Source organism: Tildeniella sp. (assembly GCF_059505325.1).
Genome location: NZ_JCACKI010000038.1, coordinates 1 through 56569, shown reverse-complemented (window position 1 = coordinate 56569; position 56569 = coordinate 1). Strand labels below are relative to the sequence as shown.

The following is a 56569-nucleotide window of genomic DNA, read 5'->3' as shown; positions in this document are numbered from 1 at the left end:
CGACGATCGCAATGTGCAGTCGCTGTTGCAGCATTTCCTTCAGCATGTCCGCGACGCGCTTTGTATCGGGCACATAAAACGGTGGATCCATCGCAAGCGTAACGGAGCCGTTGCTTTGTTCCTCTTGACGAAGTTGATTGAGCTGCTGCAACGCACGCTTGAGATTCACAATACCGACAATCTCATCTTTGGACTCTTCCTGTACTGGAATGCGCGAATAACCTGTTTCCAGACACAGCGCTATCAGGTCTTGCAAGGTTGCTTCACGGGAAATGGTGCGCATGGCAATCCGAGGCTTGACGACCTCTCTCACGCTCAGGCGATCGAGCATCAACGCTTTGTTCAACATCTGATGCTGGTCGAGATCAAGCTGCCCCTTACCACCCAAAATCTCGATCATTAACTCCAGATCTTGTAGCGATTCGCCCTGCTGTACCGCTTCACTTTGAAACAGGCGAATGGAAGACTGGGTGATTGTCTCAAACAGTTGAATGATGCCTAGCAGCGATAGCATTCTGGACAGCCAGGCGATGGGCTGCACAACGAATGTAAAAATCGGCATGACGTTGTTGATTGCCAGCGACTTGGGCACAATCTCGCCGAAGGTTAACGTCAAAAAGGTAACGACAAAGGTGGCAAGCCCGATCGCCCGGTTGCCAAACCACAGGCTAAACAGGTTACTCGTCAAAATCGCCGAAAAGTTATTAGCCAGCGCGTTCCCGACCAAAAGGGTGGTGATGAAGCGTCGTCGATTATTGAGCACCAGCGTAAACGTGCGGCTAGGGTCGCCCTGCTCTTTGATCAACGCCTTCAGCTTCAAATTATCCAGGGCTGTGATAGTTGTCTCTGAAGCAGAGAAAAACGCGGATAGGAGCAACATCAGCACCAGCACTGCTAAATCAAGCCGAGTATCTCCCAAAAGCGGACTGATGTCTGAAGCGATCAACACGTAGGAAGAAGTAAGCAAAGTCGCAGAATGCCCTGAGGCAATACCGAAATGAACTGAAGGCAGATTGTTATTCGTTGATAATAGCTTCCCTGCCTCAAGGCTTCCATGCAATTTTGCAGATAATTGCCGTAAGTCTGGTTTGAGGGCGGTGGTGCCTTCAGTCTGAGCTAGTCTTCAGTCTGAGCTAGCCTTTAGTCTGAGCTAGCCTTCAGTCTGAGCTAGCCTTCAGTCTGAGCTATAGAGAATCGACATTGTTCTTGCCGCAGTGGTCACAGAGGCTCAAGCATCGGTAACAAGACGAACGTTCCTGACGACAACACGAATGTTCTTAAGGACGACACGAACGTTCCTGACGACAACACGAATGTTCTTAAGGACGACACGAATATTGGTAATGACAAGACGAACGTTCCTGACGACAATACGCATGTTGGTAACGACAGTTTGCCTCGTTGCCACGATCGCACCGTTGTTCTGACAACAATTTCTGTGCTGTTGGCATCGCTCGCTGATCTACCTTGCCAAAAACTCTCTCAGCCCTCAAGATGCGATACGCTTGTCTTAATGCCGTTTAGCACGTTTAAGACATCGCCCCACTGCATGACACAAACGACAGAATTTTTGGCTCATCTAAATCCTTCACAGCGACAGGCGGTAGAGCACTACTGCGGTCCTTTGCTGGTTGTAGCGGGGGCAGGCTCAGGCAAAACGCGTGCGTTGACCTATCGCATTGCCAATCTAGTGCTGACCCATCGCGTTGATCCCGAAAACATTCTGGCGGTCACCTTTACAAATAAGGCTGCCAGAGAGATGAAGGAGCGGATCGAAAAGCTATTTGCCGATCGCGAGTCACACAGTCAGTTTGGTAAACCGTTGGATTCGTTGCCAGCTTACGAGCAAACGAAGCTGAAGTCAAAAGTTTATAAGACTATCACCAAAGAGCTGTGGATTGGCACCTTTCACGCGCTCTGTTCGCGCATTCTGCGGTTTGACATTGAGAAGTTTCAGGACGATAAAGGGCGCAGTTGGAAGCGCAACTTCTCCATTTTTGATGAGTCAGACGCACAAAGTCTGGTGAAGGATATTGTGACGAACAAGCTGAACCTGGACGACAAAAAGTTTGATCCCCGTTCCGTGCGCTTCGCCATCAGCAACGCCAAAAACCAGAGCTGGTCGCCGCAAGATCTAGAACGAGAGCAGCAAAACTATCGCGGACGGGTCATTGCCAACGTCTACAGCATGTACCAGGATGCTCTGGTGGCAAATAATGCGCTGGATTTTGATGACCTGATTCTGATGCCTGTGAAGCTGTTTCGGCAGAATGAAGCGGTGCGAACCTACTGGCACAACCGCTTTCGGCACATTCTCGTAGACGAATACCAGGATACCAACCGGACGCAGTACGACTTGATTCGCCTGCTGGTGACGAACAACGACAGCGCTCAGGCGTTCGACAACTGGGACTATCGATCGGTCTTTGTGGTCGGCGATGCCGATCAGTCAATCTACTCGTTCCGTGCGGCAGATTTCACCATTCTGATGGGCTTTCAGAAGGACTTTGGCGATCGTTTGCCCGATGACGACACGCGCACGATGGTCAAGCTGGAGGAGAATTATCGATCGACTGAAAACATCCTTGCCGTTGCCAATCACCTGATCGACAACAATACCGAGCGCATCGACAAAGTGCTGAAGCCAACGCGGGGCACAGGTGAAGCAATTTTCTGCTACCGCGCTGACGATGAAATCGCTGAGGCAGAGTTTGTCGTGCAGCAGATTCGCGTGATGGAAAACAAGCACCCCGAACTGCACTGGGGCAAGTTTGCTATTCTCTACCGCACGAATGCTCAATCTCGTGCCATTGAAGAAGTGCTGGTAAAGCATGATATTCCTTACAAAATTGTGGGCGGTTTACGGTTCTATGATCGGAAGGAAATTAAGGATGTATTGGGCTATATGCGGGCGATCGCCAACCCTGCCGACACAGTAAGCCTGCTGCGAGTCATCAATACGCCCCGACGCGGTATCGGCAAAGCAACGATCGATTCTCTGGTGAAAGCGTCGCAAGAACTAGACGTGCCGCTTTGGGAAATCCTCACAGACGAAACCTCTGTCAAAACGCTGTCGGGACGATCGTCTAAAGGTGTGTTGAACTTTGTGCAGATGCTGCAAAAGTGGCGATCGCAACTTGATACCTTGCCTGCGAACCAAATCGTTCAGGGCATCATGGAAGATTCGGGTTACGTGCAGGACTTGAAAACCCAGGGCACCGATGAGGCTGAAGAACGGGTGCAAAACGTCGGTGAACTGTACAACGCGGTGTTGCAGTTTGAAGAGCAAAACACGGATGATCCCAGCCTGGTTGGGTTTCTGGCTAGCGCGTCGCTCTCGTCTGACCTGGACAATTTGGAAGAAGAAGTCACACGCGTCTCGCTCATGACGCTGCATTCATCGAAGGGATTGGAGTTTCCAGTTGTGTTTCTGGTCGGACTGGAGCAAGGGCTGTTTCCTAACTTTCGATCGCTCGAAGACCCTGCCGCGCTAGAAGAAGAACGTCGTCTTTGCTACGTGGGCATCACTCGCGCCCAGGAGCGCCTGTTTGTCTCTTACGCGAGGGAACGCCGACTCTACGGCAATCGAGAACCTGCCAGTCCGTCGCTGTTTTTAGCCGAGTTGCCCAGAGAACTGCTGCAAAGCAACGTGGCGACCGCTATTCCAACTCGCTGGACGAAATCGGGAAGCCAGGGCAACGGCAGTAGCACGGAGACTGCTTCTTTGCCCGATACTCATGAAGATGACTGGACAGTGGGCGATCGCGTCATTCACAAAGCTTTCGGCAATGGTCAGGTCACCCATATTTTTGGCGCTGGGAATAAAATCTGCCTTGCCGTGAAGTTTTCGGGCATGGGTCAGAAGATTGTCGATCCGAAACTAACGCCCCTGCAACGGGTCGAGTGAGTGTCTGCTGTGAATGCCCCCACTGCCGATGAAGCCGCTGACCATGCCGCTGATGGCTCTGTCGATCGTGCCATTATGCGTCCCCGACCGTTCGCTAACGCTGCCTTTGACCTTGTAGCGCTGGGTGCTTCAGCCGGAGGGCTAAAGGCTTTGACCCAGGTGCTGTCTGGTTTACCTGCTGCTTTTCCGGCAGCAACAGTGGTGGTGCAGCATCTCGATCCCATGCACCGATCGCTGATGGTAGAGATTCTCAGTCGGCGTGTGGTCTTGCCGATACAGCAGGCACAGCAGGACGATCGCCTCTGCCCTGGAGTAGTGTACATTGCGCCACCCAACTACCATACGCTGGTAACTCAAGATGGCACGCTGGCTCTCACCCAATCGGCACGGGTGCATTTTGTGCGACCCTCTGTCGATCGCCTGTTTGATTCGGTGGCAACCAGCTACGGTCAGCGAGCGATCGCGGTTGTGCTGACGGGCACTGGCAAAGACGGTGCGCTGGGCATTCAGACAATCAAACAGCAGGGTGGCACTGTGATTGCTCAAAACGAAGCAACCGCAGAGTTCTTTGGAATGCCGGGTGCTGCCATTCAAACGGGCATGGTAGATCTGGTGCTACCGCTGGCTGAAATTGCCGCCAAACTCGGCGTGCTAGTGATGCAGCGTCATGAGTAGCATGATCGCAGACAGCAAAATAGTCAATCGTCCATACCTACCAGGCGAAAAAGCCCTCCTTAAATTTGACGTGCAAGATCTGGAGTGCAAAAGACTACCTGCTCTGCCTCCTGCGGTCTTCTAATCGTGTCGAACTGACGCTAAATTGGTTTTGCTGTTAGCACTAATTGCAGTTTGGCGTGAATCAAGTCAATGTTTGCCAACCCGAGTTCGACATTGCCCTGAAGGACAACACCTTTATTTAAGAGGCGATCGAGGAGTTCCAAAATGGTTGGATTGGCAGTTGTTTCACCAGGGTAATAGCCGCCTGCTTTGGGTAACAAAGTGCCAATTTCGCCCAGATCAACATTTAAATCAGCCGGGTCGATTTCAAAAATGCCACAAACCTCCACAACCTGCTCTTCGAGTTTGCGGAGGCTCTCGGCAGCGCGATCGAGGTCATCATCACTCAGTTCGCCTGTTTCCATGCGTCGGATGATTTGTGCCTCCATCAGTTGACGCACCAGTTCTACGACGGTGAGCAGGAGCGGCGCTAAGCCAGCATCCTTACTGGCTTTGGGCGAAGCTGCAATCGCTTGAATGGGACGATCAGAAGCGGTCACTCAGTTTCCAGGTATAGTTCCTGCCTCTATCTTGCTTGATTTTTCGCTCAACGATCAAGAAGCCGCAGTTCTGAACCAGTTGATCGCTTTGATCAACCACTTTCCGTTAAGAACTCCGACTTCTCAGATCAGGCTTGGGCAGGCGCTGTTTGGTTGGCAGGTGCGAGGCGGAGCGATCGCAGCTCAGTCTCTAAACTTTCCACCCGTTGCATCAACTGCTGATTGGCTTCAATCAAACCTTGCGACTGAGTACTGAAGTGGGGATTATTTTCCCACCAGTTGATGCCCATTTCTTTCGCTTTATCGACCGACGCGATGAGTAGGCGAATGCGAATATTCAGCAGTTCGGTTGTGGCAACAGAGACGGAAATATCGCCAGCAATGACAATGCCTTTGTCTAGCACGCGTTCCAAAACGTCTGCCAGCGATGAACCTGAGGTGGAGGTCGAAATCGATCGCGCCGAATCTTTGGTGGACAACGGCGCATTGGAATAGCTTTTGGTGGGTATAGCAGCAGTCATAGCTTAAGCCTCTGTGGGGAGATAGAGTCGATCGCGCAGCATGACGCTGCCCTTTTATGCGAGCAAGCGTAGAACATCCACTGCACAGAAGCGATCGAGTTCTAAGGCGTGCTCAATCTGAGACAGCCGCGCACCGTTGACCTGCCTGAGATAGGCAATGATTTCTTGCTCGTAGGGAATGTCTGCTTCTGTTGTGAGCGCCACTAGGTCAGACAGTGCTACTGGATCAGACGGTGCTGCTGCGGTTGAAGCGTCGATCGCCTCCTCGGTTTCGATCGCGCTTGGTGCATCAGGCATCAATGCCTCGGCTGCCAGTGCTTCCAGGTCTTCCGCGATCGCTTCGGCTTGCGCGATCGCTATGTTAGATGGTGCCACCGCCAAAGCGTAAGGTGAGGCAGACTCTTCTGCTTCATCAAGTTCTGTTTCGAGTAAACCAATGCCGATCGCTTCATTGAGCAACTCCCACAGAATTCTAGTTGTTTCAGCTAAAGGAAGACTCGATCGGGAGAGCAAAATATCGAAGCAAAGATCGCGGAAATCAGCATTTCCGGGCGTTGCCAAAATTTCGTGGTCGTGGCAGACCTTCCCCAACATGAGGCAAGAACGCAAGCCCGACGACTTCTCATTGTTCGTGCGAATGCGAAATTCTTTGACTAAGCGGACGATGAGCAAGGCACTGGCGCGATCGATTTCCGTTTTCTGCACCAAAATTTCTTGCTGCGTTAGCTCATCTGGCTCCGGCATACTAATCGTTACCAGCCGATCCATCAGTGCATCTTGCGTCGCATGTACGCCGCAGTATTCCTCTGGATTGGAGGTGAAAATAGCGCGAAAATGGGGATTCACCCGCACATATTCGCTACGGCTGTTACTGGGCGGCAGCACCAGCAGTTTTTCTTCCAGCGCTGACAGTAGAACGTTGTTTACCTCTGGGCGCGATCGGTTGAACTCGTCATAGACCAGCGTGAAACCTTCCCGGCAAGCAAGCGTGAGGCGAGAATCAGCCCAATTTTGCCGCAGTTCATCTTCAACTTTGACGACGCTGTGGATGTAGTTATCCACCACTCGCTTGCGCGTATAGCCTGACTGGTTGCCAATCAGATCAGACGTTTTGAACTCATCGTCACCAAAAATCAGCATGAGGGGGCGCGCCAGCATGTCTGCCAAATGCAGTGCCAGCGTCGTCTTGCCTGTGCCAGCAGGACCGCGTAGGTGAACAGAATAGCCAGATTGGAGATAGCGTAAAGCACGATTTGCCACGCGTTCAACGGCAGGAGTGCTGACAAAACGGCGGGGGCTTGCTCGAAGGACAGTAGTCACGGTTGAACCTCTGGGTGGGGAATAAGGAGTCGGGAGTCGGGAGTGGAGAGTGAGAGTTATAGAAATGAGAGGCAGTTACTGATGGATTGTTCTCTGCTTTCTATCTCTTGCCCCTATTCCCTACTCCCTACTCCCCACTCCCTCTTTACAAATGGGCGAGATGTGCTTGAGAGAGATAAATGCGATCGCGCTGAGTAATTAACCCTTTTTTGATCAGCGATCGCAGTGCGTCTACCGCTTGAAATCGGTCTAGACCTAATGCCGCTTCAATCTCTGTCAGCCGTGCGCCCTGTGCCTGCTGAATGTGGGTATAGACATCCTTTTCATAGGCGATCGCGTCTTTTGGCGACGCTTTTACCACCTTTGCAGGCGGCATCACAGCGACCGAGTTGCCGCGCTGAAAGGCTCCTACTGTTGTCACGGCGACTGCGCCATTGGGCGACACAGAGACACGACCAATCGGCTTGGTGCCATTCTGGGCTGGCTGTGGCTTGGTGGGCGGTGCTTCGACGCTAATGGTGTCAGCGCCACCCCAAACAGTGTGGTTTAGATCTTGAGAAAACCGTCGCAGTTCGGTGCGAAAGACCGCTAAGCGTTGGAAGAGCGCTTGCGTCTCTGCTTCGCGTCTGGCTCGATTCTGAATCAGTGCCTGACTCAACTGCATTGCTCGTTGCTGGCGTACGGCTTCGAGTTCAATCAAGTAGCTCTGAACATCGGAGCGTAGGTCTTCAACAAAGGCAACAAGCTCTTGCTCTAAGCGCTGTGCGGCGGCTGTTCGTTCTGCTCGTGCTGTTGTGAGAAACACTGAGGTTTGCTCTTGAGCAACGGCTCGTTCTGCCTGCGCCACTGTTAGGAAGGCTGAAGTTTGTTGTCGGAGCAGTTGCACAAACATCTCAAGCTCTTGAGCGAGTTGTGTTGCTTGAATATGGCGACGATCGCCTGCTGCTGTCAGAAGTGCTTGTGTTTCTACATGCAAGCGTTGGCAAAATTGCTGTAGCTCGGTGCGATGGACGGCACTTTCTTTCGTAAGTACCTCACGAAAGAGGCTGAGTTCGTGACGCAGTTGAGCTGCCTTGACCTGACGCTCCTGTCTGGTTGCTGTCAACGATTCGTAGACTGTCTGCTGCCGCTGTGTTACTTCTTGCTGGCGCTGCTGTCTCTGCTGCTGCCAAGCATTCTTTAATGACATTGTTAAAACTCCTTCCCATCGTGTTAGGGAATGATTGACTAACAATTAAGCTGGGAAACTAGAGGGGTTCCCCAGCATCCAATAAACCTCTTACAACAGGCTGGGATCGGGCTTGAACGCTGATCGCTGGGTAGCAATCAACGTTCGCAAAAGGTTGGGTCAACTAAGCAGCAGGAACAGCGGCTTGAGCGGTTAGACCAACGGCTTCGGCATACTTCAAGTAGGTTTCAACAGACGCGATCACAACACGGGCTTCGATCGACAGCAGTTCAATACCAACCAAAGAAACACGAACCCAAGCATCAATCACGATGCCTTTGTCCAAGATGCGATCGACGACTTCAGCCAAGCTAGAGGAGGAATTTACTTTTTCAACAGCCATGATTTTTTACCTTTAACGGATAGATGGAATTTGGTACGCCTCACCTCTCCCCGTAGAATGGTTCGACATGGATTTCGGCTCCGTTTCCAGAATAGGCAGCGAATGTGTAGAAGCCCCCGTCGCAATCACTGAATCTCATACCAAAGCAGTTTTTTAAGCTCGTAAAACTACTGAGCGATCGTGATCTCTTTATGGGAATAAAGGCAGCGTTAACAAATGTTTCAACAAGTTTGGCGATCGTTTCCCTTTGTCAAAAAACGCAAAAAGGAAAGCGAGGATGATCGATTTCGGGGTCGATCGTGGCTTATCAAATTGTCTGTAACTGCGTTGAATCTACAGACGGAAGCCGACTCCGAAGAGTCACTGCATTCTCAATTGCAATAGCCGAAATTGCTAGCCATCGCTAGCGATCCGATTTGATTTATGCACGTTATTCTCGCTCCGCCTTCTCTATGTTGCTAAAGCTGACCACTGACGGCTGACCGCTGATCGCTCAACAATTAAGTTCTGCTCACAACTCTTTGGGACTGCTTTGGTCTGTAGTCGTAGTCTGTTTATGCCCCATCTGGCGCTGTCACTCATCGACTTTTCTAATCAAACTCTTAAGAATACGTTGTCATTGCTGCAATTGTGGCTAAAATCTGAGAGTAACGATGCTGTTACATAAACATCGCCTGATGTCACTGCCCGCGTTCGATTTTGCTTCTGCTTTAGTACTGAGATCAAGGAAGGAGTAACCGTATGTCAGACCTAAATCGCGGCATCATGAAGTTTGATGGCGCAGACAACCCAAAATCGATCGCCGTTTCCGCTGTGATTGTTCTTGGAAGCATTGCTGCTTTAGTGATATGGGCGCTACAGTCAGCTTACGCATTGGGCTAAGTCAGAAGCATAGTGCAAGAGACGTTTAGCCTGATAGCGGCATGGTTTGACGCAAGCAAATTCATCGTGGGTTCCGCGCCGTTTTTTGTCCATCTCGCTTCGAGCTTGTGCGGGCGAATGCGATCGCAACCATTCACTCATCACCCCTAGTTCTGTCTGCTAGACACTGATAGTCTGTGTAATGACTGACGTTAGCGGTTACGCAGTCGCAGTCAGTTATAGACGCAATCTTCAGAGAGACAGAACGTAAACTTATGCAGCTTGAATTTGTTCCCGTAGAAGAGTTTTATTTTGCCCTGACGCTGGCAGTGCGAACTCTCGATGACTTGCCAACAGCAGGACTGGCAGAACAGGTAGAAAAGCGACTCAGGCAGGAGTTTGGTCAGCCTTCTACCGTTGCGGCTGCTAATCAAAATACTTACAACTACGTGTTTCGGGTAGGAGAAGTTGATAATAGCCCTGCTAGTCAGCTCATTCTGTCGATCGCCGATTGGCAAGGATGCTTACGGTTAAGCAGCGATTATGGATGGACGCTTGATGCTGAGCGCAAACCTGTGCGGACGGATAAGTTTAACCAACGTGCAGAATTTTCCCAAATGATCCGCTCGTATTTGCAAGACTGGTTTCAGCTTTCGCTCGATTGAAGCAGCGATCGCACTGCATTTGTAGGATTATTACGACTTATAGCTTGAGTACGTTCTGAATTAGAGATGACTCTGCGATCGTGCTGGTTCATTCAATGCTGCTTCGTTAAAACAAAAGAGACGAAGCCTCTGTATGAAGCAGCTTACGGTTATCCGCAAACCTTCATTTAAGGGCTTCGTCTCAAGCTTGATAGCTGACGCTAAAAGCGTGCCACTGTGCATTAAGTATTGGTTGTTTGAGCGGCTAAGAGTTGCTTCAGCTTTTCCAACTCTTGTGCCCAACGAGGGTCTGGTTGCACACTGTCAGATTCGGCTTGAGTCGCACCCGCACGGCGTGACTTATTGTTACTGCCGCTGTTGCCGCTGCCTTTGCGCCGTGCACCACCAGAAGCAGTGCCAGCAGGTACAGGAGCGCTAGGAGCAGGCGAATCTTCGTCTGCTGTGTCCTTAGCTCGTGGCTGTGCCCGTTCAACTTTTAGAGCGTTTTCTTTAAGCTGATAGCCATTGAACTTTTCAATGATTTCATCTGCTTTCTCTTCGCTGTTGACGGTGACGAACCCAAAACCGCGACACTTGTTTGTTTTACGATCGGTGATAATTTTGATTGAAAGCGAATCGCCTTCGTCAGCAAAAACCGCCTCTAGCTCTTGGCGACTCAGGTCTTCAGGCAAATTACCGACATAGAGACGAATAGACATGGGAACGATACCTCTAAACTGTGATTCCGACAGACATGCTTGTGCACACTAACCAAACGTTGCGCTAGACAGAGCATCAAAACTTGACTCTGAAAGTAGCCCAGCCTTTTCCCTAAAACAAACTAGACAATGTGGCGCACCAAGTGGGACATTTCCATTCACCGTCCCAAGTCTGATGGCGCTTACACCGGACGGCGAGAAGCCTGGAGCTAAATGATTGCACGAATCTTTAATCATTGCCGGAGAGTCTAAGATAGGCAAATTGTTTCGATGTCTGCGCGAGAACACGTATGCCACTCACTAAGGTATCACGGTCGGTAAGACGCAAGTAGGGTTACGGCAGATTTATGACCTAAGTAGTATTTCCCCAAGGCAGTTGCTTCACATTTCTACTGTTTGGTACTCCTATCGTTCAACGACCCCATAGAGTGAATCGAAAATCCCGATCGAATCATGCAGTGAGGTTAACGGTGGAATCATGTGCAACACCTTAATAGAGCCAAAGGCGTAGATGCAGTTTATGACCGTAGCTGAATGCAGTGAGCTAATCGCACAGGGTAACTTGTCACGCTTAACGTCTTGTAAAGAAATGTAACATTTATGATGAGGCGATGCAAGCTCAAGTTTAGTGCAGTGTGGAAAGAATGGGCTTTATTCCAGACATCGGATGGCTTCCAACATGCCTCTTGCTTTATTCAGAGTCTCTTCGTATTCTGCTTCGGGCTGCGAATCGGCGACGAGTCCTGCGCCTGCTTGCACACTGACGCTGTGCTTGTTATCACCCTGAGAGCGGACAACCATTGTGCGAATGGCGATCGCGGTATTTAACTGTCCTTCAAAGTCATAGTAACCATAGGCACCAGAGTAGGGTCCTCGACGACACGTTTCCAGACTGTGAATAATCTCCATCGCCCGAATTTTAGGTGCTCCACTAACAGTGCCCGCGGGGAAACACGCTTTCAGCAGATCCCAGGCGGTTTTGCTGGGAGCAAGTTTGCCTACGACGTTACTGACAATATGCATCACATGCGAATAGCGCTCGATCACCATCAGTTCATCGACGCTGACCGTGCCGCTGACGCAAACCCGCCCCAAATCGTTTCGTCCCAGGTCAATTAACATCACGTGTTCAGCCACTTCTTTGGGGTCTTCCAGCAGATCGGCGGCAAGGGCTACGTCTTCCTGGAAGGTTTTACCACGCTGACGGGTACCCGCGATCGGTCGCACAGTGGCTATGAGTGGCTCAGTTGGAGCGGGCGCAAGTTCTGCTTTGACCATCACCTCAGGGCTGGAACCAATAATTTGCCACTGGTCAAAGTGGAAGTATGCCATGTAAGGGGAGGGATTAATTAACCGCAACGATCGATAGAGCGCAAAGGGATCGCCACTGTACTCTGCCGAAAGCCGCTGCGATATCACAACCTGGAAGATATCGCCCGCTTGAATGTGGGCTTTAGCTTTTTCAACATTGGCGCAGAATTGCTCTTTAGTCGTGTTGCTGGTATATAGAGGAGCGGTGTCGAGTGTTGCTGCTAACGGCTGACCGCTGACCGCTGACCGCTGACGACTCACTCCTGGCGGTGTCCATTCCAGCAACACTGCCTGTTCTGATAGCGGTGATTGCAGTTTGTTGACCAGTTGTGCGACGCGATCGCACGCTTGCTGATAGGCAATTTCATGATTAGTGTTGGGATCGCGCAGGTCAGCGTAGGCGATCGCCCAAATCTTGCGCTTAACCTGGTCAAAAATCAGCAGGTTATCCACCTGCATCCACAAACCATCCGGCAAATCAGCCTCAGTTGCCGGATAAATGGGAACACGCGGCTCAATCCAATGAATCAGTTCGTAGCCCCAAAAGCCGAATAAGCCTCCGATACCCGGTGGCAACTGTGGCAATTTGACCGGACGATACGGTTGCAGACAATTGGCAAGCGCTACGAACGGATCACCTTCAAAAACCTGCACTGAGCCATCCCGATGCGTTTGGGTCGTGCAGCTACCTCTTGCCTCCAAAATCCAAAGCGGGTCGCAGCCCAGCAGACTGTATCGACCCAATTGCTCACCCCCTTCGATCGACTCCAGCAAAAAGCTGTAAGGCTGTCCCGCACACACGCGATACCAGGCAGATACAGGCGTATCTAAGTCCGCAACCCATTCCTGGTAAACCGGGACAAAGTTACCCTGAGTAGCGAGTTGGGAGAATTCGGGGAAGGTAGGAAAAACCATAAGGGAAGGGGGAGATGGAGAGCAAGGCAGAGCAGCTTTGAGGCTTGGGGTGATTTTGACTCCTGACTACTCCGCTTCTCATCATCCTCTAGTTAAACTCGATCGACTCATAATGCGGACATTGCTTACAAGGTCCTGAGGGATTGATAGCGCAGCGGAGATGGGCAGAACGGGCATTAAAGCGGCAGGTAATGTCGCCGATGAGGTAGCCAATGCCTTCAACATACTGATGATCGGCAGAGAGAGGAGAACCGTAAAAGCGGCTCAAGCGATGAGACGCTGAAGCATTCATGGCTGTACGCAATCTGGCTCTCAGGTGTGCCTCTGCTTTACGCATCAACAACCATGAGAGAATCACTGGAATCAGCCCGATCGCAACGATGAAGAGCGCTTCTAACATAGCTTATCTGTCAATGGTTAACCGCAATTTGCAACACTACCCGGCTGTCTTGATAGACTGTGCAGATGTATAGACTGTGCAGATGTGCTCATAACTCAACTTTAGAGGGTGATTTCGGTAGATGGTGTTTTCGGCGAACCCAACAACGATCAAGTTTTTACAACAACCAACCTCTCAACAGTGGCTTGAACAGGCGCTAACCCATCTTGATACCATTTTGTTGGATCATTCCCATTGTGAGCGTAAGGCGGCAGGCGTTGCGGTCAATTTGATGTTTCGCTATCCGGCGCATGTGAAATTGGTACGATCGCTGACAGCCATAGCTCAAGAAGAACTGGAGCATTTTGAACAGGTTAACCAAATTTTAGAACAACGGGGCATTCCGCTGGCTCCGCTTGCCTCTCCTCCCTATGGTGCCGGATTGAACAAGCAGATTCGTGCCAAAGAACCCGATCGCCTGTTAGATTCGCTGCTGGTGTGCGGCTTGATCGAAGCACGCAGCCACGAACGGCTTGGACTCTTAGGTACGCACTGCCCAGAGCCTGCCTTGGCGAAATTTTATCGAGGGTTAATGGCATCTGAAGCACGACATTACGGGGTTTATTGGGTACTTGCAACCACCTTTTTCGATCGCTCTGTAGTGGATCAACGCTTAGAAACACTGGCAACGGTTGAAAGCCAGTATTGACGCACCTGCATCCTGAACCCAGAATGCACAGCTAAGCCACAGCGATGCTGAAAGAAAACAACCAAGCAAAACGGATCAATTGGGCAGCAGACCGACAGATAATGATGAATCGAAGCCTAGGGCAGCAATCTCAATGAGGGCAAGATAGAGTGAACGCTGAAAACACTGCGATCGAACATCAAAACGTACCTGAAAGCCATCAGGGTCTGCATGGGTTTCTCTACAGCTCCGAAGATGAGCACACAGCAACAGTGACTACCGCTGCCAACGTGGATACGACGGCTCAAGTGATGCCGCTGGAAGAGTGGTGCAATCGGGCTGGCAACGCCAAAGTGGTTGGTGTCTATGCGGTTTCGGGACGCGATCGCCGCACTCGTTATGTTGGCTATTCCCGCAACGTAGCGCTGTCGCTCAAGGGTCATACAGCACAGCTAGGCGCTGACACGTGTGCCTTTGTTCAGGTACAAATCTTTAAAGTGCCCAGGCGTGATGTCTTAGAACAGCAGCGAGATGCCTGGATTGCCCAATTAGGCTACGTGCCCTCTGGCAATGCTGAGGCAAGTGAGCTTTGGGCAAGTACGGTGGGTGAAGCCGCGATCGCTGCTATGTCTCCAGCAGAACGCCAAGCCTATGAAGAAAAGAAACTTAAATTACGCAAAGCAATGGCTGACGCAGATCTATCGCGCGAAGTCCCTAACAATCAACATGAGGCAGAGCGGCATCAAACGCTAGAGGCAGCAGTCAAAAACGATGACTGGAGTGCGGTCATTCGGGAGCAAACCCAGCAAGCCTGACCGATGCCATGCCAACTTTTCATGTATGCAAGTACGCTACAAAGACTTTTTGATTCGGGACTGGATGGTTGGCGATCGCAGCCTTGCTGCCGAAGTTATTCGCTCCGTTCTAGCAGAGTACGGGTTAGGCTGGGAACCGGAGGGTGCCGATCGCGATGTGCTTCAAGTTGAGACCTACTATCAAGCGGTTGGCGGCGAATTCTGGGTGATTGAACAACACGGTACGTTGCTTGGTACAGGAGCCTATTACCCCATCCAACGCGGACAAAATGCCGTTGAAATCCGCAAAATGTATTTACTGCCAGAAGCCAGAGGTCAGGGGTTAGGACGCTTTTTGCTAGAAGCGTTAGAGTCCACGATCGCCACCCGCAACTTCGAGCAAATCTGGATCGAAACTGCCAGCGTTCTCGCTGAAGCTGTCAAGCTTTACGAGAGCAGCGGCTACAAAGCAGCAACAGGTGTGGAAACGGAACGGTGCGATCGGGTGTACCTCAAGAAGGTGAGGAGTGAGGAGTAAGAAGTTTTGTGTTTTGAGTTTTGCCCTGCCCGCTCCGCCTCCCCTGCCCCCTCCGCCGCCTCCGCCTCCCCTGCCCCCTCCGCCGCCTCCGCCTCCCCACGCCCCACCTTCACATGGATTCAATTCGTCTTTCCTGGTTCTGGGTGGAATGGTTCAGCGACCCTGTACGAATCGTGCTGCTCTTACTACTTTTCATTGGGTTATCCTGGGTCTTTCGGTCTAACCGCTGGCTAAGTCGAGTGAGAACCTATGCGATCGCCCTACTCGTCGGCTATCTCATCATCATCTCACCACCTTTTGTCGCACTGGCAACGTACGGGATTGGGAGTCCGCTGCCACACGATACCGGGGCAAAGGTTGATGTGATCGTCATTTTGGGGCGCGGACATGAACACAACTCGGCTCGTGCAGACATTGCTGCACAACTTTGGTTAGACCAGAGGGCACCCGTGCTTTTTGCCAGCGGTATCAATGATGCCCCTGAACTTGCAAAGCTATTGCGAACAAAAGGCGTTCCGGCTGCAAAGATTGGCGGTGAAGGTTGCTCTAGAACGACCTGGGAGAACGCTGTGTTTACGAAAGCCCTACTGCAACCTCAAGGTGTGAAGCAAATTCTCCTGGTGACGGATGTACCGCATTTATGGCGATCGCTCCTCATCTTTGAACAGGTTGGCTTTCAGGTCATTCCCTCTGCCAGTCCACTCTTCACCCAGATGACCAGCCCTCAGCGTGCCATGCTGCTGCTGCGTGAGTACCTTTTCCTTGCTCTCTATCCGACGACACTTAAGCAAGAGCGCCGAACCCTGGAACAGCCTTCAGCAGAGGTTGTACAGCAAATTACCAACCAACAGTGTCGCGTCGTCGGGTCATAAGCGAAAAGCCTCCGTCTTTACACCAAACCTTCATCATACTTGCGACCTTACGGCATTCCTGTCACGGTTGCCCAGAGGTATTTTTTAAACGATTGCGCATCCATTGTCAGGCGGAGCTGCTGTGACCAGGTGTAAATATCAAATGTTACTGGATCGCTCTGTACGGCAATATTGCCCAATAGCGTAATCCAATGGCTAGGAAACGGTAGCAACGGTGGGTTATTACCCAACATGCCGTCAGCAGTAATGAGGGCAAACGCCACGCCATCCGCTTTGATTGCCGCTGCTGCGTCCTGCATCGCACTGATGTCATTCATCAGGTAGGCGTGATCGTAAGCGACATGGCTGTAGCCGAGAATTTCTTTCACCCAGCCTTTCATTTCCCAGGATTTAGTCATACCAGCCAGATTACGAATGATGTCGGGAGCATTCGGTTCCACTGGAAAAAGGATCGATTCGACATCACGCAGCGTTGATAGCACCATCCAGTCTGCCTGACCCATCTGTAAATTGCCACTGCTGCCTTGTCGCAGGCGATCGGACGACGCAATGTAGTGGCTGTTGCCTTGAAAGCCACCGACAAAAAAAAGGCTGCGGCAGATCTCGACGTAGCGGAGCGGCTGTTTTTGGAGCAGCGTAAAGAGCACCGCCGCCGGACCGCAAAACGGCTGACCGCCTTGATTGACCTGAAAGGGATCTTGTACACGTGCTCGCATGTCAGCAGCGATCGTCGCTTTGTCCAAAAATGCCCACGCACCGGGAGCGCTGGATTGCTCAAACGCGTCGATCGCTGCCATCGCTGCCTCAACCTTAGCTGGATCGGGAGTATACGTACCCGTTAAAACCGCTCTAGTAATCACTGCTTACGCCCTCTTACGCTTGCAACAGTTGTGACTAACAACACTACCCTCATGTTCTATTCCCTATTCTCTCCTCCCGCTGAACGTTGGCTATGCCTATCAAACTATGCGTAGCAAAAAACAAAGGCTTCAGCTTTTTGAGACGCTGCGATCGTACTCTCAGCCTTACCCAGATAATTTTTGATGAGATCATATTAGTCTGGTAAAGTAGTAAAACTTATGGCTGGGATCATTCATACGACATCACTCACAGTCGCTGAGCCTTTCCGGTTCTCAGAACCAACGCTTACTGGATTGTGCTGGTTAAGCAGTACCTGGTTAAGTCTGCAACATTTGCTTTTATAATCGCCTCAGTAGCGTTGGTCACTGTCCGTGCTTGCGATTTATCCTGGTAGCTTTGATCCCATCACTTTGGGGCATCTCGACATTATTGAGCGAGGCTGTAAGCTCTTTGATCAGGTGATCGTAGCGGTCTTACGCAACCCAAACAAAACGCCACTGTTTACAGTGCCAGAGCGAATCGAACAAATCCGTCGCTCCACGCCTCATCTGTCTAATCTCGAAGTCGATAGCTTTGATGGGTTAACGATTAACTATGCCAAGATGCGACGTGCAACTGCTCTACTTCGAGGTTTACGAGTTCTCTCTGACTTTGAGATGGAGCTGCAAATGGCTCATACTAATAAAACACTCTCGGCTCAGATTGAAACCGTTTTTTTGGCAACGTCGAATGAGTACAGTTTTCTCAGCAGCAGCCTAGTAAAGGAAATCGCCAGATTTGGCGGTGCGATCGATCATCTTGTTCCAAAACATGTCGCCGTAGATATTTACCAATGCTTCGCCAAGATTCCTCCAGCATCAGCCCAGACCACGGACTTAGCGCCAACGCAGGAGCTTCCCAGAACGGCACCCTTCATGGAGGGTCTCCCCGATCGGGAAGTGTAGACATTCAGCGGGAATTAAATCGGCTGGAGGAAATCATTCTCGATAGCCCGCGTGTGCCCATGACACGCTGGACATGGGTCGATGAAGAGCAATTATTAGAGCAGCTTGATCTGGTGCGGTTGAGTCTGCCTGAGGCGTTTCATGAAGCGGACGCGATCGCCCGCCAAAAAGATGAGCTGTTTCTCCAAGCGGAACAATACGCTCAAGAAGTCGTTGAAAATGCCGAGCGCCGAGCGGCACAAATTCTCAACGAAATGGGCATTTTGCGCCAGGCAGAGATCGAGGCGCAGCAAATGAGACAGCAGGTGCAGCAAGAGTGTGAAGCGGCTGAGGCACAGACGATCGCCGAAATTGAACGGATGCGTCGTCAGGCTCAGCAGGATTTAGAAGAGATGCAGCGGTTAGCGATCGCAGAATGTGAGGAAATTCAGGCAGGCGCAGACGAATATGCCGACCGGGTACTGCAAGAAATGGAGCGACAGCTCAGCGAAATGATGCGTGTGGTACGTAACGGGCGACAACAACTTCAACCGGAAGCACCGCCTCGTGTCAGAGAGGCAAATACCAGTAGTACGCAGACGCGATCGCCAGGGGCAAAAGGCGATCGCGCGAAGACATAAGTGATCCTGTATGCGCTGCTTAGCTTGCCCGTTTCGCTTGCCAAACCGCACCCAATGCGGCTCCTAGCCCTGCAACCAAACCTACACTCATCCCTTCGATCGTTCGGGTGACGGGGCTTTTTGTTAAGCACTGGGCAGATGGCGCTGCCTCTTGCAAACAACTTTTGCTGTCTGCCCAGCTTGCAGTACCGCCTAAAATGACTCCAGCAGCACTACACGCCAGAATTAAAGTGAAAACAGAGCGGTTCTTTTTTCTACCCATAGATGGATGCCAAACGCTGCATAAATGGTCGATTAAATCTCCACTTAATGTACCCATTCATCCTGTAAAGTCAACAGTCTTTGCACAATCTTGCTCCAAACAAAAAGCCTTTGTAAGCAAAACTAGAACTGTCATGGCTGATGCCGCGATCGCACAGATCCATCATTTCCTCAAAGTGTCTGACTCCATCGCCACCGCAGGGCAACCAACCGAGATGCAGTTTGCTGCGATCGCTGAGGCGGGCTATCGTGTGGTGATCAATCTCGCGCTGCCAAGCTCGACCAACGCTCTACCACATGAGCAGGTGTTAGTCGAAGCGCAGGATATGACGTACATTCACATCCCGGTTGTTTGGGAAGAGCCAACACTGGCGGATGTGCAGCAGTTTTTTAGCGTTATGCAGGCATACGCAGGAACGCCCGTTTTTGTTCACTGTGCCCTGAATATGAGAGTTTCAGCGTTTATATATCTTTATCGACGGTTATACGAAGGGGTTGATGAAGCGGCAGCGACGCAAACGTTGCATCAGCTTTGGGTACCGAACGATCGCTGGCAGGCGTTCATAGCGCAGGTCGTGCAGTACTATCAACAGCACTAGCTTTTTCCAACCATCCCTTAGACTCATGGATACTTTTTTACCAATCGCCTATGTTCAGGATCAATTTATGCCCTTTACAGAGGCAAAAATTTCGATCGCAACTCACGCTTTGCACTATGGTACGGGAGCGATTGGTGGCTTGCGAGGCATTCCTGACCCCCATAACGCCAACCAGATTTTGCTCTTTCGGCTGGAGCGCCATTGCGATCGCCTGAGCCAAAGCGCTCGTTTTCTCCATTACGAGTTGCCCAGCAGCGCGATTAAGCAAGTGATTGTTGAATTCATCCAAAAAAATCGTCCGACACGTCCGTTCTATATTCGTCCCCTTGTCTACACGTCTGGACTTGGCATTGCGCCCAGGCTGCACCAGGTGGAAAAAAGTCTTCTGGTCTACGGCTTGGCAATGGATGACTATTTGTCGCCGACGGGTGTGAGCTGTCGCATTAGCTCCTGGCAGCGGCAGTCAGACAACAGTATGCCGTTGCGCGGCAAAATTACAGCCGCATATATTGCCTCTGCCCTCGCCAAAACTGAAGCGGCGGAGTCAGGCTTTGATGAAGCCATTATGCTCAACGCGCAGGGAAAGGTCAGCGAAGCCTCCGGGATGAATATTTTCATCGTTCGCAACGGGCAACTGATTACACCTGGGTTTGATCAAGACATTTTGGAAGGCATTACCCGTGATAGTGTGCTGACGCTGGCAAAGGATCTGGGCATTCCCACGATCGAGCGTCCAGTCGATAAATCTGAACTCTACATTGCTGATGAAGTGTTTCTCACAGGAACAGCGGCGAAAGTGGCACCTGTAAAGCGCGTCGAGAATTATACGCTGCCGAGCGATCGCCCGCTTACCGAACGCTTACGAACCATGCTGATTGCCATTACCGAAAAGCGCGATCCGCAGTATCAAGATTGGGTCGATACGATCGCGTTTGACTAACAGCAACGATCACTGGATTAAGTGATAAAGTCTCTCTGGAGCCAGGTCTGACTGCGTAATGGCGGTCACGTCACTAGGGGCTGTCACCAATTACAACGACCCATGACTTGCAGCAAGGGTTCCAGCCCCTAGCCTGGTATGTTGGGGCGGGCGCGATTATGCTGATACCGCAAGGTTTTGAAGCTAATTGATGATGCGCCCTAAAGCTGCGATCGCTCACGTAAAGGATATCAACATGACTCAATGGAACTGGATGCGGCAGCATACGCTCAAGGCGGGCATTGCACTTGTGACGGTTATTTTGACTGTTGTGCTATTCGGGCTACACAGCGCCACTAAGGCTCAAACGAGCAATACACAACTGTTGTGGTATGGGCAGTCTGCCTTTAAGCTGACAACCCCATCCGGCAAGGTGCTGCTGATTGACCCCTGGCTTGAAAACCCGCTCAACCCCAATGGCAAAGCTGATCTAGCAAACCTGAAGCAGGTTGACCTGATCCTTGTTACCCACGGTCACTTTGATCATCTTGGCAATGCAGTAGAAATTGGTCAGAAAACGAACGCAAAGCTTGTCAGCACGTTTGACCTGGGACAAGCGATCGTTGCTTCCAGCGGTTATCCCAAAAATCTAGTCACGGTTGAGACACAGGGCAACTTTGGGGGCGAACTCACCTTGCTCAATGGTGAAGTGAAGGTTGCGTTCATTCCAGCCATCCACAGTTCTTCGGTCGCGTCTGACGGTAGCCCTGCCACATTCGCAGGCAATCCTGGGGGTTTTTTGATTAGCGTTAAGAATGGTCCTGTCATCTATCACACAGGCGATACCGATCTGTTCTCAGATATGGCGCTTATTCCTCGATTTAGGAAAGTAAGCTTAATGCTTGCCTGCATTGGCGATCAGTTTACGATGGGTCCCCAACGGGCTGCCGAGGCGGTCAAGCTAGTTAATCCAACAACGGTCATACCGATGCACTATGGCGTTTTCAACCTGCCAGGAACCCCGCAGGCATTCTCTCAAGCATTGCAGCAACAGGGTGTTAAAAGCCAGTTTCGCACGATGAAAGTGGGTGAAGTACTGAAGCTCTAAAGAAAGGAATACCCTCTTTGGCGCGGCTCTGTCTAAACGGGATCATGCCCTTTGGCGACCTTTTCGTTATGAGAAGGCTAGTCAAAGGGCGCTGTAATCGATGCCACACCTTGATTCATCTACTCGAAACGGGGCGGTGATTGACGCGATCGACCGATAAAGCAGTTAGTAACGCGCTCCCCGCTTGTGTAGTGAAGCAAGAAGTTGGGGGCGAACCTGCTTTGCCCACAAATCAAAATTAAACTCGGTGGTGTTGCTGCCAATCGATTCAGCAGCCTTGTTTTGTTCGTTTTCAGCTTTACTTTTCATACGATTCCTGATCCACGCTGTAAGTACTTTGAAGCAAAACTCGGTCCGACTATGTCTGTCTCAGGGCATAATCTGTAGCATAAGATGCAGCTAACGCAAGCGATCGATGCTGTTGACGCATAGCAAAGGTGCTGACAGGCACTGTTAGCTCCACGGATGAAGCTGTCACCCACGATCGACTCTTTGCTACAGTTATGCCCGAGCAATATTCTGTACTATTGCATACAGAATGATTTTAAAGGCTTGCCCTTAAAGCAGTAGTTAAGCTTTCGTGAATGTTCGATAAATATAGGATGCCCAGAGTTGCTCGATTGATCTCAGGTCTAACAATCAGTTGCTTGCCTCACTCTGAAGGCTCTGGACGAAGCATCTGAGGCTGCATCTAAAGTTATGAGGTTGGTTTGAGCGCTTGCTTGATTTGCTCGATCGCCCGCTGAGCCAACTGCTCTGGCGTTTCCTCTGCTTGATAGCTGACGCGCACATCTGCCTGAGCATAAAGCGGCTGTCGTTCCTCTAAAAGTGCCTGAAGCTTAGCGGCTGGATTGGTGTCTTGTAGCAAGGGGCGCGTGTCGTCTGTTTGTAGACGCGCCTGAAGTTGCCCAACCGGAACATCAAGCCACACAACAATGCCATGACGCAGATAGCCCCAGTTCTCACGCTTGAGGACAATACCACCACCTGTGGCGATCGCTAACCGTGTGTAGGGTGCCAGTTCAGCTAAAACCTGGCTTTCTAGCTGGCGAAACTCTGCCTCACCTGACTGGGCAAAAAGCTCACGAATCGATAGTCCCGTTACCTGCTCAATGACGGCATCAGTATCAAAAAAACGGTAGTTCAGTGCCGTTGCCAGGAGTTGTCCTACCGTTGTTTTGCCTGACCCCATCATGCCGATCAAGTAGAGGTTGGTACCTTTTAAGAAATCATTCACGCGTTAATGCTCATACCACGTTGCTGTCGCCAGAATACCGCGATCGCGCTATCCCTAGCACCGTTCACGTTAGCGTCTCACGCTTACCGAACTGGCAAAGCAGTTGGGCTAATTCTTTAAACCCCTCTCCGGCGGCTGCGCTCGTCACGTAAGCAGGTTGATGCGCCAGGCGATCGCGGTAATCCAGCACATTCGCCACACCCACCGAGAGCGGAAATCGATTGGCATCAAACAAGCTCTCATCGTTAGGGCTGTCGCCAACTGTGATCACGTGTTCGGCTGCGTAGTCAGGAAAGTATTGCTGCAAAACGGTGAGTAGACCAGTCGCCTTGTCCTGCGATCGCAATTTGATGTGGCATTGCACCGTACTGTAAGTAAAGCCCCACGAGTAACTTTGGCAAAGGCGATCGAGACGCTCAAGCTCAGCGATTGTCAGTCCCTGTACATCAAATGTCCAATCTGTCAGTCGAAAACGGTTGTCGCTGGACTCTTGCAGTGCCGGAAAAGTAGTACGCAGACGTTGAAACATTGCAGCCAGGTGTTGACGATGCTGTGTGATGTCTGAAAGCGGGACGAGTAGCGCTTCTGAAAGGGTCTCTCCAGCACAAAGCAAGCCGCCATTTTCAGCGATCGCGCCCCAAACGGGCAAATAATGAGCCAACCCGCTGACCCAACCTGCCGATCGTCCCGTTACAATGAGCACCTGAATCCCTACTGCTGCCAGTTGCTCAAACGCTTGTAGCAGCGCGGGTGTGAATTTTCCATCTGTTGTTAACGTCCCGTCCATATCCGTTGCTACCAGCCGCACAGATGTAAGATCAACGGTAGAAAAGGCTTGTGATAACGGTAGGAATGGCATCGCTGGTGAAGAATGAAGCATGGGAAACGTTTTGAGTTTTGAGTTGGAACCGTTGTTCGCTGTTAGTTGTAGTTGCGAGAAGGAGCTAGAAGACAAGGGAGAATCAACTTAAAACTCCCCCTGCTCTCTCCTCTCTCCTCTCTCCTCACCCCTCTCTCCATCATGGGACAACTCACCCCTGACCAGCGCCATAGTCTGTATACTCAGGAAGCCGCGCGAGCAGGTATCCACAAAGCCATCCTCGCTGCCCTTTATCAGGTACAAACCAAGCCAGTCTTGACTGATGGCGAGACAGGCTTGGGTATTGCTCCTGCAAATCAAATGACCTTAGAACAGGTGGATACTTTTTCTGCACAGGTACAGTACGCCGCTAGCACAGTGCGTAGTCTCACGAATAGCCTCATCGCTGACGGCTGGAACAGTGCAGAACTGTGGCATATCGACCAGGGGCGCTACACCGATCGGTTGATCGAGGCGATCGCCGCAGGCTACACTGCACCCATCAGCGATCCGGCGGCGGCGCTCTTAGAAGCTTGCGATCAAGTGGCACTACTTCAGGCGTATAGCGATGACTTAAGGACTGACGCTCAAGCAACTCAGCTACCTGTTACGTTTGCTAATTTCGATGCAGCACTGCTTGCTTTTTTAAAACCCCTGCCTCATTGCTATTTCAGCCTGCCACACCAGCGCGGTGCATTATTAGAACTGGTTCGCCTGTGGCATCAACTGGATAGTCGTGAGGCTGCGATCGCTGCGCTAGGCGTTGAGCACCCTGCCGCGATCGAAGAGGCTGAACTGGATACCGCTTTACGTCGCTTTCTGCCGCTCCTTGCTCCAACCTATGCTGGCTATCCTCACCAGCGAGAAGCATTACTGCGCCTGACTCAACTTTGGCAGCAGTTGGATTCGCGGGAGGCTGCGATCGCCGCGCTTGCTCAGCCTCTTTTGCCCTCGCTCAATTTCAACAGCATTGATGCAGCGTTGATGGCGATCGTCCAGCGCCTGCCCCCAACGTATGAAGGCAAAGGCGACCAGCGCAATGCACTGGTTGAAACCGTTCGCCTCTGGCACCAGCTAGAGAGCCGCAGTGCAACCCTGCTTGCTTTGGGCATCAACCCCGATCTGTTTACCACCGCAACGCCCGATCAAACTGCCATCACTCATGCGGCTGCTCAGCTTGACCAGTCACTGCTGGACTTTGTTCGCTACCTGCCTGTCTCATACAAGGGCACTGACATACAGCGTGATGCCCTGCTACGGTTGACTCAGCTTTGGCGATCGCTGGCTACACCCGAACAAGCCCTTCAGTCGCTTCTCAGCGATCTGCGGCAGATGGCAACAGCGCGACGGGACACACCCGAAGCTCCGCCAAAACCATCACCGCTCCTTCCGTCCACTCGCCCCGATCGCTGGACTCCTAACACGCTACAGCTTTATGCTCCTATCATCGCCAACGGCAGCTTTATTTGGGCAGAAGCAACCAGTGGGGGGCTACAGATGCCGCCCAATCAGGCAGTAGTCGATGCGATCGTCCATCTTGCCCAACTGATACAGCAAGCACGCGATCGACTTAGCCGTCCGTTTCATGTCACAAGCTGGTACGTGATTGCCGATGGTAATGCTCAAATCCCAGGCATTTTGTCTCGTCGTCACCTGCTGGGTGATGCACTGACTTTCTACTGCGAAGGACTTACAGGTGCTCAGCTCTACTGGTTTTTAGACCCTTGGTGGACAGGCGGTTTAGGGTACTCTGCTCACGCGCCCTGTCTCTGCTATGTTGATGGTCGCGGCGATCGAGCACGATGGCAAGTATGAGCTTACTTTAGTTCCTAATCTACAGGCGTAATGCAAATTGCAACTAAGTTGCCTTCATCTCTTTCTTGTAAATGTCGCTTCTACATCGGTTCAGCTATCATGCCGAACGTCTCTTAACGCAAAAGTCAGGGTCGATTGTTCGATCGACCCTGACTTCTTTAAAGACGTTTTGCAGAGAGGTCTGAGCTTTTGGCTCTCTTTAGCGCGGCGATCGTCCACGCAACGATCGCCTCGTTGAGTCAAGACCTTGCCTAGCCAATGTAGTTTGCTTCTGCTTCTAGCAGACGAATGAGTGCTTCATCGCCTTTTGCTCTGGCGGTTTCCAGGCGGCGCTGCAAGTTTTTTTGCATGTTTACGCGATGCGTTTGAGACGCTTGTGTTGCGCTTTCCTGACGGTTTCTGTTCATGTTAGACATTAGTTAAAAGTGAGATGTGGTACTAAATCCTAAGCGTAATTCTAACACTCACAAAGCTAAACGGTAGCTTACGATACGGAATTTAACGATATGCGATCGCGTCTCTAACCTGGCATGCCTTGCTTTGCGTTAATTGACAACACACGCTCTACGGGTTGGGCAGCTTACTTCTGTATTGAAAGAAAAAATTAGAAACTCCCAACGCTGCGTCCGGAGAGTCGCTGGATGGATGTGAAATCGAACTACTGATAGAGATAAAACAGCCTTGGTTAAGGCATTGTGTAATTAAGGCGTTGATTCGACAGGCTGTCGTTAGCGCAATCCGGTGCATTGAGCGATCCTTAAACGTGTTAGATAAACCATACGTGGTGGCGAACGATGCGAACTCCCCGTGCAACCGTTCAAAAGGTCGATATGTCTGCTGCAATGACGGCTCAACCCATTACCCTCTATCTGGGATGGGAAATCTTCTTGAGCCGCGTCTTCAGAGAGCGCGTTGATAAAGGCTTGTGGCTTCACTGGTATCACCCTGCGGATCGAAACCGTGAGTGTGCCCTCCGCTACGGTCATTTTATTGCACCGAACCAAACTCTGGAAGAAGCGCTGCACGCTGTCTATCAGTCAATCGAGGCGATCGTTGAACTAGAATCAATGGAGCACGTTCGATCGTTTGCTTCATCCAGCGATCGCCGGGTGCCTGAATGGAACGCCCCTAGCTGGGAAATGGTGCCAATTAACGCGTAGGCGACGTATGGCGCAGCATCGGCTTCTCACCCTCCTCAGCGATTTTGGCTTGAGCGATAGCTATGTGGGCATCATGAAAGGGGCGATCGCGCAGGTAAATGTAGCGCTGACTGTCATCGATTTAACCCACCAAATTCCACCGCAAAATATTGCGTTCGCTCGGTTTGCGCTCATGACTGCCTATCCTTACTTTCCAGTCGGTACTGTGCATGTCGCGGTGGTTGATCCGGGTGTCGGTAGCACTCGACGCGCGATCGCTCTTGCGGTTGGCGAAGATGCCGCTCATCCTACAGGCTTTCTCGTTGGACCAGACAATGGACTTTTCAGTGGTGTCATCAATGCTCATCCTGTCATTGCAGCGGTTGAGCTGACTGAGCCTTTGTACTGGCGCACACCCAAGCCAAGCGCCACTTTTCATGGACGCGACATCTTTGCACCCGTGGGTGCCCATCTTGCGAGTAGAGTACCGCTAGACCAGTTAGGCACGAGCATTGCACCCGAAACGTTGGTGTTGCTCGACGTGCCCCAATGTAGTCAGCCTGAAACGTGGAGCGATGTTGAGCGATCGCAGTTTGTAACAGAGTTCGATGGTGTAAGCATTCCTCACGGTGACAAGATAGTGGGCTATGTGCAGGCGATCGACCACTTTGGCAATTTGATTACAACGATTTCAGGTGCTCAGGTGCGGGGTAAGCGCTGGTGGCTGTTGAGCAATGGCACCCTATTTGCAGGTAGAGAAACGTACAGTAACAGCACGCCTGGAGACTTACTGGCGCTCGTTGGGAGTCACGGTTGGGTTGAAATTGCCGTCAATGGCGGCAGCGCTCAGGCTAAACTCAATTTAGGTTGGCATGATCCGGTATGTGTAGTGGTGAGTAGTCGGTAGTCGATGGTTGGAGCAAACTTACAGTCAAAACTCTTCACGCTATGACGCAACTATTAGAGCCAGAAATTTACCAGGGACAGTTTGGAGACTTCACGATTACGCCCGACGATCGCCGGGGAGTCGTCATTTATCGTGCTGGCTTAATGGCAGCCGCGCTCTGTTTTGCGATCGGGGTTGGGTTAGTGCTGGGGCAACCAGAGAATCCCGTGATTTTGCCTTGGCTGACGCTGCTGTATACAGGGTTTTGTTTAGCGCTTGGTGTCAGCTTGCTGATGATTCACATCTACATGGTGACGTTACATCGGGCATTGCAAGCATTTTGGGTGATTGGGGGTGTCTCCGCCTTTGCGATCGGTCATTTTTACCCCGAACCGTTTGCGCTTACGGTCTACAATCAACCGCTGAGTATTCTTGGCATTGGCTTTACTTTTGCTGCTTTAACGGGCATTTTCTTCAAAGAAGCAGTTTGCTTTAATCGGCTAGAAGCAAAACTGCTCACTCCATTAGTGCCGTTGCTGTTGTTGGGGCATCTCGTCGTTTGGCTACCGTTAGCATTAGAACAGGGGATACTAGCGCTCTGGGCAGCGCTGTTCCTGGTGTTTGCCGTGCGTAAGGTCATTCAACCATTGCCGCCAGATATTGGTGATAAGAGCGTGTTTGCCTATCTGAAGCAGCAACGGCTCACCAAAGTAGATGCGTCGTGATGTCATGCTTCGCAATCAAGGTGCGCGAGAAAGGGAGCGATCGCCCATGAAGCCCAACGATAAGCCAGAAGCAACGCGGTTGAAATGGATGAAGCCTATCGCCTGGGTTGCGATTCCGCTTGTGGGAGTGCTGTCACTTCTGGGTATTGCCGTGAGTCGTCAACAGGCACAGCTTGCGACTCAAGCACCGAGTCCATCCAGCACTGTTGCTCTTACACCAACAACAGAAATCACACCCTCTCCATCAGCGACTCCTAGCAAAGCGCCACAGACAACCCAAAAGCCGACCGCTAAGCCGTCTCTCCAACCGATCGATCCCGCTGCTTTGACTGAACAGCAGAAAGCTCTCAATCGACAAGCAAAAGCGGCTTTTGGAGCCTTGGGATCGTCGGTCGATGCTCTGATTGAAATGCATGTTGCGATCGCTGAAGGACAGCCCTCTGTCAGCGTTGGTGCACCAACGGGTGCCCTCCTACTGAATCAGAAAGGGCAAATACTACATCAACTGCCGCCTGGCAGCGTTTATAGCGCTCAGCCTGATGGTCAATCGATTCGCTTCGGTGAATGGCAGCTACCCGAAGCGGTTTGGTTGGAAATCCCTCCTGGTAGCGTGTTTCAATTGGGCAATCGTACCTACCGTGGACGGCTTCTGCTGGTTGCAACTGACGGTAAGCTTTGGGGTGTCAACCACATCAATATGCGACAGTACCTTTACAGTGTGGTCGCCAGTGAAGTGTCCCCCAGTTGGAAAATGGAGGCACTCAAGGCACAGGCAGTTGCCGCTCGCTCCTATGCCTTGACCTACTATTTCAAGCCTGTTAGCCCACTCTTTCATATGGGTGCAACAGAGTACTATCAGGTCTACAGCGGTACCGATCGCGAAGCGGCTACAACCAGTCAGGCGGTTGATGCTACAGCAGGCGAGTTCGTTAGCTACCGTGGCGGCATTGTTGAATCGCTTTATGCTGCATCTGATGACATTGTGGCTGAGGCATTTCAGGGGAAGGGCATGAGTCAATTAGGGGCACTGGCACTAGCTGAGCAAGGCTACTCTTATAAGCAAATTTTGAGCAACTATTACCCTAAGACAGGCGTAGCGCGGATTGAAGAGGATAAGGATTAGTGGGGAGTGGGGAGTCGGGAGTCGGGAGTGGGGAGTAGGACTGCTGACCGCAAGCTTCGTCTAACAACTAACAACTAGCAACTAGCAACTCTTTCCGCCTTCCTGCTTCCCAAAAGTGCTTCGGCTCTTGCTTGTACATACTACAGATTCTGTTAACAGTATCAACGCCTACAAACATCCTACAAGTGGTAGGATCACCCTTGACTAACAGATGTCACCTGGAGTCAGGAGCAGCACTATGCCACTTACGCTATCAGCGGAGAAAACAAAGCATCAGCCTACGGTCAAGCTGGGGCGGGTTCTGGTTGTTGAAGACGAAGGGCTAATCTCGGAGACGATCGCGCTAGCGTTAACGGATGAAGGCTACGAGGTGATTACGGCTGAAGATGGTCGTGTGGCGCTGGATTTGATTCACCAGCTTAAAGAACTGGAGTCTAGCGGGAACTCAAGTACGGCTCTGGCACTACCGCATCAATTGCGCGGTCGATCGATCGACCTGATCATCCTGGATTTGATGTTGCCGTATATCAATGGACTTGATCTCTGTCGTCTGATTCGTCGAGAGGGCATCAGTGTACCGATCCTAATGTTGAGCGCTAAGGGTAGCGAGACCGATCGCGTGGTTGGGTTAGAGGTGGGCGCAGATGATTACCTCACCAAACCGTTTGGTATCCGTGAACTGGTGGCGCGCTGTCGTGCTCTTCTGCGCCGTCACCATCAGTTTCAAGTACAGCCCGAGCAGCCGTCCTTGAAGTATCAAGACATTGCCCTTTACCCTCAAGAGTGCCGCATTACAGTGCGCGGTGCAGCAGTTAATTTCTCGCCCAAAGAGTTCAAGATCTTAGAGCTGTTTATGAGCTATCCCCGGCGGGTTTGGTCACGAGAGCAGTTGCTAGAGCGCATTTGGGGTCCCGATTTTATTGGTGATAGCAAGACAGTCGATGTGCATATCCGCTGGCTGCGTGAAAAGCTTGAAATTGACCCCAGCAGCCCAACGTATCTGGTGACAGTCCGTGGGTTTGGCTATCGGTTTGGTTGATGTGTGTGAGTCGTCAGCAGGCAGTCTAGAATAGCGTTACATTCTACCTGTGCTCGGTTATGGCTACGCTATCTGGTCGAGCGGAGGGCTAAACGCTGAACGTGGCAATTCTGTGGTTTCTCTTAGGGCTGGCGATCGGGCTTAGTTTGTTGCGTTGGCATCACGTTCAGCTAACTCACAAGCTTAAACGTCTGACTCATGCCCTTCAGCCAGATACTTCACCCTGGTCATTTTCTTCAACGTCGCAGCTGATGCGAGCGATCACAGCACATTTAACAGACTGTGAAACGCTAACCGCCGATCGAGAAACCTGGCGGCATCTTTGTCACGCTGCTCCGATCGGGGTGCTGCAAGTGGACGAGGAAAACCAACTGCTTTGGTGCAACGATCAAGCAGGGCAACTGCTTAGCATTCAGCCACCTCATGCGGCAAATCGTCGCCTGTTGCTAGAGCTGGTTCGCTCCTACGAACTGGATCAACTGATTGAGCAGACGCGGATTCTGCAAAAGCCCTGCCAGAGTGATTGGACGTTTCATCCTGTCTGTGCTGATCCGTCTCAGCTATCGCGTCAGTTGTCTCGCCCACTGCGGGCGCACAGCATTTTGCTGGCAGATGGTTGCGTGGGCGTGTTTTTAGAAAGCCGTCAGGAAACCGTTCTGCTGGCGCAACAGCGCGATCGCTGGATTTCTGATGTTGCCCATGAACTCAAAACGCCGTTAACCTCGGTCCGTCTCGTGGCTGAGACGCTACAAATGCGGTTGGAACCACCCTTGCGCGACTGGATCGATCGCCTCCTTAACGAAACAATCCGTTTGAGCAGTTTAGTGCAAGATCTACTGGATTTAAGCCAGCTAGAAGCAAACCCCAATCCTAACCTGAAGCTTCAAACGGTTGATCTGACGAAGTTGATTCAATCCACCTGGTTTAGTCTGGAGCTGTTAGCACGCAAAAAGCAGCTTCAGCTTGACTATGTGGGTCCTGAGCGCCTGCTCATGCAGCTTGATGAGTCACGGATGCATCGCGTTCTGCTGAATTTGCTCGATAATGCCATCAAGTACAGCCCTCCCCAGCAGGCAATTCGAGTGCATGTGAGCATCGTTGCCAATCGCAGTCAGGCGCAGGATCAGCTAGTGCAAGTGGAGATCATTGATACAGGGCTGGGCTTTCCGACTGAGGCATTACCCTACGTGTTCGATCGCTTTTACCGCGCCGATCCATCCCGCAGCCGTAGTAATATCGGTCTAGAAGCATCGAGAGTTCACTCGATCGGTAAACGGGCGACGACTGCGAGTAATGCCTTTGCTGATGATGCTCAGCCTGTTAGTGGTACTCAAGCAGTGCCAAGTAGTGGGAGTGGGCTAGGGCTAGCGATCGTCCGTCAAATCGTAGAGGCACATCAGGGTTGGGTGCAGGCAAGCAATCATCCTGAAACTCAAGGCGGTTGGCTACAAGTTTTTTTACCGTGGCAGCCTGATGATGTCGCTGCGACCTGACTGAACGATCGACTTGAACGCTCTCAGACTGCTTCAATTCAGCGATCGCTCCACAATCATGCAACCAAGACCGCCGCGATTTGCGATACTAGAGCTTGGTTCTGTGACGCACGCAAACATGTTTATTATCGATATCACGCTCAAGAATACGCCCCTTTCCCTCTCGGTACAGCGCAAATCGGAAGAAGATGCTGAAGCGATCTATCAAAAAATCTTGCAGGTGCTTCGTTCTGGCAGCAACGAACTGCTAGAACTGTCGTGTGAGAAGCAGCCTGGGAAAAAAATTGGCATCCTTGGCACCGAAATTTCAGCGGTGCAAATTTCTGACAAATCTGGCACTGCGGCAGCATCCGGTCGTCCCCCTGGTTTCTTTGCACTGGCTGAGTGAATGCTTCAGCATCGTCAATCGCCAACGTTCTGATGATGAGCTAAGCGTAGCGATCGCTGCAACAGTTAATCATTTTAGGAGGATAGCAACATCGAAACCGCGATCGCCGCGCCTGCTATTCAAGTTCAGGATTTAAGTTTTCGCTGGTACAAGGGCGAGACGGTTCTGGACTCGTGTAGCTTAGAGGTGCCTCAAGGTGAGTTTTGGATGCTTTTGGGCACCAACGGTAGCGGTAAGTCAACGCTATTGAAGCTGCTGGCAAAACTTTTGCATCCTCAGTCAGGTTCTATCCAGATCAGCCCACATACTGGCTTCGTTTTTCAGAATCCAGATCACCAGCTTGTCATGCCGACCGTTGGTGCCGATGTTGCGTTTGGGCTAGTTGCAGAAAAGTTGACGTATGCTCAAACCCGGCAACGGGTAGCCGAAGCGCTGGAAGCAGTGAATTTGCTGCCACTCCTCCGACGACCAATCTACGCTCTGAGCGGTGGGCAAAAGCAGCGAGTGGCGATCGCAGGTGCGATCGCCCGTCATTGCGACGTTTTACTGCTAGACGAACCTACGGCACTCCTCGATCCTGACAGCCAGCTTGATCTGGTGGCACAGGTACAGCGTCTCGTCAAAAGTCGTGGCTTAACGGCTCTTTGGGTGACGCATCGCCTCAATGAACTGGACTATTGTGATGGCGCTTTTTTATTGGAGCAGGGCAAAGTGGTCGATCGGGGTAATCCCCAACGGTTGAAGCAACGCCTGATGCAAGTTGCTGTTTAACGAGCAGGGCATGACACATAACGTCTCTACAGTCAAAAAATTACAGCGCCTGAATCCACTCTTTCACCTCATACTCTGTCCAAACGCCGTTTTGCCAATACGGATCAGACTCAATCAGTTGGCGTACAGTGGCTTCATTTTCAGCCTCGTAAATGCCAAACACTTTGGTCAGGTCTTTGGTCGGACCGATCGTCACCAGCACCCCAGATGCTTTCTGTTTTGCCAGACCATTGAGATGTGCCTGACGGTAAGGAGCGCGTTTTTCCAGTACATCATCGCAATAAGTGCCCCAGAGGACGTATTTTGTCATGGCTTTGAGTAGGTTTGAATGAGTGAAAGAAACCGGGTTTCTAGATGATGTTTTGGATGTTCAACAGCGTTGTCTGGTGGAGAAACCCGGTTTCTGTGTCGATCTAGCTTCTGAGGTCAACGCGGAATTTATCAACTAGCGCTTCTCGCACTTGCTGGTGGACGGGTTCGATGTCGTCATCCTTGAGCGTGCGATCGCCCGCTCTGTACAACAGCCGAAAGGCAAGACTGCGCTGTCCAGCAGGCACGTTCTCGCCGCGATATTCATCGAACAAATCGATAGACTCTAACAGCGTTCCGCCTGCTTTGGTAATCACGCGCTCAATTTCGGCGACCGATACCTGGCTGGAAACAAAAAAGGCAATGTCACGATCGGAGGGTGGATAGGTTGAGAATGCCTGGAAGATCGGTACGCGCGCTTCGTCATGATCGAGGTGATCGAGCAGCACATCCAGATCTAGCTCAAACACGTAGACTTCATCGGGTAGACCGCGTTCCTGACGCAGTTGCGGATGCAGTTGTCCAAAGGTGCCCAGACGATCGCCACGCATCCAGAGGGAGGCGGTGCGACCAGGATGGAGACGCTCGTCGCGGCGATCGGGCTGATACTCAACGGCTAACCCTAGACGCTGAAACACACTTTCCAACAAACCCTTTGCCCCAAACCAGGTAAGCGGCTGTTCATGCCCAGACCGTACCCATTTACCGCGCGTGACATCGCCACCTAAAATGCCTGCAAGCGAATCGGCTTCGCTTAAACCGTCTTCCTCTGACCAGAAGATACGACCGATTTCAAACGCGTTCAACGAGCCGTTGCCTTGCTCTAGATTGTACTGAAACGCGTCAATCAAGCCAGAAACCAGGTTGGTTCGCAAGGCAGAATATTCGGCAAACAACGGGTTTGAGAGGACAATTTGCCGCGTTTCTCCTGGTTTACCGAGCGTATAGTGCGTTACCTCTGTTAGCCCGATCGCGCGTAGTGTCTGCCGCAAATGACGACTAAGCGCTTGTTCGACTGAAAGATAACCCGCTTCAGTTTTGTCGGGTAGCGTATCGCAAAAATTGTTGTATCCATAGAGGCGAGCAATTTCCTCAATGAGATCAATTTCGCGCTCTAGGTCACGATAGCGGTAAGGCGGTACGGTGACAGTCCAGACGCGATCGTCCGTTACGGGTGAAAGATTGCAGCCCAGAGCGGTTAGAGTCCGCTCCACATCCTGCGGTTGCAATTCACTCAGCTCTTCGCCGACGGTCACGGGTCCCAACACCTGGTTGACCCGATCGAGCCGCAGTTCAATCGATCGCGTAGACGACTGGCTACGGGCATCCGCCACCGATTGAGCTACCACTACACCACCTGCGAGTGCACCAATTAGCTCGATCGCTCGACGACAGGCAATCTCTAGCTCTGCCTGATTCACCCCTCGCTCATAGCGTGCCGATGCCTCGGTTCGCATACCCTGCGATCGAGCAGAGCGACGAATCGCAGCCGTATCAAACAATGCCGCTTCCAGCATCAAACTCTGAGTACCCGCATGGACTTCGGTTGCCTCGCCACCCATCACTCCTGCCAGTGCCACAGGCTGTTTGCCCGCCGTGATTAGCAAGGTTTGTTCGTGCAGATTGCGCGTCTGCCCATCCAGGGTTGTGAGCGTTTCGCCTACCTCTGCAAAACGGACACCAACCTGAAGGGTGGGGAGTCGGGAGTCGGGAGTCGGGAGTCGAGAAGAAGCTCCTGCCTTCTGCTCTCTGCCTTCTGCTTCCTGGCTGACCGCTGACGGCTGACCGCTGATTGCTACTAACCGATCGCGATCGAACCCATGTAGCGGCTGCCCCCACTCCAGTAGAATGTAGTTCGTAATATCTACCACATTGTTAATTGGGCGCGTTCCGGCTGCCTGTAACCGTTGCTGGAGCCATTGAGGTGAGGGCGCGATCGTGACCTGCTCAATTACGGTTCCAATATACGTCGGGCAAGCCTGCGGTTCTGAGATTTTTAGCGTCAGGGCATCAGTGGTTATAGGGGGAGCGATCGCTGCCGCTTGAGGAAGCTTCAAAGTCGCACCCGTTAACGCTGCCACCTCACGCGCAATCCCTACCATACTGAGGGCATCCGCTCGGTTGGCAGTTGAAGTCAAATCGAGAATGACATCATCCAGCCCTAGTAGCGGACGTACATCACTACCAACCGCTAAGCCATCTTCTTCAAAGCTGTGGATGCCGTCTGCCTCTTTCACCAAGCCAAGCTCTGCAAGTGAACAAATCATGCCTTCAGAGGCGACTCCACGTAACTTGGCAGGCTTAATTTTAAGACCGTCGCCAACCTTCGGCAGAAAGGTACCCAGCGTTGCGACTGGCACAAAGAGTCCGGCTTTGACGTTGGACGCACCACACACGATCGTCGAAAGGTCTGCGGCACCAATATCAACCTGACAGACACTCAGCCGATCGGCGTTGGGATGAGGCTGGCGATCGACGACCTTACCCACAACCACTCCGTCTGCCCACGTTTGTCGATCTTCAATCTCCTCCACCTCAAACCCTGCCATCGTCAGCATCTCTGCCAACGCCTCTGGACTCATCGTGATATCAACCAGTTCTCTCAACCAGTTCAAAGAAATACGCATGACCTGCCTGCTAACCTTTTCTACGCACGATCATTCTACCGTTCTACCCGTCATTCGCTGTTACACCGCCCTCATCCCCTCATTCAACCAAATTCCCAGCAGCACTTTCCAAAATCCTTTTGGCAATAGAGAATTAAGAGGGGCGAAATTAATCGCTAAACGTTCGGAATCCTTCTCAACCTCAAGTAATTACTTATAGGATTGACTACAAGCCTGTTGTGCATCTTCAGCTTTTGGGCACCTTGAAAGAAGGGTGTATCTTGAAGAGACAGCAAAGTCCGTAGATGTAACGACAATGGTGATAGCTTTACGTACAGGCAGAAGAACTTTAGCAACTCTTCAAGGGATCTCCCGCATGAACGACACTCCTGTTTGCTGTTCCTGCACAGATAATGAAACTAGGGTAGCAATATCCCAGTAGGCAACGTCAGAGCGAGTGATGCTAAATGAGCTACTGCTTAAATCCGAGCTGTCCTAACCCCGAAGACTCTGCCCCTGCTGACATTTGTCCAGCCTGTGGTAACAACATCCTGCTGAATAATCGCTATCGGGTGATACAGGCACTAGGTCAGGGTGGCTTTGGCGCGACCTTTTTGGCGATCGACGAATCACTACCCGGTCAGCCGAACTGTGTGATCAAGCAGCTTCGTCCAAGTGCAACGGCACCGCATGTGTTGCAAATGGCAAGAGAACTGTTTGAGCGAGAGGCGCGTACACTCGGTCAGATTGGCAATCATCCCCAGGTACCACGTTTATTAGACTATTTTGAAGCAAATCAAGAATTTTATTTAGTCCAAGAATACGTCAGTGGCTTCACCTTACAACAGATTGTGAAACGTGACGGTCCGCTGATTGAACAAGAAGTAAAACGCTTTTTAAGCGAAGTTTTACCCGTCTTAGAATACATTCACAAAAACCGAGTCATTCATCGAGACATTAAGCCTGCCAACATGATCCGCCGTGCTCAGGATGGCAAGCTTGTACTGATTGACTTTGGTGCCGTCAAATATCAGCATCAGCCAAACTCTACGAATTCTGAACAGACCGCATTTACGTCCTATGCGATCGGCACACCCGGCTTTGCACCTCCTGAGCAAATGGCAATGCGTCCCGTGCCTGCCAGCGATATTTATGCATTGGGCGTTACCTGTATTTATTTGCTGACTGGAAAATCACCGAAGGATCTGGATTACGATCCGTCAACGGGTGAGTTGCTCTGGCAAAAACACGTCCATATCAACGAACATTTCATTAGCGTTTTGAAAAAGATGCTCGAAGTGTCTGTGCGGCATCGCTATCAATCCGCTGATGACATCTTTAGAGCACTCGATCTGGAACCCTACCTGGATAGCCTCGCGAATAGTATGCTCGCCCAACCTGGCAGCGCCTCACGCAAACCAGGAGACTACCGCTCCGGTCCTGACTCCACAGGCACACCATCCTCTCCTCATGCCCGTGCAGCCGCTGCCATTCGCGCGCGACAAATTAAATCCGATGCAACCAGCCTCCAATCTGGTCCTGCTCGTAGCCGTGTGTTTGACTCTAGAGCCTTCGTCAGTACATCCCTCAAGAGCAAAGATTCAACTGGGCGAGGCAAAGATGCCAACGGTGAGAAGAGTAAAGCCTCGACTCGTTTGGATGCAGATGGTTTGCAAAGCTATTACTCTAAAGGTCGGCGTGACTTTGCTTCTTATGACTTAAACTCTCTTAGCCTGCCGAAAGCTAATCTCTCTGGTGCCACCTTTCATCAAGCAAACTTGAGCAAGATTAATCTGCAAGGTGCAAATTTGTTTAATGCCGATTTTGGTCGGGCAAACTTAAATCGGGCAAACTTGCGCGATGCCACCATGGTCAAGGCATACCTGAATAATGCTGATTTAGAAGGTGCCGATCTACGTGGTGCTGATCTTTCTCAGGCATACTTGCTGAATGCCAACCTGCGGGGTGCAAACCTTTGCGGAGCGAATTTGACAGGCGCAAAGCTGACAGAAGACCAGCTTGCGATGGCACGCACTAACTGGATGACCGTCCGCCCTAGCGGTAAACGGGGCATGTGGTAGGTAAGAATTTGACTGAGCGCCGAAAAAACTGACGTGTGGAGTCAGAAGCCAGAATGCAGCAGTTATAGCGGTCGCCACCAAAGTTAGGACATTGAAATTAAAGGGGTGTGGGGGCTTCGCCCCTGCACCCCGCCCTAACCCATATGACTACGGTTATAGATTCGTCTGCACGAGAGGCTTTGAGTATCCAGGACGCATCTTAAAATCGATCGGAAAGTAAGAAACTGTAGGACTTGTGCCAACCTCGGAGGTTTTAACCAAGACTCAAGCAGCGGCACTCATGTAGTCGCTTAAACCTCCGAGGTCTCAGTCAAAATGCTTAAGTCCTGTGGGTTTCTGGAGAGCGTTGCCTCTTGAGACAATGCTTTTTCGCCGAGAATCCAGGTTTACGCCGTTTCTTAGCCTTGTACGGCGCGGGTCGTTTTGAACGTCACGTTAGAGCCTTCTTGAGTTTGTTCCAACACAAGCATGGGCGTTGGTTTCGCTTTTTGATCCCAGCGCATGTTGGCAATACGCCCCTGGATAGTGGGCTGCCAACTGTCATGTTCGCTGGTAGGGTTGAGGAAGGTCTCCATGCAGTCAATAATTTGACCGATCGTGACTGAAGTCGGTTGGGTTGGCAATTTGAGAATTTTGATCTCAATGCGAAACAACACGCGCTTGGTGCCTTTGGGCAGATCGCCTGGTTCGTATTCCACGTCAAAGATTTCGTCGATTTGCCGTCCGGTGCTGGCGATGCCAATTTCACCCTGATTTGCCTGACTGGGACGAAGGGCGATCGAAATTTTATCTTTAACCTTGACTTTAATTTGATTAAGAATAGCAAAGTGGAAGACTTCTTCATCCATCCGCATTCTCAGATAGTCGAGATTAAACTCTCGCGAGTGAATGAGATCGGGGTTTTTCTCCATTTTGCCGATGGTGCCGACCGCAAACTTCAGCTTTTTCTGGAGCTCCCGATTCTTCAACGCTTCAAACCTGACCTGCTTGGCAAGCTTATCCATTGCCAGCTTAGACAGGATTCCCAGAATCACCAGCAGCAGCAGCAAGCCACCAGAAGTCAGCATCCATACCTGGTTAGGGTTAGCGTCTGGAGCTTTGGCAGGCTCTGTGGTGACGGTTTTTGGTTTTGTCGTTTTGCCAGGTGTTTGAGCCAACCAGGGTTCTATAACAAGCATGGGGGTTGACATGGCAGTGGGAAATTGAGAACTTAAATGCTACCTATAGCGTTCCCTAAATAAAGCGTTCGATAGCATTAGCCTAGCTTAATTTGCGGATGCAAGCCGTTAACTAGCTTGTAGTAAAACTAGTGCTTTTTAGATCGGCTTTCTGCGGAGCAAGTATCGGTCTTATAGCAGTCGCCGTAGAGCTTCGGACAGTGAAAGCAAAGGAGACAAAGGGGTTTCGCCTCACCATCCCGTCCTAACGCGTATGGCTGTCGTAGTGACAACACACAAGTTAAACTTTTCAACCATTTTCTTGGTCTTTTGGGACAAATTGAGTTGGAATGTACTGAGATGAGCTTGAGTGGAGTTGATGCTGCGCTGCTTTTGGTTCTCCTGAAAACGGCAGATACATCTTGCTGAAGTTGTGTTGCTGGTGCAGAAACTCGCTCAGCGATGGCTAAGGTAAATTAGCGCTGTACGGTGCTTGGAACTACTAGCGAAGGGATATGCATGAAGCATCAGGTTGCGCTGATTGGGGCTGTTTTAACAGTCGCATTGTTGTTTGTTACTGCTCATAGTCTGGCGCAGCAGTCGTTACAAGTGAGGGTCGATCGCTGGCTCCAAGTGAGACAGGTGACGAATGACGTAACATTTGCCCACGATTCTACCCGTCGTGCTGCGCGGGTTGGCGATCGATTACAAGCAACTGGCGACAGTATCACGACAGGTAAAAAGTCCAGTGCCATGCTCTTTGTCGATATTGGCGTTGGTGTGATTGAAGTGGCAGAACAAACAACCCTGCGTATTCGGACGCTGGACGTTGCGCCTGATAATGGTCGGATCACTCGTTTAGAGGTGCCCACAGGCAATGTCCGTCTTCGAGTGCGCCGCTTTACCCACAAGGGGTCAGAGCTTGAGATTCAAACACCAGTGGGTTTAAGTGGGGTGCGCGGCACGATGTTTGGGTTAGCAGTGCAGCCAAATGGTAAGACAGGACTGGTGGTGAGTCAGGGCGTTGTTAAAAGTAGCGCCCAAGGGCAAGCTGCCGACGTGGTAGAAGGCTTTCAGAACTTTACGCTACCTGGAGAAGCACCCTCTACACCAGTCAAGTGGTCAAATGACACCAGCTTACAATATGAGTTTGAGAAGGTTATTGAGAAGAGCATCCGAAGAGTAAGGCTTTTAGGTCGAGTTGATCCGGTCAATCTGGTGACGGTTGATGGCAGCCCTCAAGTGACCGATCGCAACGGAAGGTTCAAAACTGACTTGCGGCTAGTGCCGTCTTATCTGAAAATTCAGGTAGTCATTACGACACCGCTAGGGAAAACAAAGACCTATGCATTGGCGCTTCAGTAGGTATGGCTGGCGGTTACTTCCGGGTAGTTTGACGACCCTCATTTTTGCTATTCTACTTTTGCTTGGAGCACTACAACCACTAGAGCAACTGGTTTACAGCCTTTTATTTGAAACTAGAAGAGAGCAGGCATGGGACGATCGCCTGGTGCTAATTGCCATTGACGATGCCAGTATCAAACAGCTTGGTCGGTTTCCCTGGTCACGTACTCAATACGTAAAATTACTAGATATATTGTCAAAAAAAGAAGCCGCGACACCGAGTGTCATAGTTTTCGATTTAATCTGGTCTGAGCCTAGTGCGGATGATGCGAAACTTGCCGAGGCGATCGCGCGATCGGGTCGCGTGGTATTGGCGCAAGCACGCGATCAAACCGGGCTGCCGCTGCTCCCAGTGCCCGTTTTGCAAGATGCAGCGATTGCTATGGGGCATATCTTTGTTCGATCAGATCCAGATGGGCTGATCCGTCGCGTTCACCTGTACGATAACGGCACACCGACCTTAGGCTTGGCGGCTGTAGAAGCCTATACGTTGGTACATGCGCCGGTGTCCTTACCCACCTTCTTACCGGACAAAGAGCAACTACTGTGGCTCAACTGGGCAGGACGCGCCCGACGCTTACAGCAGTATTCCTTTAGCGACGTGGTGCAAGGGTCTGTGCCAGCCCAAGCGCTGCAGGACAAAATTGTGGTGGTGGGCTTAACTGCTGCTGGCATCGACCCGTTGATTACACCGTTCGATCGCAACCCACCTGTTAACGGCGTACACCTTAATGCGGCTGTCATCAACAATTTGTTACAGCAAAATGCGCTGCAACCAGCTTCATTTGCATGGTCATGGCTCATCCTGTGCTTAGCGGGTCCCGGTTTAAGTCTGCTGCTGAGCGATCGCAGGGAGTCGCAGCAGGTTCTCATGATGGTGTGCCTCTGCGTTGGTTGGGGTGTGGTCAGTTTCTTGCTCTTCAAAGGCGGCTACTGGATACCCGTCATCTTGCCAGTAGGGTTGTGCAAATTAACGACGATCGCTGTGATCATCAACGATCGCATGCGGCTGTCGGCTTCCCTCCAGGATCAGGTGCAGCAACTTTGGCAACAGCATCAGCACAATCTCATCCTGCGTCCGCCTCACCTGAATGCATACGAAGACGCTAAACCGTGCCAGAAAGCGGGCTTGCTACAGAGCGTAACGCGTATGAGCACGCTGGCAGAACAGTTTGCTCGCTCCCAATCGGCACAGACCACGATCGCCCGCAGTCTGCCGATCGGTCTGTTAGCCGCCGATTTAGATGGCTGGGTGTGGTTCTGCAATCCAGCGGCGACAGAGTGGTTGCAGGTCAACGTGAGCCACAATTTGAGCGCGTATCTGATCCCAGAGTGGATCAGTGAAGACCAGTGGCAGTCTGATTTACAGGCACTTGAACAGCAACGCGCTGTGGCATCCAGAGAATGTCAGCAGGGCGATCGCTGGTTTGAATTGCACCTGGAACCACTGACCTACCAACCAGAAGCGGCGGGTAGCATCGACAGCCACCATCAACCGGATGGTTTTCTCATGCTCTTAGAAGACATCACGCCCAAAAAGCAAATCGAAGTTGCCCTGGCGCAACAGGTGCAAGAACTGCAACGCGTGGCTCAGCTTAAAGATGATTTTCTCAGTACGGTTTCGCATGAACTGCGATCGCCTATGGCAAATATCAAAATGGCGATCGAGCTACTCAAAATCTCCCGCTCCGAAGCCGCTTCCGCGCAGTACCTGAAAATCTTGCAGACCGAATGCGCTCGTGAAACGAATCTCATCAATGACCTGCTCGACTTGCAGCGTCTGGAAGCTGGTGCCCAAACCTATCATCCCGAAACCATCAACCTCAACGATTGGCTACCACCGATCATTCAAGCATTCTCAGAACGGGCTGAGACTCAACATCAGAGCCTGTCTGTAGAACTGGCACAGCACGTACCCGTACTCGTTTCTGATCAGCCTAGCTTGGAGCGCATTGTGGTCGAGCTAGTCAACAACGCCTGTAAATACACGCCGCCTGCTGGCGAAATTAAAGTAGCCGTCAACTGGACAGCCCAGCATATTGAACTCGTCGTTGACAATTCCGGCACAGAAATTCCAGCAGCAGAGTTGCCTCGCATTTTTGAAAAGTTCTACCGCATCCCTCAGTCTGACCCGTGGAAACGGGGGGGCACCGGATTAGGCTTAGCGCTCGTCAGCAAATTGGTTGACTACTTGGGCGGCAAAATCTCAGTCAATAGCGGTTCCGGGCACACCACTTTTACGGTGCAGTTACCGCTTGTTTACCAGAGTCCAGTGGAGTGAGTGGGGCGTGGGGAGTACTAAATCTTTCCATTGGTCAATTTGGTCAGCAGTGCGTTTCGGGTAAAGTGCATCTAGAAGCTTGCGCTCTGGGTACAGTCCGGTACAGAGAGGCTTTGAAGTCCAGGCTTTAATCATACAATTCGAGTGACTCAGTTCTAAGCAGAGGTTCGATCGATGGATGCAGAGACGCAACAGGATATTCAGCCCGTGCCGCCGTTTCATGAAACGAATGACGAAACGCCTGCGATCGGTGGTGGTCCGTCGGTTATTCAGTACTGGGCTACGCATACCCTATCGCCAGAAGGTCCCAAGCTCTGGGAAACGTTGCTGCATCATAGTGCCTGCCTCTCCTGCTCCTGGGGTACTGGTGGGCAAAAAGGAGGTTTTACCAACGAAGAGGGTGAAAAGCTTCAGCGTTGTATGAAAAGCGTCGAGGCGATTTCGTCGGAACTCAAGCCTGCGATCGCCCCGCAATTCTTTGAAAAGCACAGCATCAGTGAACTGCAAACGCTGACATCAATGGAAGCCGATCGGCTTGGACGATGGAGCTTTCCGGTCATTCTGCGGGCTGGTACGTCGCATTACGAACGCCTTTCATGGGACGAGGTTTACGCGATCGCTGAAACTGCCTTCCGCAAAGCACCAGAGCGAGTGGCATCCTACAGCTCCGGGCGATCGTCTAACGAAGCGGCGTATTTATTGCAACTGATGATTCGGGCGATGGGGTCAAATAACCTCGCAGACTGTTCTGATCTTTGCCACGCCCCTTCTACTACCGGGCTGAAGCAGATGTTTGGCACCAACACGTCAATGGTCAGCCTGGAAAATTTGAAGAAGGCAGATTGTGTCGTGCTGGCAGGCGCGAACTCTTCCTATAACCATCCGCGCTTGATGAATGAGTTGATTAAACTGCGCGAAAAGGGTGCCAAAATCATCGTCATCAACCCCATGATGGAAGTCGGGCTAGTCAAATTTGGTTCACCTGCCTTCCCAACCAGTCTGATTCAAGGTGCCGAAATTTCCTCTCTCTATCTGCAACCGATTCCAGGTAGCGATGTAGCGCTGTTTACGGGCATTCAAAAGTCTCTGCTTGAGCAAGGCTTAGTCAAAGAAGACTATCTGAAAGCGCATACTGAAGGGTGGGAAGCGGTGGTAGACCAGGCGCGATCGACATCGTGGGACACTATCACCGAAACCTGCGGCGTATCGCAACCAGAGATCGAAGCTGCTGCCAAAATCATTGGCACGTCAGAACGAGTGGTCTTCGGTTGGGCAATGGGCATCACACAGCATGTGAATGGGGTTGACAACGTCTTCAGCATTGCAAACACGGCTCTCATGACGGGAAATGCTGGGAAAGAAGGGGCAGGCACTATGCCCGTGCGAGGACATTCCAACGTCCAGGGCTTCGGGTCAATGGGCGTGACTGTCAAGCTGAGAAAGGAAATTCAGCAAGCGCTCGAAAAACTGTTGGGACGACCGCTCAGTAAGGTGCAGGGCTATCATACCCGCGATCTAATCGAAGCGGCGGATGCAGGTAAGGTCGATACATTACTCTGTCTGGGCGGCAATCTGTACGCAGCGAACCCAGATTCAACGCAAGCAAAACGGGCGATCGGCAACATTGAAACTGTCATCTATGTCGCTACAAAGCCAAATCTGGGACATTTCAGTGGATTGGCAAAGCACAACACGATCGTCATTCCTGTACTGAACCGTTTTGAGAATCCTCATAAAACAACGGTAGAATCGGGCAACAACTTTGTGCGTCTGAACGATACAGGCAAAACCCATCTCAAGGATGCCGACCTCGTTTCGGAGGTGGAGTTTCTCACGACGATCGCCCATCGCATTCTAGGAGACGATCCGGTAGACTGGCGCAAACTACAGGACACCAAATACGTCCGTCAACTGATCGCTCAAACGATTCCAGGCTACGAGAAGATTGGGGCGATCGACGACACGAACGAAGAGTTTACGATCGGTGGACGCATCTTTACCGAACCGACGTTTGCCACGCCATCGGGAAAAGCCTCCATGTTCGTCACGCCTCTGCCTAAGCTCACGTTGCCTCAACCCCAAGACCTTGGCGTACCAGCATCAACGCCCGGAGTTGCGTTAGCACTCATGACCGGACGCAGCTACTCACAGCACAACACAGTAGTCTACAAAATTGGCGACCACTACCGAGGGATGCCGCACCGCAACTGCATTCTCATGAATCGGGTGGATGCTGAAGGTGTAGGGCTACAGGCACATCAGCGCGTTACGGTGCAGGGCGATGCGGGCAAGCTAGAAAACGTGGAGGTCATCTACGGTGCGGTGCGTCCGGGTGCAGCAGTGATGTTTTACCCGGAAGTAAATGTGATCTTCAAGGCACGAATCGAAACACGATCGGGCACACCCGCTTACAAGCGCGTCCCTGTTTTCGTTTATGCCGACAGCGCGGTTGCTTGAGTGAGAGGGAGAACCATTGGTAAATGGTTGCGATCGCTGAATTTCGCCTCTGTCAATCAAGCGATCGACTTACTGAGTTAATGAAGCCAATTTACCAGAGTTGCACTACGGTGCGGTTGTTTTCACAGGCGGGATGGCGTAATTGGCAGGACTGATCCGACTCCTGCCTGCCTGTTCGGCATACGCCTGCGAATGCAGCTTTTGAATTGCGTCTGTCCATTGACCAATTTTGTCTTGTGCTTCTTGATAGAGTACGCTGCCAAAGCTGACGTTACTTGCTTCCGCGATCGCCGCTTGCAGAGACGACATATCCCCTTTGTTGGCTAACTGAATGGCGCGAGTCAGGTAAGGACGGTCTTCAAGTTCTTGCGCTTGATGAGTCCAGCGATCAACTAAGCGCTGTGCCTCCTCGTATTGAGGTGTGCCGTAAAGCACCATTCCAGCGGCATCGGTGGCAGCACGAAGACCGTCGGCAGTGCCAGCACCCGCCAGTTTCCGGGCGCGGTTGAGATTAGCAGTTGCTTCTCGTTCCTGATCTTTTTGCCAGTTTGACATGATGTCTGGCTGAGCCGTAAACCGTGCTTGCGATGCTTTTTGGCTCTCGCGTTCGGCTTTTGCCTGGGCTGCTTTTCCTTCTTTCGCTTCCTGAATTTTCTGGACTAATTCCTGATAGCGATCGCTGTCCCAGTGTCGATTGCCCAGTTGCCGCAGTTCTCTCGCTTTCTCAAAGGCTTGATCCCATTGGTCACGCTCAGCCGCTGCCGCTGCGTCACTGTAAATCGACTGTGCCCTATCCCACGCTGACTGCCAGACTTCGATGCGCTCATCGGCAGTTTTGTACATTGCTGTTGTAGCTGGAATGCGCCGAGCGGTTCCGATCGCCTCCTCCAGGTTGCCGCCTTGAAAGGAGTTTTCAGCCAATTCCAGCAGTTTTTGGGACGCTTGTTCCACCAGGCGATCGCTCTGTGCTGCCAGGGGATGATCTGAGGGTACCAGACGCGCCATGCGGATAGCTTCTGAGAGGCTATCGATCGTTTGCTGACTCGCACTCGCTTGAGCACAATACAGCGACGCTGCCACAGAGTCATCGGCTTGCGCTTCGCCTTCTACCAGCGACAGGCAACCAGAGAGCTGCTGAAACCGTAGCGAATTTACAGCCCACACTCCCACCCCAATCGGTAGCGCCAGCAACAGCACGATCCCAACTAACCGGAAGTACAGTCCTTTCTTCATCTTCTGGAGGTTACACTATTTCATCGGCGGTTGGCTAGAACCAGCCTGCACTCATTACTCTCAATCAGTTCAGCATTCGCTGGCAGACATCGGTTTGCCCGCAAGCTTCCCGATTTAATCAGTCTCTCGAAGATTCTAGTCAGACCTATAGAGTGCGGGGTGGATGCATACCCTTAACGGCAAGTATACAAGAGGCAGCACCTAAGCCCAATGAGGGATATGGCTGACGCTACAAAACAAGAGAGCGGACTATGCTTAGTCCGCTCTCCCACAACCAGATGCTGCCAAAACTGTCGCCTAGTCACCGCCTCCAAGAGCAGTACTTGAATGTCCCTGTACGCTTGAAGCAGCGATCGAGCGCTCATGCTTGCTCAAGCCAATCGTAGATTTGATCTAACTGCTCAAGGGTCACCAAGCCATACTGCCAAAGAATCATAGGCAACGGTCCAGGATCGTGCTCTCGGTGGCGGAGGGCGATCGCCATTGAAGCCGCCGAAATTGCCAGGTCTTCCTGGAGAAACCGAATGAAACGAGAGTAAGTTGTCGGTGCCGTCATTGTGCGCCTCCTGACTAAGACACTATTGTGAATTGAGGAACAGTCTGCTGAGAAGGCTGTCAACCAGTCTTTAATCTGTCTACATGTTTTTTGGTTGACTATGTAGTTTGCGTCAGATGGGAAGCGATCAGGAACTGTTTGTGCTCTACTGCGTTTCGTTATATGCCTTACTAATGCCTACTTAAGCAGGCTTGGTAGCAACAGGCATCTGCGAATTTACAGAGTTTCTGCGTACCGCTACAATCTGTTTCAGCTTTTTCACTTACCGCAGAATGAATTGCTAAACCAGTAGTCGTGCCAGCTCTCAAGGCGATTAGATTCAGTGCAGTTGATTTAGTGCTTTACCGCTTTCATACCGCATCGGTGCCAACAGTTTAAATGCCTTCAGCAGTCGGCTCATTTTTGCTCACACCAGCCCGACACACCACTAAAGTCTCACTGTAGCCCCATCGCTGCTCGAAAACCGAACGTTTAGCTAAGCGGCTGAGCGCAATCCTTAGCTGGTAAGAATAGCGAGAGCGTTCAAAGCCCAACTCTATCCGCCGAAAGATGATCGTATCCCGACGCTGGAAAAAACGAAGAGCGTTAGAAGATATGTAAATTTAAGAACAAATGTACCATCAAACTACCGCTTTTGCAGCGTGATCCGATCGCCTTGTTTTAGACCTAATTCGAGCGATCGTCCAGCACGCAGCTCAATGACTTGATCAACTAGCGCATTAGGACCGTATGTGGGGCATGGGTCAGCCTTGCAAGGCGGAACATTGCTAGAGATTGCCTGCACTTTGCCCTTCAACAGAAAAACCATATCCAACGGAATCAGGGTGTTTTTCATCCAGAAAGCAACCCGACGGGGTGGCTCAAACGAAAACACCATACCCCGATCGTCTGCCAGTTCTGTGCGGTTCATGAGTCCGATTGCCTGTTGCTCCATCGTGCTTGCCACTTCGAGCTGGATAATCTGGTTAGCAACCGTGATTTGAGCCGAGAGTGGCAGCGTTTGACCAGGATTATTGGCTTGCATGGTCGCGGATGGGCTGGTAACTGAGGATTCTGAGGCGGGAGATGCCCCAGAGTGAGAAGACGCTGCCGGGATGGATGAGGAGCAACCAAGCAGTAGCCCGACCAGCAAAAGCCCTGTTAAACGTCTTACAGGAGACCATCGCAATGATTTGCTTGGGCGATCGCTACCTTGTTTCATGGTTTAACTTCACGTGCTGTTTTTTCGCGTGCTATTCGAGAGCCATGACTGCATCTGTAGGAACGTTACCTGCATATCTCTACAGACCGCCACACCTTTTCCCTAGTCTCTAGAAGTGACAGTTGAGTTCCCATCTTGAAGGCTCACGCCTCTCGCATGACATAGCCGACACCGCGAACCGTTTGGATCAGGCGCTTTTCACCTTCATCCTCAATTTTTAAGCGCAAGTAGCGAACGTAAACTTCGATCACGTTTGACTCGCCAACAAAATCATAGCCCCACACGTTTTCCAAAATTTGCTCGCGTGTTAGGACTTCGCGGGGATGCTCCATGAGATATTTGAGGAGCTCAAATTCTTTCATTGTCAGGTCGATCGCCCGTCCATTTCGTAGCGCACGACGAGTGGTCAGATCCAACATCAAATCGCCGAAGCGCAACCGTTCACTGGTTGGATTATCGGGTTGCAGGTATAGGCGCACCAGTCTGAGAAATTCTTCTGTCCGATACGGCTTGAGGAAGTAATCATCCGCACCAGACTCCAGGCAAGCGACGCGATCGTCTACACCATCGCGCGCCATCATCAGCAAAACGGGTGTGCGACTGCCCAACGAACGCAGGCGGTTGCAAAACCACAGACCCGATTCGCCAGACAACATGCGATCGACCACAATCAGCGATGGTTGTAGCTCTGTTGCTTGACGCAGCCCACCGATCGCATCCGGTGCCATCACGATGTCGTAACCAGATTCCTTTAAGTCAAGGCTGACGTGGTTAGCCAGTGCTTCATCGGTTTCAACCAGCAGCACGCAGGGGGTTGAGTCAGGCAGAACGCTATTCATACGCAGTTGGGGAACGATGGCAATCACACGATAGCCGAGTTTGCAAGAATGTCACTAGGAATAAATGCTTAGTGACTATCCCCTCTGTTGTAACACGTCTCAGCAAGATTTTCGTTCAGGGTAACTCTACCGATGTCGGTTTGGCAACGTGCGGCAGCCCCCAGCCAAGCTTTTCGCGCAGAAGATGAAAAAACTCTGGCGATCGCAGCCGAATAAACCGGGCATGATATTGCGATCGCTCAATCCGCACCCGATCTTCTGGAAGCGCGTAGCAGCCGCCGTTACCATCCACCACCATCACCATTCGATTGGGTGTAGCGGGGAAAATGGTGACCGTTTCAGTATCGGCAAAGACGAGTGCCCGTGATGCCAGCGAATGAGGGCAGATGGGTACCAACTGGAGGACAGGCACACCGGGTGTAACGACTGGACCACCTGCCGAAAGCGAGTAAGCCGTCGAGCCTGTAGGTGTTGAAACGATCAGTCCATCGGCTGCAATATCGACCGGAGCATGATGACCAATTTTGACCTCAAAGTGGCACATGCTGGTCAATGGCTCTCGGTGGATGACCATTTCATTCAGGCAAAGTGCCTCCCACAGCATTTCCTCCTCACGAAGCACCTGCACCCGGAGCATTGCCCGTTCTTCAATTTCGTACTCGTTCGCTAGAATGCCCTCAAGTGCCAGTGGCAGTTGGTTTAGATAGGTCTCCGTGAGAAAGCCCATGTGTCCTGTGTTCACGGTGAGCAGAGGAATGTTGTAAGGGGCGACTTGCCGGAAGGCAGACAAAACGGTGCCATCGCCGCCCAGGACGATCGCAAACGTCATGTCGCGATCGAACCCCGGTGGATTCAGGTAGTCGATCGGCATATGGCAAACCGGACCTTGTGGGTCGGAGTAGCCCAGAATGCCGCCAGAACCCGTCGCCAGAAAAACTTGCCAGCCACACGCGACTAGCTTGTCTTTCACTTCTTCGGCAGTCCGACAAGCCACGGGCTTAATGTCGTTGTAAATAATGCCAGCTTTGGGCACGACGAAGGCTCGGCTGAGGGGCAATGGGGTATTAGGGACTATACCATTTTGAGCAGGCTACCTGGATACTCTAAAATCTAGGGTAAGTTCGCTGCTTGTCGTTCTTTTTCTTCCCTTTTGATTTTTCGTAGTCAAGCTCCTTCAGCTTTTTGAGAATGCGGCTGAAGTAATCTTGCAGATAAGCCTCTAGGGTCGTCGTCTCGCTTGCATCAAGCTGGAATACACTGTAAACCTCATCCATTGGTGCGGTCAGGGGTTTACCCGCAGATACCACTTCGGCAAAGGCAAGGCGATCGGAGATATTCCATGTCCACTGAAAGAAGCGTGTGATGCGTCGTACTGTTCGCATGAGACCGATCGGCATCCGCGTAATCTTCGCCTCCCGACCGGATAGCCGCTCACACAAGCGAATGATTTCATACGCGCCCCAGGCACGCGACCCAACAACTGGAAACGTTTTATTCTCTGTCTCTGGCACTTTCAGCGCCTGAATGGCGAATTTAGCTACATCCTGCGTATCCATATAAGCCGTTGGCGACGTATCGCCCATAACCCAAACCGCCTGTCCTTCGAGCACTGGAATGGCGTATTGCCCAATCAACCCCTGCAAAAAGCCGCAAGGACGAAGAATGGTATAGTTCAGCCCCGACTCTACCAGAAAGAGTTCGGCACAGCGCTTGACTTCCATTAACGGCACTTCAGGATATTTTTCGGCATCCAGAATCGAAAAGAAAACGAAGCGTTTGACGTTTGCTGCTTTCGCTGCCTGAATCAGATTGACGTTGCCTTCCCAGTCAACCTGCTTAACGTTAAGTGAATCGGTTGCTCGTGTTGTTGCGGCATCGATGACAGCGTCAATACCGTCTAGTGCTGGCTGCAACGTTTCTGGTACGCACAGGTCACCAGTGACTAGCTCTGCTCCCCATTCCTTTAAAAAGCCTGCTTTTTTGACGCTGCGGACTAAACAGCGAACCTTGTAGCCCTCATCCAAGGTGCGACGGGTTATCTGTCTTCCTAACGTGCCAGTGGCACCCACAATTAATAGGTTCATGAGGGAGTAGTAGCTAATTCTTAACTTTTTATAAGATTTTATCAGAAATTGCTCATCGATCGAACTGCCATCAGCGGAGCGAGTCGCATGGGACAATTGCCTGACTTGGTTGACTTTAACCTACTTAATGGCAGTCTTACAACGTCGATCGCGCGTAGTGCGTTACTGAGAGGCTGAAATGAAAGTTGGCAAGAGTGTTGATCTTCGTAAGCAATTGCTGGTACGAGGGTGGGCATCAAGGGCGAAGATACCGCTTGCTTCTGCCTAATCGCCGATCGCTCCCAATAAAACTGTCTATTCCAGGTGAACCTGCCTTATGATTTAGGGGCTTGAGACTCGCTTGCGGTTTTTTAACCCATTGAATGAGCAAATGCCCTGCTTCTATGCGCTAGAGCGTCCGTTACATGAGCATTGAGTTGTTTGTGATCAGCGCGATCGCCTCTAGAACGATCGCGGTGTACTCCTTTTCCTTAAAGTGGTTTAGCCATGCCTCACCTTGAACCCACTGCTGCAAATCAGCTTGCAACTGAATCTCCGCAGTTAATAGAGGAAGCTCTTAACTGTACCGTTCAGCATCCGGTTGACCTTGCCAATGTGCGTCAGTTGCACCGCAACCTGCTCAGCGTCGAAAAAGCGCAGCGCATGGCAGAGTTCTTTAGCCTACTGGGAGATGCAAACCGCCTCCGTATTCTGTCGGCGTTAGCAATGCAGGAGCTGTGTGTCTGTGATTTGGCAGCCGCCGTCAAAATGACCGAATCAGCGGTTTCGCATCAGCTACGCGCCTTGCGAGCGATGCGCCTGGTCAGCTACCGTAAGCAGGGTCGCAATGTGTTTTATTGTCTCAAAGATAGCCACGTCCTCAACCTTTACCGCGAGGTTGCAGAGCATCTTGATGAAGACGAATAGATAGCGAGGCAGCGTACATTGAGGGAGCGTGCGTGTTTCAATTTCTGACCAAGCTAGATTACTTACTCCGTGAAACGTTACTGGGTTTGCGCCGGGGTGGCTGGATGAATTGGGCAGCTATCAGCACTGTAACGGTGTTGCTGTTTTTGTTTGGTGTCAGCCTTCAAGCCTCGTGGCAACTGGAAGGCTTACTGAACCAGTTTGGCAGCCAGTTGGAGGTATCAGTTTATCTGGATACTGGCGTACAGGCAGAAACGCTGAAGCCGATCGTCACTGCTATACCGGGAGTTGCAGAAGCGCAGGCTGTTTCCAAAGAGGTCGCTTGGACAGCACTGGTGAAGGATTTGGGCGTGTCGGATATTAACGGTGCAACCAAGCAACTGGACGGCAACCCTCTCGTCGATCAGCTTAAGGTGAAAGCCCGATCGCCGCAGGATGTACCCACCGTTGCCCAAGTGCTCTCAAAGGTAGAGGGCGTTGACGAAGTGCAGTATGTGGATGAAGCAGTACAGCGCGTCAGTCAACTCAACCGGGGCTTAAGTTGGATTAGCCTCACGGTGACGACATTGTTAACGCTGACGGCGATCGCCGTCATCACTACGACCATTCGCCTCATCGTCATGTCGCGCAAACGCGAAATCGAAGTCATGCAGCTAGTCGGTGCAACAACTAGCTGGATCTACCTGCCATTCATCCTGCAAGGAGTAACGTTCGGGCTGGCAGGCGCTGTGCTGTCGTGGGGACTCATCAGCAGCATTCAGCACTTTCTCAATAGCCTACTCGCTCAACAGCCCGAATTCGTTCAGTTTCTGGCTAACGGAGTGCAAATCAGTCCCCTGCGGGTGATTCTTCTACCTCTGATTCTGCTGGGGTTCGGCGGTTCCGTTGGTGTGATGGGTAGCCTGTTCGCTGTGCGACGGATTGCAACTAAATGAAAGGATAAAGGATGAGGGCTAAAGGATAAAGTGTTGAGGTTATTCTGACTCCTGACAGCTACCTTTTTCTGACATCACGGCAAAGCGGAAGCAAGCTACACCTCTCACTCCTCACTATGCAATCCCAATGGCACTATCTACTACAAAATTTGGGTGAATGGCAGGGATCGTTTACACGCTTTTCGCCTGCGGGGGAGTTACGCGAAGATACGCCGACGATCGTGACGCTAGCAGGGTTGGATGACAATCAAACGATTCGTCAAACGATTCAGCGCTATGCACCGTCAACAGACGTAACTGACGCGTCTCTAGCAAGTGAGCCGATCGACGAAAAAGTCCTGGTTTACAGCTCTCTCGGTCGAGGCATCTTGTTTTTTGAGGATGGCGCATTTTCGCAAGGCTCCATGCAGTTTGCTCCCTTTTCAGAATTTGGGGCTGAGCTGGGGTTGATTGCAGGCGATCGACGCTTACGGTTAGTGCAGCTTTTTGATCCCCAGAGCCAACTTGCCCAGCTCACGCTTATTCGTGAAAAACTTGCTGGGAGTCATACTGCCGAGCGTCCGCCGTTGACGCTGAACGATCTACTAGGCGAGTGGCATGGGGAAGCCGTCACGGTGTATCCCGATTTGCGATCGCCGACCTCATACCCGACCCAATTACAAATCAGCCGTAGTGGTGCAAATCAGGTTGTACAGCAACTGACGTTTGGTGAAGGGGCTGGGACAACGGTGCGCTCGACCGCGATCGTGAACGGGTCTTGCTTAGAGTTCAATCAGGGTTCGTTGCCTGTGCAAGTGCTACTGCTGCCAGATGGCGCATCATCAACCTGCCCCGTTTATATCAAAACCGGAAACCCTTTCTTTTTAGAGGTTGGCTGGCTCCTTCAGCCTGATCAACGTCAACGGATGATTCGTAGTTACAACCAAAAGGGGGAGTGGGTCAGCCTGACTTTAGTGATTGAGCGAAAGCTGACTGGGCAAAACGAGCACAGCGGTAAAGCGTAAGCAGGACAAAAGAGTAAGAGCTTACGCGATGTACGACTTTCCTGCAATGCCTGCCAAAACTGCCCTCACCCTTAGCCCTCTCCCGATGGGAGAGGGAACCGGAACGGTCTGGAAGCCCTTCTCCTCAGGGAGAAGGGTGGGGATGAGGGCGAATTAGTTGCACATCGCGTGAGCTTGCTAAAAAATAACTGCACACTTTTGGATCAGCGATCAGCTAACGGCTACAGACCCTGCTGTTATTTCTGTACAACTTCTAATCAGTTAAGACTTATTTGACATCAAGTACCTCAGGCATTAACGTATAGCACTCCGCATGTAGAGCGTCTTTTTAAGTTTGCTGAGGCAATTGCGACAAGCAAAGGAAAAGCGTTTCTACCATGCAAGCGCGATCGGTCCGCCAAACTTCCGCATTTCGGCAAAGAATTTACCTTGTGCGCCGTGTTCTGGCAAGGTTGCTAGGTAAACAGCCGTTTCAGCACCTTCGTCTGCTGTGAACGGTGCCTCTGAGCCGCCCATATCAGTCTGCATCCAGCCAGGCGAGTACGAGTTGACTAAAATGTTGGTGCCCTGAAGCTCTTTTGCTAGGAGTACGGTGAAGCCATTCAGTCCAACTTTAGACAGTCGATACGAGGGCGCAAGGGGATAGTAGTCGCTGTCGATCGTCGTCAGAGAAGCCATTTCAGTCGAGACGTTTACAATACGCCCGTAATTCTGTGCCTGCATGAACGGTAAGAGTGCCTGCGTGATCCGAGCCACTGCTAGCACGTTCGTTGTCAGGGTTTCCAGCATGGTTTCTAGCTGCACCGTGAGCAGACTTGCTTCTTCGGGCTGCATTGTAGGGTTAACACCTGCGTTATTGACCAGAACATCGACTTTGCTATAGGTTTGCTGCACCCATTCTGTTAACTGTTGAACGCTAAAGTCGTTGGTGACATCCAAAGGGTGATAATCCACCTCGATCCCTTCTGTTGCTAGGCGTTGTTGCGCACTCAGACCGTCTTGTTCCTTGCGACTGGTCACAATGACCTGAATACCGTCTTGTTGACCTAATTTGCGAGCGATCGCGTAGCCCAATCCCTTGTGGCTGCCTGTTACCAGCGCAATTCTTTTTGGCGTATCCATCACGATTGTTCTGCTCGACTTCGCTTTAGAAGCACTGTAACAATCGTTAAGCTATTGAGCAAGATAATTATGTTTGTTGAGCGGTTAAGCCTTTAGCAGAATAGTGGTTTGCTCATTCGTCATGGCATGTCTGCACATCCTTAATGGATCGGTGAATTAAGCGACAGGGCCAAAGAAAGGCACCGCAGAGACTAACGGCTGCGATCGCGGTAAAAACTTGCCACTTTCTCTGTGGTGGATCGGCTGACTCTGAAGCGTTGGTTTCAGCCCGATCAACGGCATCAAAGGACGAGTGTGATAGCTGGCTGGCTGCATTCACACCCTCGATCGCGGCTCCAATCACATAAGCCGTCAAGGCAATGCCTAACCAGTTATTCATAGCGTTGTGCCCTTGAGCTACGGTCGGTGAAGCAAATTGTGAGGGCTAGGTTGATACTCAGTGTTAATGACTTCCCTGGTTGACAGAGTTTCTGTCGGCAGCAAGGTCACGAATGAGCGGCAGCTTGGACTGAATGTAGGTATCGAGGTTTCTAGCGTCTTGAGCATCGATCGACTGCTGCGCTCGAAACCGTTTGACGAGAAACTGCACCAGGTCAGAATCTTCAAATTGCAGCAGGGTGGTTACCTGAGTAGACTCCACCAAAGCCCAAAGCTGTCGCATCATGTTGGGAGTGACCATACATCTGAACCTCTTAAGCTTTTCTTTATAATTGCACGGTTTTCTGATTTAAGCTTGCTTCTCGACTCAAACTTCATGTGTCGATACTGATTTGAGAATGTATCAAGCATCACTTAAGACAGGTTGTGCTACTTGATCCGTATCTACTTGTTGAGCCGTGTGGACTCCCGTATCTCCTATATTCGTCCTTACAACCGCGCCTTTCAGTTGAATAGGACACAGTTTTGAGTTGGTGGCTGACCCTGATTAACTTCTTCTCACTATGCCATCCATGTCCGTTTTGTGAGCCTCTCTAAAGACTGAATCAGGTGTGCGATTCAGCACGCTGTCGTTGGTCTGCTCTTCTTTGCGTTCTGTCAAAGACCATTTAATGCGTCTCGGATACTCGGTAATGAGGTTGAGGATACTGGTCAATGAGGTTCAGACACTGGCGAATGAGTAGTAGAGGTTCATTAATGAGTATGGAATGCCCGTGAATGAGTCTTTGGTGTGGGTGAATGAGTTCTGGATAGTCGTAAATGAGTCTCCGGATGTTCATTCAAGACTCTCCCATCTTTATTAACGTGAGTTCGACGAACAGAAATTGACACAAGAAAAGCTGAGACTGGTTT

Annotated in this window: 57 protein-coding genes and 1 pseudogene (1 of these 58 cut by a window edge); 30 read left to right on the top strand and 28 right to left on the bottom strand. The window is 51.3% G+C overall.

Annotation, left to right across the window (positions count from 1 at the left end; all coding sequences use genetic code 11):
* A protein-coding gene (locus tag AC5JO6_RS14540) for a hemolysin family protein (protein ID WP_496081782.1) crosses the window boundary here: on the bottom strand, window positions 1-967 show its 5' portion. It extends 161 nt beyond the left edge of the window; 967 of the gene's 1128 nt are visible here — the first part of the coding sequence; the start codon lies at window positions 965-967; the stop codon falls past the left edge of the window.
* A gap of 582 nt (window positions 968-1549) precedes the next feature.
* Here AC5JO6_RS14540 and pcrA point away from each other — a divergent pair.
* Window positions 1550-3907, top strand: a complete 2358-nt coding sequence (gene pcrA, locus AC5JO6_RS14535) for a DNA helicase PcrA (protein WP_496081781.1) — start codon at window positions 1550-1552, stop codon at window positions 3905-3907.
* Between the two features lie 75 nt (window positions 3908-3982).
* Window positions 3983-4582, top strand: a complete 600-nt coding sequence (locus AC5JO6_RS14530; protein WP_496081787.1) for a chemotaxis protein CheB — start codon at window positions 3983-3985, stop codon at window positions 4580-4582.
* 140 nt (window positions 4583-4722) lie between these two features.
* Here the strand turns inward: AC5JO6_RS14530 and AC5JO6_RS14525 are convergent, their stop codons facing one another.
* From AC5JO6_RS14525 to gvpA, 5 genes are all read right to left on the bottom strand, one after another.
* Window positions 4723-5184: a gas vesicle protein K gene (locus AC5JO6_RS14525; RefSeq protein ID WP_496081780.1), complete on the bottom strand. Its 462-nt coding sequence runs from the start codon at window positions 5182-5184 to the stop codon at window positions 4723-4725.
* A gap of 128 nt (window positions 5185-5312) precedes the next feature.
* Window positions 5313-5705 (bottom strand): gas vesicle protein, encoded by a 393-nt coding sequence (locus AC5JO6_RS14520; protein WP_496081779.1) that lies wholly within the window; start codon window positions 5703-5705, stop codon window positions 5313-5315.
* A gap of 54 nt (window positions 5706-5759) precedes the next feature.
* Window positions 5760-7025, bottom strand: a complete 1266-nt coding sequence (gene gvpN / locus AC5JO6_RS14515; RefSeq protein WP_496081778.1) for a gas vesicle protein GvpN — start codon at window positions 7023-7025, stop codon at window positions 5760-5762.
* A 145-nt stretch (window positions 7026-7170) separates the two neighbouring features.
* A complete protein-coding gene (gvpC, locus tag AC5JO6_RS14510; protein WP_496081777.1) occupies window positions 7171-8214 on the bottom strand; it encodes a gas vesicle protein GvpC in 1044 nt (347 codons plus the stop codon).
* A gap of 163 nt (window positions 8215-8377) precedes the next feature.
* Window positions 8378-8596 carry a gas vesicle structural protein GvpA gene (gene gvpA, locus AC5JO6_RS14505; RefSeq protein ID WP_496081776.1) on the bottom strand — a complete coding sequence of 73 codons (219 nt, stop codon included), beginning with the start codon at window positions 8594-8596 and terminating at the stop codon, window positions 8378-8380.
* A gap of 216 nt (window positions 8597-8812) precedes the next feature.
* Here gvpA and AC5JO6_RS14500 point away from each other — a divergent pair, with 216 nt between their 5' ends.
* The 3 genes from AC5JO6_RS14500 (at window position 8813) to AC5JO6_RS14490 (ending at window position 10122) form a co-directional block, all read left to right on the top strand.
* Window positions 8813-8980, top strand: a complete 168-nt coding sequence (locus AC5JO6_RS14500) for a hypothetical protein (protein ID WP_496081775.1) — start codon at window positions 8813-8815, stop codon at window positions 8978-8980.
* 357 nt (window positions 8981-9337) lie between these two features.
* The gene (locus AC5JO6_RS14495) at window positions 9338-9478 is read left to right on the top strand and encodes a hypothetical protein (protein WP_496081774.1); all 141 of its coding nucleotides are present in this window, start codon (window positions 9338-9340) and stop codon (window positions 9476-9478) included.
* A gap of 254 nt (window positions 9479-9732) precedes the next feature.
* A complete protein-coding gene (locus AC5JO6_RS14490; RefSeq protein WP_496081773.1) occupies window positions 9733-10122 on the top strand; it encodes a hypothetical protein in 390 nt (129 codons plus the stop codon).
* 221 nt (window positions 10123-10343) lie between these two features.
* On the opposite strand, the gene AC5JO6_RS14485 is transcribed toward AC5JO6_RS14490, so the two are convergent.
* The 3 genes from AC5JO6_RS14485 to AC5JO6_RS14475 all read right to left on the bottom strand — a co-directional run bounded on the left by AC5JO6_RS14485 (window position 10344) and on the right by AC5JO6_RS14475 (window position 13446).
* The gene (locus AC5JO6_RS14485) at window positions 10344-10820 is read right to left on the bottom strand and encodes an RNA recognition motif domain-containing protein (protein WP_496081772.1); all 477 of its coding nucleotides are present in this window, start codon (window positions 10818-10820) and stop codon (window positions 10344-10346) included.
* Between the two features lie 651 nt (window positions 10821-11471).
* Window positions 11472-13046 carry an anthranilate synthase component I family protein gene (locus AC5JO6_RS14480; protein WP_496081771.1) on the bottom strand — a complete coding sequence of 525 codons (1575 nt, stop codon included), beginning with the start codon at window positions 13044-13046 and terminating at the stop codon, window positions 11472-11474.
* Window positions 13047-13134: 88 nt separating this feature from the next.
* A complete protein-coding gene (locus AC5JO6_RS14475; RefSeq protein ID WP_496081770.1) occupies window positions 13135-13446 on the bottom strand; it encodes a DUF6464 family protein in 312 nt (103 codons plus the stop codon).
* Window positions 13447-13567: 121 nt separating this feature from the next.
* On the opposite strand from AC5JO6_RS14475, the pseudogene AC5JO6_RS14470 reads away from it, so the two are divergent.
* From AC5JO6_RS14470 to AC5JO6_RS14455, 4 genes and pseudogenes are all read left to right on the top strand, one after another.
* Window positions 13568-14169, top strand: a pseudogene (locus tag AC5JO6_RS14470) (MiaE family protein).
* 114 nt (window positions 14170-14283) lie between these two features.
* Window positions 14284-14928 (top strand): GIY-YIG nuclease family protein, encoded by a 645-nt coding sequence (locus tag AC5JO6_RS14465; RefSeq protein WP_496081769.1) that lies wholly within the window; start codon window positions 14284-14286, stop codon window positions 14926-14928.
* A gap of 25 nt (window positions 14929-14953) precedes the next feature.
* Window positions 14954-15445 (top strand): GNAT family N-acetyltransferase, encoded by a 492-nt coding sequence (locus AC5JO6_RS14460; protein ID WP_496081768.1) that lies wholly within the window; start codon window positions 14954-14956, stop codon window positions 15443-15445.
* A 113-nt stretch (window positions 15446-15558) separates the two neighbouring features.
* Entirely contained in the window at window positions 15559-16317 is a 759-nt protein-coding gene (locus AC5JO6_RS14455) for a YdcF family protein (protein WP_496081767.1), read from the top strand.
* A 47-nt stretch (window positions 16318-16364) separates the two neighbouring features.
* On the opposite strand, the gene AC5JO6_RS14450 is transcribed toward AC5JO6_RS14455, so the two are convergent.
* On the bottom strand, window positions 16365-17177 hold the full coding sequence (locus AC5JO6_RS14450; protein ID WP_496081766.1) for a hypothetical protein: 813 nt from the start codon (window positions 17175-17177) through the stop codon (window positions 16365-16367).
* A 372-nt stretch (window positions 17178-17549) separates the two neighbouring features.
* Here AC5JO6_RS14450 and coaD point away from each other — a divergent pair, with 372 nt between their 5' ends.
* On the top strand, window positions 17550-18122 hold the full coding sequence (coaD, locus tag AC5JO6_RS14445; RefSeq protein WP_496081765.1) for a pantetheine-phosphate adenylyltransferase: 573 nt from the start codon (window positions 17550-17552) through the stop codon (window positions 18120-18122).
* Window positions 18011-18742: a hypothetical protein gene (locus tag AC5JO6_RS14440; RefSeq protein WP_496081764.1), complete on the top strand. Its 732-nt coding sequence runs from the start codon at window positions 18011-18013 to the stop codon at window positions 18740-18742. Before coaD ends, AC5JO6_RS14440 begins: the two co-directional genes overlap by 112 nt.
* A gap of 19 nt (window positions 18743-18761) precedes the next feature.
* Here the strand turns inward: AC5JO6_RS14440 and AC5JO6_RS14435 are convergent, their stop codons facing one another.
* Window positions 18762-19004: a hypothetical protein gene (locus AC5JO6_RS14435; RefSeq protein ID WP_496081763.1), complete on the bottom strand. Its 243-nt coding sequence runs from the start codon at window positions 19002-19004 to the stop codon at window positions 18762-18764.
* Window positions 19005-19137: 133 nt separating this feature from the next.
* Here AC5JO6_RS14435 and AC5JO6_RS14430 point away from each other — a divergent pair, with 133 nt between their 5' ends.
* The 3 genes from AC5JO6_RS14430 to AC5JO6_RS14420 all read left to right on the top strand — a co-directional run bounded on the left by AC5JO6_RS14430 (window position 19138) and on the right by AC5JO6_RS14420 (window position 21629).
* Entirely contained in the window at window positions 19138-19602 is a 465-nt protein-coding gene (locus tag AC5JO6_RS14430) for a protein tyrosine phosphatase family protein (RefSeq protein WP_496081762.1), read from the top strand.
* A 25-nt stretch (window positions 19603-19627) separates the two neighbouring features.
* Window positions 19628-20542 carry a branched-chain amino acid transaminase gene (locus AC5JO6_RS14425; protein WP_496081761.1) on the top strand — a complete coding sequence of 305 codons (915 nt, stop codon included), beginning with the start codon at window positions 19628-19630 and terminating at the stop codon, window positions 20540-20542.
* Between the two features lie 190 nt (window positions 20543-20732).
* Window positions 20733-21629, top strand: coding sequence for a metal-dependent hydrolase (locus tag AC5JO6_RS14420; protein ID WP_496081760.1), 897 nt, complete (start codon window positions 20733-20735; stop codon window positions 21627-21629).
* Between the two features lie 165 nt (window positions 21630-21794).
* Here the strand turns inward: AC5JO6_RS14420 and AC5JO6_RS14415 are convergent, their stop codons facing one another.
* The 3 genes from AC5JO6_RS14415 to AC5JO6_RS14405 all read right to left on the bottom strand — a co-directional run bounded on the left by AC5JO6_RS14415 (window position 21795) and on the right by AC5JO6_RS14405 (window position 23746).
* On the bottom strand, window positions 21795-21938 hold the full coding sequence (locus AC5JO6_RS14415; protein ID WP_496081759.1) for a hypothetical protein: 144 nt from the start codon (window positions 21936-21938) through the stop codon (window positions 21795-21797).
* Window positions 21939-22326: 388 nt separating this feature from the next.
* Window positions 22327-22866 (bottom strand): shikimate kinase, encoded by a 540-nt coding sequence (locus AC5JO6_RS14410; protein ID WP_496081758.1) that lies wholly within the window; start codon window positions 22864-22866, stop codon window positions 22327-22329.
* A 64-nt stretch (window positions 22867-22930) separates the two neighbouring features.
* Window positions 22931-23746, bottom strand: a complete 816-nt coding sequence (locus AC5JO6_RS14405; RefSeq protein ID WP_496081757.1) for an HAD family hydrolase — start codon at window positions 23744-23746, stop codon at window positions 22931-22933.
* Window positions 23747-23887: 141 nt separating this feature from the next.
* Here AC5JO6_RS14405 and AC5JO6_RS14400 point away from each other — a divergent pair, with 141 nt between their 5' ends.
* A complete protein-coding gene (locus tag AC5JO6_RS14400) occupies window positions 23888-25540 on the top strand; it encodes a peptidase M15A (RefSeq protein ID WP_496081756.1) in 1653 nt (550 codons plus the stop codon).
* Window positions 25541-25791: 251 nt separating this feature from the next.
* Here the strand turns inward: AC5JO6_RS14400 and pirA are convergent, their stop codons facing one another.
* Window positions 25792-25947 carry an arginine synthesis PII-interacting regulator PirA gene (gene pirA / locus AC5JO6_RS14395; protein WP_496081786.1) on the bottom strand — a complete coding sequence of 52 codons (156 nt, stop codon included), beginning with the start codon at window positions 25945-25947 and terminating at the stop codon, window positions 25792-25794.
* 387 nt (window positions 25948-26334) lie between these two features.
* On the opposite strand from pirA, the gene AC5JO6_RS14390 reads away from it, so the two are divergent.
* The 8 genes from AC5JO6_RS14390 (at window position 26335) to AC5JO6_RS14355 (ending at window position 33104) form a co-directional block, all read left to right on the top strand.
* Window positions 26335-26700: a hypothetical protein gene (locus tag AC5JO6_RS14390; RefSeq protein WP_496081755.1), complete on the top strand. Its 366-nt coding sequence runs from the start codon at window positions 26335-26337 to the stop codon at window positions 26698-26700.
* A 7-nt stretch (window positions 26701-26707) separates the two neighbouring features.
* On the top strand, window positions 26708-27586 hold the full coding sequence (locus tag AC5JO6_RS14385; protein WP_496081754.1) for an SAM hydrolase/SAM-dependent halogenase family protein: 879 nt from the start codon (window positions 26708-26710) through the stop codon (window positions 27584-27586).
* A gap of 41 nt (window positions 27587-27627) precedes the next feature.
* A complete protein-coding gene (locus AC5JO6_RS14380; protein ID WP_496081753.1) occupies window positions 27628-28290 on the top strand; it encodes a DUF2301 domain-containing membrane protein in 663 nt (220 codons plus the stop codon).
* 4 nt (window positions 28291-28294) lie between these two features.
* Window positions 28295-29413 carry a SpoIID/LytB domain-containing protein gene (locus tag AC5JO6_RS14375; protein ID WP_496081752.1) on the top strand — a complete coding sequence of 373 codons (1119 nt, stop codon included), beginning with the start codon at window positions 28295-28297 and terminating at the stop codon, window positions 29411-29413.
* A 238-nt stretch (window positions 29414-29651) separates the two neighbouring features.
* The gene (locus tag AC5JO6_RS14370; RefSeq protein WP_496081751.1) at window positions 29652-30452 is read left to right on the top strand and encodes a response regulator transcription factor; all 801 of its coding nucleotides are present in this window, start codon (window positions 29652-29654) and stop codon (window positions 30450-30452) included.
* A gap of 101 nt (window positions 30453-30553) precedes the next feature.
* Window positions 30554-31945, top strand: a complete 1392-nt coding sequence (locus AC5JO6_RS14365; RefSeq protein ID WP_496081750.1) for an ATP-binding protein — start codon at window positions 30554-30556, stop codon at window positions 31943-31945.
* Window positions 31946-32063: 118 nt separating this feature from the next.
* A complete protein-coding gene (locus AC5JO6_RS14360; RefSeq protein ID WP_496081749.1) occupies window positions 32064-32333 on the top strand; it encodes a UPF0367 protein family in 270 nt (89 codons plus the stop codon).
* 102 nt (window positions 32334-32435) lie between these two features.
* Window positions 32436-33104 carry an energy-coupling factor ABC transporter ATP-binding protein gene (locus AC5JO6_RS14355; RefSeq protein ID WP_496081785.1) on the top strand — a complete coding sequence of 223 codons (669 nt, stop codon included), beginning with the start codon at window positions 32436-32438 and terminating at the stop codon, window positions 33102-33104.
* A gap of 40 nt (window positions 33105-33144) precedes the next feature.
* Here AC5JO6_RS14355 and AC5JO6_RS14350 read toward each other — a convergent pair whose 3' ends face one another.
* Window positions 33145-33414, bottom strand: coding sequence for a YciI family protein (locus AC5JO6_RS14350; protein WP_496081748.1), 270 nt, complete (start codon window positions 33412-33414; stop codon window positions 33145-33147).
* 103 nt (window positions 33415-33517) lie between these two features.
* Window positions 33518-35995, bottom strand: a complete 2478-nt coding sequence (pheT, locus tag AC5JO6_RS14345; RefSeq protein ID WP_496081784.1) for a phenylalanine--tRNA ligase subunit beta — start codon at window positions 35993-35995, stop codon at window positions 33518-33520.
* A 491-nt stretch (window positions 35996-36486) separates the two neighbouring features.
* Between pheT and AC5JO6_RS14340 the strand changes: the two genes are divergently transcribed.
* On the top strand, window positions 36487-38100 hold the full coding sequence (locus tag AC5JO6_RS14340; RefSeq protein ID WP_496081747.1) for a serine/threonine-protein kinase: 1614 nt from the start codon (window positions 36487-36489) through the stop codon (window positions 38098-38100).
* Window positions 38101-38498: 398 nt separating this feature from the next.
* Here the strand turns inward: AC5JO6_RS14340 and AC5JO6_RS14335 are convergent, their stop codons facing one another.
* The gene (locus tag AC5JO6_RS14335; RefSeq protein WP_496081746.1) at window positions 38499-39290 is read right to left on the bottom strand and encodes a hypothetical protein; all 792 of its coding nucleotides are present in this window, start codon (window positions 39288-39290) and stop codon (window positions 38499-38501) included.
* A 486-nt stretch (window positions 39291-39776) separates the two neighbouring features.
* Here AC5JO6_RS14335 and AC5JO6_RS14330 point away from each other — a divergent pair, with 486 nt between their 5' ends.
* From AC5JO6_RS14330 to AC5JO6_RS14320, 3 genes are all read left to right on the top strand, one after another.
* Window positions 39777-40622, top strand: a complete 846-nt coding sequence (locus tag AC5JO6_RS14330; protein ID WP_496081745.1) for a FecR family protein — start codon at window positions 39777-39779, stop codon at window positions 40620-40622.
* Window positions 40603-42942, top strand: a complete 2340-nt coding sequence (locus AC5JO6_RS14325; RefSeq protein ID WP_496081744.1) for a CHASE2 domain-containing protein — start codon at window positions 40603-40605, stop codon at window positions 42940-42942. Before AC5JO6_RS14330 ends, AC5JO6_RS14325 begins: the two co-directional genes overlap by 20 nt.
* A gap of 174 nt (window positions 42943-43116) precedes the next feature.
* Window positions 43117-45399 carry an FdhF/YdeP family oxidoreductase gene (locus AC5JO6_RS14320; protein ID WP_496081743.1) on the top strand — a complete coding sequence of 761 codons (2283 nt, stop codon included), beginning with the start codon at window positions 43117-43119 and terminating at the stop codon, window positions 45397-45399.
* 105 nt (window positions 45400-45504) lie between these two features.
* On the opposite strand, the gene AC5JO6_RS14315 is transcribed toward AC5JO6_RS14320, so the two are convergent.
* The 6 genes from AC5JO6_RS14315 to AC5JO6_RS14290 all read right to left on the bottom strand — a co-directional run bounded on the left by AC5JO6_RS14315 (window position 45505) and on the right by AC5JO6_RS14290 (window position 51312).
* The gene (locus AC5JO6_RS14315; RefSeq protein WP_496081742.1) at window positions 45505-46632 is read right to left on the bottom strand and encodes a hypothetical protein; all 1128 of its coding nucleotides are present in this window, start codon (window positions 46630-46632) and stop codon (window positions 45505-45507) included.
* A gap of 361 nt (window positions 46633-46993) precedes the next feature.
* Complete coding sequence (locus tag AC5JO6_RS14310) at window positions 46994-47188, bottom strand: DUF2949 domain-containing protein (RefSeq protein ID WP_496081741.1); 195 nt, start codon at window positions 47186-47188, stop codon at window positions 46994-46996.
* A gap of 625 nt (window positions 47189-47813) precedes the next feature.
* Entirely contained in the window at window positions 47814-48389 is a 576-nt protein-coding gene (locus tag AC5JO6_RS14305; protein ID WP_496081740.1) for a DUF192 domain-containing protein, read from the bottom strand.
* Window positions 48390-48532: 143 nt separating this feature from the next.
* Entirely contained in the window at window positions 48533-49228 is a 696-nt protein-coding gene (nblR, locus tag AC5JO6_RS14300) for a response regulator transcription factor NblR (RefSeq protein WP_496081739.1), read from the bottom strand.
* A 115-nt stretch (window positions 49229-49343) separates the two neighbouring features.
* Window positions 49344-50261, bottom strand: coding sequence for an NAD(+) kinase (locus AC5JO6_RS14295; protein ID WP_496081783.1), 918 nt, complete (start codon window positions 50259-50261; stop codon window positions 49344-49346).
* A 70-nt stretch (window positions 50262-50331) separates the two neighbouring features.
* On the bottom strand, window positions 50332-51312 hold the full coding sequence (locus AC5JO6_RS14290) for an SDR family oxidoreductase (RefSeq protein ID WP_496081738.1): 981 nt from the start codon (window positions 51310-51312) through the stop codon (window positions 50332-50334).
* Between the two features lie 486 nt (window positions 51313-51798).
* Between AC5JO6_RS14290 and AC5JO6_RS14285 the strand changes: the two genes are divergently transcribed.
* From AC5JO6_RS14285 to AC5JO6_RS14275, 3 genes are all read left to right on the top strand, one after another.
* Window positions 51799-52218, top strand: coding sequence for an ArsR/SmtB family transcription factor (locus AC5JO6_RS14285; protein ID WP_496081737.1), 420 nt, complete (start codon window positions 51799-51801; stop codon window positions 52216-52218).
* Between the two features lie 32 nt (window positions 52219-52250).
* On the top strand, window positions 52251-53153 hold the full coding sequence (locus tag AC5JO6_RS14280) for a cell division protein FtsX (RefSeq protein WP_496081736.1): 903 nt from the start codon (window positions 52251-52253) through the stop codon (window positions 53151-53153).
* Window positions 53154-53269: 116 nt separating this feature from the next.
* Window positions 53270-54157 (top strand): DUF3598 family protein, encoded by an 888-nt coding sequence (locus AC5JO6_RS14275; protein WP_496081735.1) that lies wholly within the window; start codon window positions 53270-53272, stop codon window positions 54155-54157.
* A 372-nt stretch (window positions 54158-54529) separates the two neighbouring features.
* Here AC5JO6_RS14275 and AC5JO6_RS14270 read toward each other — a convergent pair whose 3' ends face one another.
* The 4 genes from AC5JO6_RS14270 to AC5JO6_RS14255 form a co-directional block, all read right to left on the bottom strand.
* Entirely contained in the window at window positions 54530-55279 is a 750-nt protein-coding gene (locus AC5JO6_RS14270; RefSeq protein ID WP_496081734.1) for an SDR family oxidoreductase, read from the bottom strand.
* A 112-nt stretch (window positions 55280-55391) separates the two neighbouring features.
* Complete coding sequence (locus AC5JO6_RS14265; protein WP_496081733.1) at window positions 55392-55658, bottom strand: hypothetical protein; 267 nt, start codon at window positions 55656-55658, stop codon at window positions 55392-55394.
* Between the two features lie 63 nt (window positions 55659-55721).
* Window positions 55722-55958: a hypothetical protein gene (locus tag AC5JO6_RS14260; protein WP_496081732.1), complete on the bottom strand. Its 237-nt coding sequence runs from the start codon at window positions 55956-55958 to the stop codon at window positions 55722-55724.
* A gap of 367 nt (window positions 55959-56325) precedes the next feature.
* Complete coding sequence (locus tag AC5JO6_RS14255) at window positions 56326-56496, bottom strand: hypothetical protein (protein WP_496081731.1); 171 nt, start codon at window positions 56494-56496, stop codon at window positions 56326-56328.
* Window positions 56497-56569 lie beyond the last annotated feature (73 nt).

Bases quoted from the DNA above. Each gene is read 5' to 3' on its own strand.
- pcrA (WP_496081781.1), top strand. From the start codon at position 1,550: ATGACACAAACGACAGAATTTTTGGCTCATCTAAATCCTTCACAGCGA.
- AC5JO6_RS14530 (WP_496081787.1), top strand. From the start codon at position 3,983: ATGCGTCCCCGACCGTTCGCTAACGCTGCCTTTGACCTTGTAGCGCTG.
- AC5JO6_RS14520 (WP_496081779.1), bottom strand. From the start codon at position 5,705: ATGACTGCTGCTATACCCACCAAAAGCTATTCCAATGCGCCGTTGTCC.
- gvpC (WP_496081777.1), bottom strand. From the start codon at position 8,214: ATGTCATTAAAGAATGCTTGGCAGCAGCAGAGACAGCAGCGCCAGCAA.
- gvpA (WP_496081776.1), bottom strand. From the start codon at position 8,596: ATGGCTGTTGAAAAAGTAAATTCCTCCTCTAGCTTGGCTGAAGTCGTC.
- AC5JO6_RS14500 (WP_496081775.1), top strand. From the start codon at position 8,813: ATGTTTCAACAAGTTTGGCGATCGTTTCCCTTTGTCAAAAAACGCAAA.
- AC5JO6_RS14495 (WP_496081774.1), top strand. From the start codon at position 9,338: ATGTCAGACCTAAATCGCGGCATCATGAAGTTTGATGGCGCAGACAAC.
- AC5JO6_RS14490 (WP_496081773.1), top strand. From the start codon at position 9,733: ATGCAGCTTGAATTTGTTCCCGTAGAAGAGTTTTATTTTGCCCTGACG.
- AC5JO6_RS14485 (WP_496081772.1), bottom strand. From the start codon at position 10,820: ATGTCTATTCGTCTCTATGTCGGTAATTTGCCTGAAGACCTGAGTCGC.
- AC5JO6_RS14480 (WP_496081771.1), bottom strand. From the start codon at position 13,046: ATGGTTTTTCCTACCTTCCCCGAATTCTCCCAACTCGCTACTCAGGGT.
- AC5JO6_RS14475 (WP_496081770.1), bottom strand. From the start codon at position 13,446: ATGTTAGAAGCGCTCTTCATCGTTGCGATCGGGCTGATTCCAGTGATT.
- AC5JO6_RS14460 (WP_496081768.1), top strand. From the start codon at position 14,954: ATGCAAGTACGCTACAAAGACTTTTTGATTCGGGACTGGATGGTTGGC.
- AC5JO6_RS14455 (WP_496081767.1), top strand. From the start codon at position 15,559: ATGGATTCAATTCGTCTTTCCTGGTTCTGGGTGGAATGGTTCAGCGAC.
- AC5JO6_RS14440 (WP_496081764.1), top strand. From the start codon at position 18,011: ATGCTTCGCCAAGATTCCTCCAGCATCAGCCCAGACCACGGACTTAGC.
- AC5JO6_RS14435 (WP_496081763.1), bottom strand. From the start codon at position 19,004: ATGGGTAGAAAAAAGAACCGCTCTGTTTTCACTTTAATTCTGGCGTGT.
- AC5JO6_RS14430 (WP_496081762.1), top strand. From the start codon at position 19,138: ATGGCTGATGCCGCGATCGCACAGATCCATCATTTCCTCAAAGTGTCT.
- AC5JO6_RS14425 (WP_496081761.1), top strand. From the start codon at position 19,628: ATGGATACTTTTTTACCAATCGCCTATGTTCAGGATCAATTTATGCCC.
- AC5JO6_RS14420 (WP_496081760.1), top strand. From the start codon at position 20,733: ATGATGCGCCCTAAAGCTGCGATCGCTCACGTAAAGGATATCAACATG.
- AC5JO6_RS14415 (WP_496081759.1), bottom strand. From the start codon at position 21,938: ATGAAAAGTAAAGCTGAAAACGAACAAAACAAGGCTGCTGAATCGATT.
- AC5JO6_RS14405 (WP_496081757.1), bottom strand. From the start codon at position 23,746: ATGCTTCATTCTTCACCAGCGATGCCATTCCTACCGTTATCACAAGCC.
- AC5JO6_RS14400 (WP_496081756.1), top strand. From the start codon at position 23,888: ATGGGACAACTCACCCCTGACCAGCGCCATAGTCTGTATACTCAGGAA.
- pirA (WP_496081786.1), bottom strand. From the start codon at position 25,947: ATGAACAGAAACCGTCAGGAAAGCGCAACACAAGCGTCTCAAACGCAT.
- AC5JO6_RS14390 (WP_496081755.1), top strand. From the start codon at position 26,335: ATGCGAACTCCCCGTGCAACCGTTCAAAAGGTCGATATGTCTGCTGCA.
- AC5JO6_RS14385 (WP_496081754.1), top strand. From the start codon at position 26,708: ATGGCGCAGCATCGGCTTCTCACCCTCCTCAGCGATTTTGGCTTGAGC.
- AC5JO6_RS14380 (WP_496081753.1), top strand. From the start codon at position 27,628: ATGACGCAACTATTAGAGCCAGAAATTTACCAGGGACAGTTTGGAGAC.
- AC5JO6_RS14375 (WP_496081752.1), top strand. From the start codon at position 28,295: ATGCTTCGCAATCAAGGTGCGCGAGAAAGGGAGCGATCGCCCATGAAG.
- AC5JO6_RS14370 (WP_496081751.1), top strand. From the start codon at position 29,652: ATGCCACTTACGCTATCAGCGGAGAAAACAAAGCATCAGCCTACGGTC.
- AC5JO6_RS14360 (WP_496081749.1), top strand. From the start codon at position 32,064: ATGTTTATTATCGATATCACGCTCAAGAATACGCCCCTTTCCCTCTCG.
- AC5JO6_RS14350 (WP_496081748.1), bottom strand. From the start codon at position 33,414: ATGACAAAATACGTCCTCTGGGGCACTTATTGCGATGATGTACTGGAA.
- pheT (WP_496081784.1), bottom strand. From the start codon at position 35,995: ATGAGTCCAGAGGCGTTGGCAGAGATGCTGACGATGGCAGGGTTTGAG.
- AC5JO6_RS14340 (WP_496081747.1), top strand. From the start codon at position 36,487: ATGAGCTACTGCTTAAATCCGAGCTGTCCTAACCCCGAAGACTCTGCC.
- AC5JO6_RS14335 (WP_496081746.1), bottom strand. From the start codon at position 39,290: ATGTCAACCCCCATGCTTGTTATAGAACCCTGGTTGGCTCAAACACCT.
- AC5JO6_RS14330 (WP_496081745.1), top strand. From the start codon at position 39,777: ATGAAGCATCAGGTTGCGCTGATTGGGGCTGTTTTAACAGTCGCATTG.
- AC5JO6_RS14325 (WP_496081744.1), top strand. From the start codon at position 40,603: ATGCATTGGCGCTTCAGTAGGTATGGCTGGCGGTTACTTCCGGGTAGT.
- AC5JO6_RS14320 (WP_496081743.1), top strand. From the start codon at position 43,117: ATGGATGCAGAGACGCAACAGGATATTCAGCCCGTGCCGCCGTTTCAT.
- AC5JO6_RS14315 (WP_496081742.1), bottom strand. From the start codon at position 46,632: ATGAAGAAAGGACTGTACTTCCGGTTAGTTGGGATCGTGCTGTTGCTG.
- AC5JO6_RS14310 (WP_496081741.1), bottom strand. From the start codon at position 47,188: ATGACGGCACCGACAACTTACTCTCGTTTCATTCGGTTTCTCCAGGAA.
- AC5JO6_RS14305 (WP_496081740.1), bottom strand. From the start codon at position 48,389: ATGAAACAAGGTAGCGATCGCCCAAGCAAATCATTGCGATGGTCTCCT.
- nblR (WP_496081739.1), bottom strand. From the start codon at position 49,228: ATGAATAGCGTTCTGCCTGACTCAACCCCCTGCGTGCTGCTGGTTGAA.
- AC5JO6_RS14290 (WP_496081738.1), bottom strand. From the start codon at position 51,312: ATGAACCTATTAATTGTGGGTGCCACTGGCACGTTAGGAAGACAGATA.
- AC5JO6_RS14285 (WP_496081737.1), top strand. From the start codon at position 51,799: ATGCCTCACCTTGAACCCACTGCTGCAAATCAGCTTGCAACTGAATCT.
- AC5JO6_RS14275 (WP_496081735.1), top strand. From the start codon at position 53,270: ATGCAATCCCAATGGCACTATCTACTACAAAATTTGGGTGAATGGCAG.
- AC5JO6_RS14270 (WP_496081734.1), bottom strand. From the start codon at position 55,279: ATGGATACGCCAAAAAGAATTGCGCTGGTAACAGGCAGCCACAAGGGA.
- AC5JO6_RS14265 (WP_496081733.1), bottom strand. From the start codon at position 55,658: ATGAATAACTGGTTAGGCATTGCCTTGACGGCTTATGTGATTGGAGCC.
- AC5JO6_RS14260 (WP_496081732.1), bottom strand. From the start codon at position 55,958: ATGGTCACTCCCAACATGATGCGACAGCTTTGGGCTTTGGTGGAGTCT.
- AC5JO6_RS14255 (WP_496081731.1), bottom strand. From the start codon at position 56,496: ATGAACATCCGGAGACTCATTTACGACTATCCAGAACTCATTCACCCA.